Below are 56,395 nucleotides of genomic sequence, written 5' to 3' on the forward strand. Positions count from 1 at the left end.
TTGATCATGCAATACAGCAGCCGCCTGCTGCTGGCGCTGCTGACCCTGGCGGTTGGCTGGTGGGTTACCAACAAGCTCAGCGCCCGCCTGGGCAAGCTGGTTGGGCTGCGCAACGCCGATCCGGCCTTGCAGGGCTTCATCAGTACCTTGGCAAATATCATCCTCAAGATCTTGCTGCTGGTCAGCGTCGCTTCGACGATCGGCATCGAAACAACCTCGTTCGTCGCGGCGATCGGTGCTGCCAGCCTGGCCATTGGCATGGCGTTGCAGGGTAGCCTGGCCAACTTCGCAGGTGGTGTGCTGATCTTGCTGTTCCGCCCGTTCCGCACCGGCGACTGGATCGAGGCGCAAGGCGTCAGCGGTACTGTCGACAGCATCCAGATCTTCCACACGGTGCTGCGCACCGGTGACAACAAGACCGTAATCATGCCCAACGGCAGCTTGTCCAATGGCATCATCACCAACACCAACCGTCAGCCGACGCGCAAGGTGGTGTTCGATGTGGGCGTTGATTACGAAGCTGACCTGCAGAAGGCCCGCAACGTGCTGCTGGAGCTGGCCAACGACCCGCGCGTGCTGCCGGACCCGGCGCCGCAGGCGGTGATCTCCACCCTGGGCGACAGCTCGATCACGGTATCCCTGCGTCTGTGGACGAAAACGGCCGACTACTGGGACGTGATGTTCATGCTCAACGAGCGCACTCGCGACCGGCTCAAGGCAGAAGGGATCGATATCCCGTTCCCGCAACGGGTGATCCGCGTGGTGCAGGAGACTGCCGCGCAGTAAACCGCGTTCGCTGTAACTGCGCGGGCTTGTTCCGCGGATGTACCCGCCGCAACGATGTTGCTGGCGCTGGGCATTCGCGGGCAAGCCCGCGTTTTGTTTTGTCCCTAATTACACTTGTTCACAGCCAGGACGTGCCATTTCTGGCATATAACCTGACCCCTTTCGTATCCACTGATGTCTGCCATGAAACCACTGCTGTATATCACCCCGGCCCGTGCCTTGCTGTTTGGTCTGACCCTGGCCTTGTTCGAGCTGCTCACTTACCTGGCCAGCGATGCGGTCATGCCGGCCATGCCGGATGTGGTCACCGAGATGAACGCCAGTCCGGAATTTATCCCGCACGCGCTGAACCTGTACCTGCTGGGTGGGGTGGTCCTGCAATGGCTGATCGGCCCGCTGGCCGACCGCTATGGCCGGCGGCCCTTGCTGCTCGCTGGCTGCGTGATCTTTGGTGTGGCCTGCCTGGCGACCTTCTGGGTGCATGACATCGGCCTGTTCAACCTGCTGCGGCTGTTGCAGGGGATCGGCCTGGGCTTTGTCGTCACCGTCAGCTACCCGGCATTGAACGAGGCTTTCAGCGAGGCTGATGCCGTACGCATGATGGCCTTGCTGGCCAATATCGCCTTGCTTTCGCCCTTGCTCGGGCCGCTGGTGGGCACGTTGATGCTGCAGTGGCTGGACTGGCGCTGGTTGTTCGTGGCTTTTGCCGTGGGTGCGCTGCTGACCCTCGGGCTGCTGTATCGCTTCATGCCGGAAACCCTCGGCGTCGAGCGCCGCGACGGTAGCCGCCTGCCGTTCACGCCGATTCACTTGCTGCCGCTGTTGTCTGGTTATGCCCAGTTGCTGAGCAATCGTCGCTTCGTCGCCGGCAGCGCTGCGCTGGGCCTGGTCGGCTTGCCGCTGATCGGTTGGATCGGCCTGTCGCCGGTGCTGCTGATTCACGACGAGGGGCTGAGCAAGATGGCCTATGCCTTGTGGCAACTGCCGGTGTTCGGTGGCTTGATCGCGGGCAACCTGATCATCAACAGCATCGCTGAGCGCTACCCATTGCCTGCGCTGGTGCGCGGCGCACTGTGGCCGTATCTGGCGGGGTTGGGCCTGATGATGCTGGCTACCTGGCTGTGGCCGTCAGTTACCAGCGTGGTTGCGGGCATGACCCTGTATGCGCTGGGGCTGGGCGTGGCCAATGCTGTGCTGTACCGCATGACTTTGTTCGCCAGCGAGCAGAGCAAGGGCCTGGTTTCAGCCATGCTCGGCATGATCACCATTGCCGTATTGGGTCTGGGTGGCGCGCTGCTGGCGATGATTGGCGCTGGCGCCAGCTTGCTGCACTTCGCCGTCCTCGCCGGCATAGCCGGGGCGCTGGCGCTGGTGCCGCTGTGGTTTGTGGTGGGTGGCAAGGGCGCTGGCGCGACCGTCGCGCAGTGAAGCGAGCGCCGCTGTGCCTGTGCAGGCGACAGCGGCGCAACGCTCTGTCAGGGCTGGTCCGCGGTAGGGCCAGGCACCGGCTCCAGCTTGCCGCGCCGTGCCTCCTGGCGCCACTGCAGGAGGATCAGGATCAACGTAGGCACGCCCAGCAGCGCGGTAATCAGGAAGAAGTCGTGGTAGCCAAACTTCTCCACGATTACACCTGAGTAACCCCCGATCAGCCGCGGCAACAGCAGCATGATCGAGCTCAGCAGGGCGTATTGGGTGGCCGAGAACTTCAGGTTGGTCAGGCTCGACAGGTAGGCAACGAACGCCGAAGTGGCCATCCCGGAACTGAAGTTGTCCAGCGAGATGGTGACCACCAGCATCTCCACGTTCGGTCCCATGTCGGCCAGCATCAGGAACAGGATGTTGGTGCTGGCCGAGGCGACGCCGCCGATGAACAGGATCGGCATGATGCCGAAACGCACGATCAGCAAACCGCCGGCGCCGGCGCCAAGCAGGGTCATGATCAGGCCGAAGATCTTGCTGACGCTGGCGATCTGGTCCTTGGTGAAGCCCATGTCGATGTAGAACACGTTGGCCATCACGCCCATGACCGTATCGGACATGCGATAGGTAGCGATCAGCCCGAGCAGCAGCAACGCCTGCCAGCGATAGCGGGCGATGAAGTCGTTTACCGGCGTCAGCACCGGCGCCAGGCCACGGCGGCCGAGCGATGACAGGCAGGCCCAGGTCAACAGTGCGTAGAGGACCAGGCGCATGAAGGCGCGGTCCTCCAGCACCAGTTGCACCACGGTCGAGTCGCCAAACACCACGCTGGCCCAGTCGGTGTTGTACAGCTGGGTGAAGCTGGCCGGCACCGACACCAGCAGAATGATCAGCACGAACACTGACGCCAACTGATGGCTCAAGCCATAGCGAGCAGCCGACAGCTGCGTGCGCAGCGGCACTGGCGGTTCGCGCATGATCAGCGTGGTGAACACGGCCGGTAGCATGATCACGCCGAACAGCACATAGGTGCCGGTCCAGGCCTGGTGCAGATAACTGAAGCCAGTGGAGCCGAACCATTCAGCGAAGAACAGCGCGCCGGCCGTGGCCAGCAGGGCGGCAACCCGGTAGCCGGCCATGTAGCTGGCGGCAAGCGCAGCCTGGCGCTGGTCATCGGCGATTTCCAGGCGGTAGGCGTCGACGGCGATGTCCTGGGTTGCCGAGGCGAAGGCCACCAGCACCGCCAGGGCGATCAGCCAGGACAGGTGTTTTTGCGGATCGCACAGGCCCATGCCGACCAAGCCGATGACCACCAGTACTTGCGACAACAGCAGCCAGGAGCGACGTCGGCCAAGCCCGCCGAGCAGCGGCAGGCGCCATTGGTCGAGCAGTGGCGACCAGACCCACTTGAAGGCATAGGCCAGGCCGATCAGGCTGGCATAGCCAATTGTCTCGCGGGCCACACCGGCCTCGCGCAGCCACACTGAAAGGGTTGAGAACACCAGCATGTAGGGCAGGCCGGCAGCGAAGCCCAGCAGCAACAGCACCAGAGTTGACGGGCTGGCATAGGCAGCGAGCGCAGCGCGCCAGGTTTTACGGGGCATGGGCCAATATCTGCCTCAAGGTTACGAAAACAAAGCGCGCACTCTAACCGCTGTGCTCCATCGGGCGCCAGCCATGGCGCAACATATCCACACGATTATTGGCTACATTGACGCCTTCGGCGCGTAGCCGAGCGCGTTGTTCGTCGCCTGAAGGTGTGCCCGGCTGCAGGCTCAGTCGACCACTCGCGCCGATCACTCTGTGCCAGGGCAGGCGGCTGCCCTGCGGCAGTTGGCCCAGCGTGCGCCCGACCCAGCGCGCGGCCCGGCTAAGGCCAGCCAAATCCGCCAACTGGCCATAGCTGACGACCTTACCCTCGGGCACTTGCCCGAGGGCGGTATAGAGTGCCGTTCGTCGGGCTTCGGCATCCTCTGCCGAAAGGCGTGCAGCGCCAGACATCAGGCGCAGCCCGGCGATCGGCGAGATTGCCGGCGAAGTGGCTTATAGATGAGAGTTGAACTCATTGGCATCGGTTTGGTCTGTCCTTGCTCTGGTCGCGCGTATCTGGATAATGCCCGGCTTTTTTCCGCAAACCGAGCCCGTAGTCAGCTTATGTATTCTAGAACCTTGCTCTGCCTTCTCGCCGCTTCCCTGTGTACCCCAGCGTTCGCCGACACCGTCTGGATGAAGAACGGTGACAAGCTCAGTGGCAAGATCAAAGTCTTCGATGGCGGCAAGCTGCTGCTGGAAACGCCCTATGGTGGCTCCATCGCGCTGGACTGGAAACAGGTACAGACCCTCGAAAGCGATCAGGAACTGCTGGTCAAACAGGATGCCTACACCGGCGAAAAAGCCAAGTCGCTGCAGGCAGCCGAGCCGGGCAAGGTGACCCTGGCCAATGGCGAGGCGCCGAAAACCGTCGAGCTGGCCAGCATCGAGCAGATCATGAAGCCGCGGCCAGTAGTTGAGGATCTGGTCTGGAAAGGTAACGTCGACCTGGCCATGGACTTCAAGCGCGCCGAAAACGACACCGACGATTACGATGTCGGTTTCAAGACCTCGGCGCGTCATGGCCGCTGGCGGCACAATGCCCAGGGCGAATACAACCGCGAGAGCAAGGACGACGTCACCACCACCAACAACTGGAGTGGTGAATACGCGCTTGACCGCTTCATCACCGACAAGTGGTTTTGGCAGGGGCGTCTCGAATACAAGCGTGATCATATTGAAGACCTGGCCCGCCAGCGCACGGTCGGTACCGGCCCGGGCTACCAGTTCTGGGACGACGAGTTGGGGGCGTTCTCGCTCGGCTCGCTGCTCAACCGCACCGACTATCAGTACCGCGATGGCGGCAAGGACAATTTCTACTCGGCTGCCATGAAGTGGGATTACACCCGCTACCTGATCGGCAAGAACGTCCAGCTGTTCACCAATGGTGAACTGGGCAAACCGCTGGGTGGGGTTGCCGATTACTCGCTGGATGCCGAAGTCGGCCTGCGCTACAAGGTCACCGAGTGGGCCTCGCTCAATCTCAAGGCCGAGAAGGAAATGATCCAGGGCACCAGCAACAGTGACCTGGACAAGACCCGCTACACAGCGGGCTTTGGCGTCGCCTGGTAAAACCGCTCTGTTGCACTTCTGGCGTGGCGGTCACGGCTGATAAATGCTTATCTTGTCAGCTGACCCGCCTGCCGCCAGGAGCATCTGTTGTGAGTAACGTCGTTACCAACACCGCCCTTCGTCCCGCCCGCGAACTCCTGCTCAAGGAATACCGCGGCGTCCTCTCGACCCATTCCAAGTCGATGCCCGGCTTCCCGTTCGGCTCCGTTGTGCCGTACTGCCTGGATGCCGAGGGTCAGCCGCTGATCCTGATCAGCCGCATCGCCCAGCACACCCACAATCTGCAGAAAGACCCCAAGTGTTCGTTGCTGGTGGGCGAGCGCGAGGCGCTCGATGTGCAGGCAGTCGGCCGGCTGACGGTGATGGCTGAGGCGCACAAGCTGATCGACGGCGAAGCCATCGAAGCGGCGGCGGCTCGCTACTATCGCTACTTCCCGGACGCCGCCAATTACCACAAGGCCCATGACTTCGACTTCTGGTGCCTGCGGCCGGTACGCCATCGCTACATTGGCGGTTTTGGTGCGATTCACTGGCTCGATCAGGTGACGATGGCCAACCCGTTTGCCGGCGCCGCCGAGGCCAGCATGGTCGAACACATGAACAGCGACCACGCAGCGGCCATCGCTCACTATGTCGCCCTGAGCGATCTGCCAGATACGCCTGCCGCTGAATTGGCAGGTATCGACAGCGAAGGGCTGCATCTGCGCATTGGTCAGGCTATCTATTGGCTCCCATTCCCGAAGACTTGCAATACGCCGACACAAGTGCGCGAGGCCTTGGTATTACTGGCCCGCGCCGACAAATGGCCGGCTGTGGATGAAACTCAGGGTTGAAATAGCGACCTTGCGCATCCATCTGTTGTCCTAGTGGAAGGTTGTCTTCCGTCGAGGAACCCTTGATGCGTGTTTTTTTATTGTTGTTGCTGCTGTTTCCGGTGCTCGAGCTGTTCGTGTTCGTCAAAGTCAGCGCCGCGATCGGTTTCTTTCCGGCGTTGCTGCTGATTATCGGCGGCTCCGCGTTGGGCTTGCTGGTGATGCGGGTGGCCGGTATCGCCACCGCACTGCGTGCCCGTGAGAGTCTGCAGCGAGGCGAGTTGCCCGCTGAAGATATGTTCCAGGGCCTGATGCTGGCAGTGGCAGGCGTGCTGTTGCTGATTCCGGGCTTCATCAGTGACGTGCTCGGCCTGATCTGCCTGATGCCGTTCACCCGTCATTTTGCCGCGCGCAAGTTGCGTCAGCGGGCCGAGGCGCAGGCAATGCGGCAGCGTGCATTCCAGGATGATCCATTCGCAGCACGGCCGCCCGAAGGTGGCCACCGGCCAAACGTGATCGAAGGCGAGTACCAGCGTCGCGATCAGTAACCCTGTGCAGTTTGTGTGCAAAGCGGCCCCGTGAGGGGCCGTTTGCATTTGCGCGGGTAGCTGTTGAAAAAAATTTCACAGGTAAGCCCTTGTAATCGTTTCGCTCGGCCTCATCTATGTGGTCACCGCAAGGTTTCTGGTGGCAACGCCAGACAAGACAAAGGGGTTCGCCGAATGCGGGCCCCTACCGGCAACGCCGGAATGCATCAACCCGCCGGTCTCGACACCGGCCGATGAAAACCACTAATTGGGAGAGATCGACAATGAAGCTTCGTCCTCTGCATGACCGCGTCGTAATCCGCCGCAGCGAAGAAGAATCGAAAACCGCTGGCGGTATCGTTCTGCCAGGTTCGGCCGCTGAAAAACCAAACCGCGGTGAAATCGTTGCCGTCGGTACCGGTCGCATCCTGGACAACGGCGAAGTTCGCGCGCTGGCCGTGAAAGTGGGTGACAAAGTGGTCTTCGGCCCGTACTCGGGCAGCAACACCGTGAAAGTCGATGGCGAAGATCTGCTGGTGATGGCTGAGAACGAGATTCTCGCTGTCGTCGAAGGCTGATTTTCCCGACTTCCCGTTACTCCAAAGTATTTCAAGGATTAAACGATCATGGCTGCTAAAGACGTAAAATTCGGCGATTCCGCCCGCAAGAAAATGCTCGTTGGTGTCAACGTTCTGGCTGACGCTGTCAAAGCCACCCTCGGCCCGAAAGGCCGTAACGTTGTCCTGGCCAAGAGCTTCGGCGCGCCAACCATCACCAAAGACGGTGTATCGGTTGCCAAAGAAATCGAACTGAAAGACGCTTTCGAAAACATGGGCGCTCAGCTGGTCAAGGAAGTTGCTTCCAAGGCCAACGACGCTGCCGGTGACGGCACCACCACTGCGACCGTTCTGGCTCAAGCCATCGTCAACGAAGGCCTGAAAGCCGTCGCTGCCGGCATGAACCCGATGGACCTGAAGCGCGGCATCGACAAGGCCACCATCGCCGTCGTTGCCGAACTGAAGAACCTGTCCAAGCCTTGCTCCGATTCCAAGGCCATCGCTCAGGTCGGTACCATCTCTGCCAACTCCGACAGCTCCATCGGTGAAATCATCGCCGAAGCCATGGAAAAAGTCGGTAAAGAAGGCGTCATTACCGTTGAAGAAGGCTCGGGCCTGGAAAACGAACTGTCGGTTGTCGAAGGCATGCAGTTCGACCGTGGCTACCTGTCGCCGTACTTCGTCAACAAGCCGGACACCATGGTCGCCGAGCTCGACGGCCCACTGCTGCTGCTGGTCGACAAGAAGATCTCCAACATCCGTGAGCTGCTGCCAGTTCTGGAAGCTGTTGCCAAGGCCGGCCGTCCACTGCTGATCGTTGCTGAAGACGTTGAAGGCGAAGCCCTGGCTACCCTGGTAGTCAACAACATGCGCGGCATCGTCAAGGTTGCAGCGGTCAAGGCACCAGGCTTCGGCGACCGTCGCAAAGCCATGCTGCAGGACATCGCTGTCCTGACTGGCGGTACCGTCATCTCCGAAGAGATCGGCCTGTCGCTGGAATCCGCTACCCTGGAAAACCTGGGTAACGCCAAGCGCGTCATCCTGTCGAAAGAAAACACCACCATCATCGATGGCGCTGGTGTTGAAGACGACATCCAGGCTCGCGTTAAGCAAATCCGCGCTCAAATCGAAGAGACTTCGTCCGACTACGATCGTGAAAAACTGCAAGAGCGTCTGGCCAAGCTGGCTGGCGGTGTTGCCGTGATCAAGGTCGGTGCTGGCACCGAAGTTGAAATGAAAGAGAAGAAAGCCCGCGTTGAAGACGCCCTGCACGCTACCCGTGCAGCCGTTGAAGAAGGCGTAGTACCTGGCGGTGGTGTTGCTCTGGTCCGTGCCCTGAGCGCTATCATCGACCTCAAAGGCGACAACGAAGACCAGAACGTCGGTATCGCGCTGCTGCGCCGTGCGGTTGAATCGCCACTGCGTCAGATCGTTGCCAACGCCGGTGACGAGCCAAGCGTCGTGGCCGACAAGGTCAAGCAGGGTTCGGGCAACTACGGCTACAACGCCGCTTCCGGTGAATACGGCGACATGATCGAAATGGGTATCCTCGACCCAGCCAAAGTCACCCGTTCGGCACTGCAAGCTGCTGCTTCGATCGGTGGTCTGATGATCACTACCGAAGCGATGATTGCTGATGCTCCGGAAGACAAGCCAGCTGGCGGTGGTATGCCAGACATGGGCGGCATGGGTGGCATGGGCGGCATGATGTAAGCCTGCCTTAGCGCCTGCTGTACCAAAAAGCCCCGCCTAGTGCGGGGCTTTTTTGTGGGTACTTAGAACGGCACCGGACTGTAGGAGCGGCCTTGTGTCGCGAAAGGGTCGCGTAGCGGCCCCAGATTCCCAGCTTCGCCGCTGAAATTGCCGGGCCAGCTCTGCTGGCCTTTCGCGACACAAGGCCGCTCCTACACAGAGCGCGTTTGCCTGGAAAGGCTTGGACGGTAGAGCACCAAGTAGTAACACGCCAAGCCAATCAACCAGCAGAACACCGCTGTCCAGGCATTGTGTGAAAAGAAATGCGCGCCCTGCAGCATCCGCCCAAGCGACAGCACGCTGCCGAGGGTAAACGCCAGCAGCAAAGCGCCTCGGGCCAACCGCGGTCGGCGATCACGCAATGCAAAAAACAACGCAAACAGGCTAAAACCGGTCGCCGCATGGCCTCCGGGCCAGCAGCGTCCGGGTTTGTCGGTTTGCGGCCTGGCTTCGAGCAATTTGCTGTAGGTCTGCTCACCGCCAAACTGGCTAAGGCTCCACGGGCACTGCACCGCCGTGGCAACCTTGAGCGGGGTGACAAAACTGGTCGACAGGGCCAGCGACAGTACCAGGCAGCCCAGCTCTCTGCGCCAGGCAAACAGCCGCTGCCAGAACAGGCTGGCAAAAAACGCCAGCACCGCCACCAGCGCCAAGCCAATGACCACCTGCTTGACCCCATCATGGAGGATGTTTTCCAGGACATAGCTGTGGCGACCGATGAACTGCCCGGCGCCCGGATCGAAGGCGAGGGCGGCCAGGGACATATCCAGTGATGTCGATTCGAGCAGCAGCAGTGCGAGTGCGCAGCCCAAGGGGATCCCCAGGTATAACCACAGATTCAGCGGACGCGGGCGGACGGCGGGGGGCATGGTGACTCCAGGCGCAGAAAAAGGCGGCGATTGTCTGCCTGGGGCTATATTTGCGCTGTGAAGTTTTGGTGAAAAATATGTCAGCAGCAGTGATCAGCCGGCAAGGCTGGCGCCGCGCCAGCGATGTCCGTAAGCTGCGCCTGCCGCGCACTGCGAAAGCGCCGCACAGGAGAAACCGATGCGCATTCTTTTGGTTGAAGACAACCGCGATATCCTCGCCAACCTGGCTGACTATCTGGGTATGAAAGGCTACACGGTCGATTGCGCCCAGGACGGTCTGTCCGGTTTGCACCTGGCCGCAACTGAGCACTATGACCTGATTGTGCTCGACATCATGCTGCCCGGCATCGATGGCTACACCCTGTGCAAGCGCCTGCGCGAAGATGCCCGGCGCGATACCCCGGTGATAATGCTCACGGCTCGCGATCAGCTCGATGATCGTCTGCAGGGCTTTCGCTCGGGCGCCGACGACTACCTGCTCAAGCCGTTCGCGCTGTCGGAGCTGGCGGCGCGTATCGAAGCAGTGCTGCGCCGCGCGCAGGGCGGTGGCCGGCGTACGCTGCAGGTGGCAGATCTCAGTTACGACCTCGACACCCTTGAGGTCACCCGCGAGGGCAAGCTGCTCAAACTCAACCCGGTCGGCCTCAAGCTGCTCGCGGTACTGATGCAGAAGAGTCCCCACGTACTGCGCCGGGAAGTTCTCGAAGAAGCCCTGTGGGGCGATGACTGTCCCGACAGCGACAGCCTGCGCAGCCATGTGCACCAGTTGCGCCAAGTGATCGACAAACCGTTCGAAAAGCCCCTGCTGCACACCGTGCATGGCGTTGGCTACCGCCTCGCCGAGGGTCGCGATGGAGTTTAAGCAAAGCCTCGCCCAGCGCATCATCATCGCCTTTGCCTTGATGAGTGCATTAGTCGCAGGCGCCTTCGCCTTCGGCATCGTGGCGACGGTCCATCTGGTCGAGGAGCGGCTGATTTCAACCGTGCTCGGCGGTGACCTGCAGCGCCTGCTGCGCATGGACAGCGTCAGTGACTGGAGCCATCGACCACGGCCCGACCAGCTGTTCTATTTCAGCGGCGGGCGCGATGACTTCGAGCTGCCCAAGGACCTGCATCACCTCGAACCTGGCTTTCATGAAGTATTTCGCGATCAGCTTTCTTACCACGCGATGGTCGAGGTTGTAGACGGCCGCCGTTATGTACTGCTGCAGGACCAGAGCGATTTCGAAGAGCGCGAGCGACTGCTGTTTGCAGTGGTGGTGGTAGGTTTTGTGCTCAGCCTGGTACTGGCAGTATTCCTCGGCTGGCTGCTGGCGCGCCGAGTGATGGCGCCGGTCATCCGCCTGGCACGGCAGGTGCGCCATCGTGACCAGTTGCTGGGTCTGGCTCCGCCGCTGGCGCCGGACTATGCCGCCGACGAGGTAGGACAACTGGCAGTGGCGTTCGACGATACCCTTGGCCGTCTGCGCGATGCCCTCAACCGCGAGCGGCTGTTCACCAGTGACGTCAGTCATGAATTGCGCACGCCATTGATGGTCCTGGCGACCTCCTGTGAACTGCTGATCGAGAACCCGAGCCTGGACACCCGTTCGCGGGCCCAAGTGGAACGCATCGCCCGGGCCACCGAAGAGATGCAGGAGCTGGTCAAGACTTTCCTCATGCTCGCCCGGGCGCAGCATGACGAGGGCGCCGTGGCCTCGCGGGCCAGCCTGCGCGAAGTCGGCGATGACTTGATCGGTGTCTGGCGCGACACTATCGAGCAAAAGGGCCTGACCCTGCACTACGACGGGCGTGCCAACGCCAGCCCGGTCTTGTACAACGCGACCTTCCTGCAATCAGTGATGGGTAACCTGTTGCGCAACGCAGCGCACTACACCGATTCTGGTTACATCCGCTTGACGCTCGACGCCCAGGGTTTCAGCGTCGAGGATAGCGGTGTGGGCATCCCCGAAGAACAGCGCGAAGAAATGTTCAAGCCATTCGTGCGCGGCGGTGAACGTCGTGGCGAAGGCCTGGGCTTGGGCCTGTCGCTGGTGCAGCGCATTTGTGACGACCAGGGCTGGCAGGTGACGCTGACGGCGACGGCGCCACATGGCTGCCGCTTCCAGGTCGATCTTAGCCCCGGTGGTGTAGATGCGCCGCCCGACGACATCGCCTGATATCGGTAATCGCTTGTAATGATGTAGGAAAAGGCTTACAAGTTTTTCACATCTGCATCACCTGAGCCCGACGCGCGTCTTTCTAAATTGCGCGCATCAGCTCAGGAGATGCCCGATGCGCAGCCCGATAAAACTCGAGTTTTCCGAAAAGTACGACCAACAACACGCGCAGGATTACCTTTACAAGCACCAGAACGGTTTTGCCCGGCGGCTGTCCCATCTGCGCGACGAGCAGTTGGCTCGGCGTGCGCTGACACTGGCTGGCGACCCTGGTCTGGTGCTGGATCTGCCGAGTGGGGCAGGGCGCTTCTGGCCATTGCTGGCCGAAAAAGCCAATCGGGTGATCATCGGTGCAGACAACTCCAAGGCGATGATCGAGACAGCCTGTGCCGCGCAACCGCCAGCCGTAGTGGCGCGGGTACGGCCCTTGCAGACTTCTGCTTTCGCCATTGATCTGCCGGACAACGCAGTAGACAGCATTTTCTGCATGCGGCTGTTTCACCACATCGGTGAAGCCAGCCATCGGCGCACGATTCTCTCGGAATTTCATCGGGTTAGTCGCGACAGCGTGATCGTTTCGTTGTGGGTGGATGGCAACTTCAAGGCCTGGCGGCGCAAAAAGCTGGAAAAGCGCCGCAACAATAGAGCCGACAAGGACAGTTACCAGAATCGTTTCGTGTTACCTGCTGACACAGTTGAGCAGGAGTTTCTTGCGGCCGGCTTTCGTATCCAGGAGCGCCTGGATTTCCTGCCGCTCTACGCCATGTGGCGGGTCTACGTGTTACGCAAGGGGTAGAGAATATGGTGGTGACTCAGGGCCGTGAATCGCAATTCGATTTCTACTGGCAGCAGCAGGGCGAGTGGGTCGAGGAGCCCAATCAGCGCCGCGGTGGCGAAAGCGGAGTGCAGCGCCTGAACGACGCCAGCGGCCAACTGCTGTATGCCAAGCGCCAGATCGGCCATACCTACCGCAGCCTGCTGCACCCGTTTGGCCGGCCGACAGTGCTGCGTGAGCTGGATGCGCTGCACAGCTTCGAGCAGCTTGGCGTGCGCGTGCCACGTATCGTCTACTGCGGTGCACAGCGCGATGGCGAGCACCAATGGCGGGCATTGCTGGTCAGCGAAGCGCTGGATGGTTTTGTCGACATGGAGACCTGGTACGCCAACGGCGCTCGCCAAGCGTATCCAGCAGTCCTCCACGAACGCATGCTCAAGGACCTGGCCGAGAACCTCGCGCGCATGCACCACGGCCATTGGCAGCACGGTTGCCTGTATGGCAAGCATGTATTCATCAAGGTCAATGGCGAAGGCGAGCAGGCCACCGCTGAAGTCGCCTTGCTTGACCTGGAAAAGTGCCGCCGACGGATCAGTCGCCAGCGCGCAGCACTCAACGACCTCGGTCAGCTACGGCGCCATTCGTCACTCAACGATACTGAATGGCAAACATTGCTCTACTTTTATCAGACGGCGTTTGGCAGCGCAGTCAAAGGTTTAGGGTAATGAAACTAGAAATCGCTCGAACTTTGTTCCTGGTGTCGTCGCTGGTAGTGACCACGGTTGCGTTCGCCGCTTGGGAGCAGCCGCGGCCTACGGTTTTCAGCAAATCGGATCTGCTCAGCCAATGCCCGCCACCGCGCAATGTGAAAGCCCAGGTCACGGTACAGCCGGATCAGGACTTGTTGCTGCTGTTGTTTGGCCTGCGCCAGGGCGTGCGACCGTTCGGTTGAAACATACTGCGGTGTTGGTGATGTAACTGTCGTGCAGGGGAAAGGCGCACACGGGGGAGGGGTGATACGGTCTTGCTTCGAGCCCGGTCCGTCCGTGTGCCTATCCCTAACGTCAGGACGAAGCACTCACTATGGAAATCCGCCTGCTGCACGGCGCCGCTATCGCACCCTTCATCGCAGAGCTTGGGCAATTACGCCTGGAGGTGTTGCGAGAGTACCCCTTTCTGTATGACGGGACCGCAGAAGAAGACGCTGACTATCTGGCAGACCTTACCCGTTCCGAGCGCAGCTTGTTGGTACTCGCTCAAGCGCATGGGCAGGTAGTGGGTGCATCCATTGGTCTGCCTCTGGCCGATGCGGCGCAAGCGCTACAGGAGCCATTTGTGACGCGCGGCCAGGATCCGGCCAAAATCTTCTACTTCGCTCAATCGTTGGTGTTGCCGGCCTATCGCGGGCAAGGCCTGGGTGTGCGGTTTTTTATCGAGCGCGAGTCCTACGCCCATAAGCTGGCCGATTTCGATTTCTGCGCGTTCTGCAGCGTGGAGCGGCCGGGCGTTCATCCGTTGCGGCCCGCCGACTACCGACCGTTGCATGGCTTCTGGCGCAACCGCGGCTTTTTGCGAGATCCGTCATTGCGTTCAGGCTGCGTCTGGCGTGACTTGGATGAGCAGCAGACGAGTGAAAAGATCATGGCGTTTTGGCTCAAGACATTGTTGAAATGAAGTGTTTCTATGAGGCTCTGTGGAGCGTCAGCAATACCTTCGGCAACCCAGGCTGCGCCAAGGCCTGACATGTGAAAACAAAACGCCCGGCAAATGCCGGGCGTTTTATTGACGCAGTGAAGGTTACTTCACTTCAACCGCCAGGCTCTGGGCAATCTTGCTCTGCCACAACGCAGGCCCAGTGATATGCACTGACTCACCATTGCTGTCGACCGCAACGGTAACCGGCATGTCTTTGACCTCGAACTCGTAGATCGCTTCCATGCCCAGTTCGGCGAAGGCCAGCACCTGCGACTTGCGGATTGCCTGAGCAACCAGGTAGGCGGCGCCACCGACAGCCATCAGATACACCGCCTTGTTGTCCTTGATCGCTTCGATCGCAGTCGGGCCGCGCTCGGATTTGCCGATCATGCCCAACAGGCCGGTCTGCTCGAGAATCTGCCGGGTGAACTTGTCCATCCGCGTGGCGGTGGTCGGGCCGGCCGGGCCGACCACTTCGTCACCGACCGGGTCGACCGGGCCGACGTAGTAGATGAAGCGGCCTTTGAGATCGACCGGCAGCTCTTCACCGCGGTTGAGCATCTCGACCATGCGCTTGTGCGCGGCGTCGCGGCCGGTGAGCATCTTGCCGTTGAGCAGGATGGTTTCGCCTGGCTGCCAGCTGGCGACTTCTTCCGGGGTGATCTCGTCGAGGTTGACGCGGCGCGCGCTTGGGCCGGCTTCCCAGACGATTTCCGGGTAGGCGTCCAGCGACGGCGCTTCAAGCTCTGCAGGACCGGAGCCGTCAAGCACGAAGTGGGCGTGACGGGTAGCCGCGCAGTTGGGGATCATGCACACCGGCAGCGAAGCGGCGTGGGTCGGGTAGTCCATGATCTTGACGTCGAGCACGGTGGTCAGACCGCCCAGGCCCTGGGCGCCGATGCCCAGCTGGTTGACCTTGTCGAACAGCTCCAGGCGGATCTCTTCGATGCGGTTCTGCGGGCCACGGGCCTTGAGCTCATGGATGTCGATGGATTCCATCAACACTTCCTTGGCCATGACCGCAGCTTTTTCGGCAGTACCGCCGATGCCGATGCCGAGCATGCCAGGCGGGCACCAGCCAGCGCCCATGGTCGGCACGGTCTTGAGCACCCAGTCGACAATCGAATCGGACGGGTTGAGCATGGCCATCTTCGACTTGTTCTCGGAGCCGCCGCCCTTGGCTGCGACGTCGACTTCCAGCTTGTCGCCTGGCACTACCGAGTAGTGGATGACGGCTGGGGTGTTGTCCTTGGTGTTCTTGCGCGCCCCGGCCGGGTCGGCCAGGATCGAAGCCCGCAGGACGTTCTCCGGCAGGTTGTAGGCGCGGCGCACGCCCTCGTTGATCATGTCGTCGACGCTCATGGTGGCGCCATCCCAGCGCACGTCCATACCCACGCGCACGAACACGGTGACAATACCGGTGTCCTGGCAGATCGGGCGGTGGCCAGTGGCACACATGCGCGAGTTGATCAGGATCTGCGCGATCGAGTCACGGGCAGCCGGCGATTCTTCACGCAGGTAGGCTTCGTGCATCGCCTGGATGAAGTCAACGGGGTGGTAGTACGAAATGAATTGCAGGGCATCGGCGACGCTCTGAATCAGGTCGTCTTGCTTGATCACGGTCATGCAGCGCGCTCCTCTTGAAGACGGGAACATCGGTAAAAGGCTTTTCGACCACCAGCGTGGCGAAACGCCTGGCAACGCGGCGGCAGGTCAGGCCGACGCAAAAAAGGCGCGGCAGTATAGCGCGCATACCGGTGCGACACACCACCGCATGCGCGGGACCAAGGTCTGAAGCGGGTTGGCAGTGATGTTGCGTGTGTTCTGTACAATACCCGTATAACCCCGGAGGCCTCTGAACCATGCCCGATGTCTACGTAGGCGCGCAGCGAATCAGCGTGCCTGCCGCCAGCAATTTGCTCGATGCCCTCAATGGCGCAGGCTTCAATGTGCCCTACAGTTGCCGCGCCGGCAGCTGCCATGCGTGCATGGTGCGCTGTGTGGATGGCGCTGTAGCGGACGCTTTGCCCGATGCGCTGCCCGTGGCCAAGCGTGAGCAAGGTTGGCGCCTGGCCTGTCAGTGCAGCGTGCTTGGTGACCTGCAGGTGGCATTGTTCGACCCGCGTCTGGACGGTCTGCCTGCCAGCGTCTGCGCGATGGACTGGCTGGGCGAGGTGTTGCGCCTGCGTTTGTTGCCGGAGCGGGCGTTGCGCTATCGCGCCGGTCAGCATCTGTTGTTGTGGCTCGGCGGGGTCGCACGGCCTTATTCGCTGGCGAGCCTGCCGGGTGAAGACGATTTTCTGGAGTTTCACATCGACTGCCGGCGCCCTGGAGCTTTTTGCGATCAGCTACGGCGGTTACAGGTGGGAGACAGTCTGCGCCTGGGCGAGCTGCGTGATGGTGCCCTGCATTACGACCCGGACTGGCAGGCCCGGCCGCTCTGGTTGTTGGCCTCCGGCACCGGCCTTGCGCCGCTCTGGGCCGTTGCCCGTGAGGCCCTGCGTCAGGGGCACACGGGTGAAATCAAAGTATTGCATGTAGCTGCCAGTGACGCCGGCCATTATCTTGCCGACGCCCTGCAGGGTTTGCCCGGGCTTGCAGTTGAACAGGTGCTCGCCGAGCATCTGGACAGTGCGTTGGCTCAATTGCGGCCGACATCGCGGCAGACCATGGCATTGCTCTGCGGCTCGCCGAGCAGCGTCGAGCGTTTTGCCAAACGCTTGTTCATCGCCGGCGTACCGCGTAACCAGGTCCTGGCCGATGTGTTCGTCGAACACGCCTGAGTCACTGCGGTGTATACAGCTGCATGGTAGCGATCCGGTAACGCCGGGTATCAGTGAAATCAACCTGGCCAACCAGCGCTGCTACATCGAGGACCCACCAAGCAACGGCCGACCCAGCAAAAGCTGCCTGATAAATGAATTAAACGGTGCCAGGCGCAAGCTCCTTACCCGGCACGTTGCACTCGGTCTCTGACCCCCCCCCTGACGTTCTGGCAGCGCCATGGCCTGACGCAGGCAAAAAAAGACCGCTCCGGGGAGCGGTCTTTCCTGATGACCTGAAGTTGCTACAACTTAGGCATCAACCAACCAGCGGATCACCGACGTGCAGGATCTTCATGCCATTGGTGCCACCGATGGTGTGGTAGCTGTCGCCTTTGGTCAGGATCACCCAGTCGCCTTGCTCAACCAAACCGCGCTGCAGCAGCTCGTCGACGGCCGCCTGGCTGACCTTGTCGGCCGGCAGCGAGGCCGGGTCGAACGCGATCGGGTAGACGCCACGGAACATCGAGGCACGTGCCTGGGTCGCGCGGTGCGGAGACAGCGCGTAGATCGGCACATGCGAGCGCAGGCGCGACATGATCAGCGGGGTGTAGCCACTTTCGGTGAGGGCGATGATCGCCTTGACGCCGGGGAAGTGGTTGGCGGTGTACATCGCCGCCAGGGCGATGCTCTCGTCGCAACGCTCGAAGGTGGTGTGCAGACGGTGGCTGGAGCGCTGGTTGGTCGGGTGCTTTTCAGCGCCCTGACAAATCCGCGCCATGGCCTGTACGGCTTCGATCGGATAAGCACCGGCAGCACTTTCAGCCGACAGCATCACCGCATCGGTGTTATCCAGCACGGCGTTGGCCACGTCGGAAACTTCGGCGCGGGTCGGCATCGGGTTCTGGATCATCGACTCCATCATCTGGGTCGCGACGATCACCGCTTTGTTGTTGCGGCGGGCGTGCTGGATGATCTTCTTCTGGATACCGATCAGCTCGGCATCGCCGATTTCCACGCCGAGGTCGCCACGGGCAACCATCACGGCGTCGGAGGCAGCGATCAGGGCGTCGAGGGTTTCGTCGTCGGCAACCGCTTCGGCGCGTTCGATCTTGGCCACCAGCCAGGCGCTGCCGCCGGACTCGTCACGCAGTTTGCGTGCGTATTCCATGTCCTTGGCATCACGCGGGAAGGACACGGCCAGGTAGTCCAGGTCCATCTCGGCAGCCAGCTTGATGTCGGCCTTGTCTTTCTCGGTCAGGGCCGGTGCGGTCAGGCCGCCACCTTTGCGGTTGATACCTTTGTGGTCAGACAGCGGGCCGCCAACCAACACCACACAGTGCAGGGAGTCGGCGGTAGCGGTCTCGACGCGCATGACCACACGGCCATCGTCGAGCAGCAGCTCGTCGTTCACGCCGCAATCCTTGACCAGGTCGGGGTAGTCGATGCCGACGATATCCTGGTTGCCTTCGGTCAGCGGGTGCACGGTGGAGAAGGTGAACTTGTCACCGATCTTCAATTCAATGCGCTTGTTGCTGAACTTGGCGATGCGGATCTTCGGACCCTGCAGGTCGCCCAGCAGTGCGACGTGACGGCCGTTCTTGGCGGCGATCTCACGGATCAGGCGGGCGCGAGCCTTGTGCTCGTCCGGCGTGCCGTGGGAGAAGTTCAGGCGGGCAACGTCGAGGCCGGCAAGGATCAGTTGTTCGATCACTTCTGGCGAGTTGCTGGCAGGGCCAAGGGTGGCAACGATTTTGGTACGGCGGATGGTCATGCATAGACTCCTGTAGTGAAGCGCAGCGAGAGGCTACTCCTCAATTGCGCTGTAGTCATTGTTCCGTTGCACTACCTTGCGTGTTGCGGGGGTGGCATTTGTACGGTCGCGCTATGCTTGCAAAAGCGTGTGAAGATTTGCCGCGTCGGGCCGATACACTGCCTATCAAAGGAGAATCCCCATGCGAACCCTGATCGTTCTGGCGATTGCCGCCAGCGTCGTTGGCTGCACCCGTTGGTCGATGGACCATCACCTGAACAACGCCTACCGCGCCTATGATCGTGGCGATTGCCAGCGGGTGATGCTCGAGCTGTCCCAGGTCGATCGGACCAGCCGCGCGCGGCCGTTCATCCATCCTGAAGTGGCCCTGCTGCGTGGCCAATGCCTGGAGCGGCAGAAGCTCTACGTCGATGCTGCGCAGACCTACGAGTACCTGGTTCAACGCTACCCGCAAAATGAGTACGCCTACCGCGCCCGTGCGCGTCTGCTGACGCTGGAAAAGCTCGGCCACTATCGCCAGCCTGCCGTGGCCAGTCCGGTGCACACCACGCCTTGGCGCTAATACCAAGGTGTCATTGATTTCACGAGATTCGCCACAGCGGCTGGGCTAAGCTGTATCTTAGCTGTAACAGCAACCGCCAGTACCTCGTATTCCTGGCCGCGGAAACGGGACACTACCTGTCATCATGTTTATCCAGCGCCACATCCAGCGTCACCAGTTGCCTTGTGTACTCAAGGTCTACAACCGCTTTACCGATCAGCAGATCGGCTACCTTGGCAATGCCTCCGAAGACGGTTTGATGCTGATCAGCTCGCTGCCGGTGCTGGTCGGGCCCGACTACGAACTGCAGCTGCGCGTGCCCTTGCCCGGCGGCGCCTGGCAGTTTATCAACCTGTCGGCAAGCTGCCTGTGGTGCCGCGAAGACCAGACGCCCATGCATTACGACTCAGGCTTCATGCTGCTACAGGCACCGCGCGAGTACGATGAGTTCGTGCATTCATTGCGTGACTTCTTCAGCTTCCGCCCTGCTGCCAACGCCTCTGCCTGACCCTGGCGACACATTCTGCCTGCATTAGAGGTGCGAACTGCCCGCCCGGGCCGCTAGACTCACGGTCGACCTAGCTACAGGACGAACCCGTGAGCTCCAGCATCTTCTGGCACGACTACGAAACCACTGGTATCAACCCGCGTTGCGACCGGCCGTTGCAACTGGCGGGGCTGCGCACCGATTTCGACCTCAATGAGATCGAAGAACCGGTCAATCTGTTCTGCCAACCGTCGGCAGACATCCTGCCGCATCCAATGGCCTGTCTGGTCACCGGCATCACCCCCGAGCAACTGGCCAGCAATGGCCTGTGTGAAGCCGAGTTCATGACCCGTGTGCACGAGCAACTGGTGCGGCCTGGCACCTGTGGCGCCGGCTACAACACCCTGCGCTTTGACGACGAGGTGACCCGTTACAGCCTCTATCGCAACTTCTTTGACCCGTATGCTCGCGAGTGGCAGGGCGGCAACAGCCGCTGGGATCTGATCGATGTGGTGCGCACGGCCTATGCTCTGCGCCCTGAAGGCATCGTCTGGCCGCAGCAGGACGGGCGCACCAGCCTGCGTCTGGAATTGCTCAGCAAAGCCAATGGCATCGATCATGGGCATGCTCACGAAGCGCTTTCCGACGTGCGGGCGACCATCGCTCTGGCGCGATTGATTCGGGATAAACAGCCAAAGTTGTATGACTGGTTATTTCAGTTGCGCAGCAAGCATAAAGTCATGGAGCAGATTCGGCTATTGCAGCCATTGGTACATATTTCCGGGCGTTTCTCCGCTGAGCGAAATTACCTCGGCGTGGTACTGCCGCTGGCCTGGCATCCACGTAACCGCAACGCATTGATTGTGTGCGACCTGCAGTTGGAAACCTCTCCGCTACTCGATGAAAGCGCCGAAACATTACGCAAGCGTTTGTACACTCGGCGTGACGAATTGTCCGACATGCAATTACCGGTGCCGCTCAAGTTGGTGCAAGTCAACCGCTGCCCGGTACTGGCACCGCTGTCGGTATTGCGCCCGGTTGACCAACAACGATTGGGGATTGATCTGTCCCTGCTGCAAGCACGCGGCGAGCAACTGGCACAGCAACAAAACGTCTGGCAAGACAAACTCGCCGCTATCTATAGCGCCGAAGAATTTGGCGCAAGCGACGACCCCGAGCAGCAGTTATATGCAGGCTTTATTGGCGACCGTGACCGCCGTCTGTGCGAACAGGTGCGCGTGGTCGACCCGGCGCAACTTGGCCGATCACAATGGATGTTCGATGATCCACGGCTGCCTGAACTGTTATTCCGCTACCGGGCGCGAAACTTCCCCGAGACCCTGGATGAGCCAGAGCGACAGCGCTGGCTGCAGTTCTGCCAGCAACGTCTTGGCGACCCTGCGGCGGGCGCGCCGATTACCCTGGAGGGTTTCGAAAAGGCCCTGCAAAGCGCATGGGCAACAGCTGACGAAGGCGGGCGGCAGGTACTGCTTGCCTGGCAGCAGCATGCCGAGAAACTGCAGCAGTCGTTTGTACTGTAATGTGTCCAGACAATAAAAAAAGCCGGCAATAGCCGGCGTTTTATTCAAGGCAGCAAAGCGGACTTATCAGTCCAGCAGGGTTGCCCAGCCTTCAACCACATCGCCACCCCATTTGGCTTTCCATTCTTTCAGGGTCTTGTGGTTGCCGCCTTTGGTTTCGATAACTTCACCATTGTGCGGGTTCTTGTATTGCTTGACCTTGCGCGCACGCTTGGTAGTGGTGGTCTTGACGCCGCCACGTGGGGCCTTGCTCAGTTTCGATTCCGGGTCGAGCAGGGCGATCACATCACGCAGCGATTTGGAATATTCGCCCATCAGGGTGCGCAGCTTGCCTTCGAATTCCAGCTCTTTCTTCAGCTTGTCGTCTTGCGACAGGTTGGCCAGACGAGCTTGAAGTTCTTTGATAGCTTCTTCTGTGGCGCGGTATTCGTTGATCAGAGACATGAAGTGTTCCTTAATAGTGCATGTACAGGGAGTCAGTGGGCTAATAATAGACAGCCGCTAGTCTCAAGTAAACAATAATCAAGGCACGCTCGCTTAAATAGGCGAGCGTTAACAATGTATTCAGGTTAAGAAAAATTTACATATCACTGGCGGCGTCCGCCGCTGTCATGCTCGGCGCCGCAGCGATGGCTGAATAATTGCCGCGCGGCGCGGCCCGTGCGGCAGCTGCTGATGATTACTGTGTTTTTTCTGCCAGCTCGCTAGAATATGCGCCTTTGCGAAGTTCCTGGAGTCTCATTCATGCGCACCTATCGACTGGTGATTGCCTGCCCCGACCGTGTCGGCATCGTGGCGAAAGTCAGTAATTTCCTGGCTCTGTACAACGGCTGGATTAACGAAGCCAGCCACCACTCGGACGAGCAGAGCGGTTGGTTCTTCATGCGCCATGAGATCCGCGCCGAGTCATTGCCGTTTGGGATCGAGGCCTTCCGTGAAGCGTTCACGCCGATTGCCGAAGAGTTCTCGATGATCTGGCGGGTCACCGACTCGGCGCAAAAGAAGCGTGTGGTGCTGATGGCCAGCCGCGAATCGCACTGCCTGGCGGATCTGCTGCATCGCTGGCATACCGATGAGCTGGACTGTGATATCCCTTGCGTGATTTCCAACCATGATGACCTGCGCAGCATGGTCGAATGGCATGGCATCCCGTTCTACCATGTGCCGGTCGACCCGAAAGACAAGCAGCCGGCGTTTGCCGAAGTCTCGCGTCTGGTCGAAAGCCATGGTGCCGACGTCGTGGTGCTGGCGCGCTACATGCAGATCCTGCCGCCACAGCTGTGCCAGGCCTATGCCGAAAAAGTGATCAACATTCATCACAGCTTCCTGCCTTCGTTCGTCGGTGCCAAGCCTTACCACCAGGCCGCCCTGCGTGGCGTCAAGCTGATCGGTGCGACCTGTCACTACGTCACCGAAGAGCTGGATGCCGGCCCGATCATCGAACAGGACGTGGTCCGCGTCAGCCATGCCGACAGCATCGAAGACATGGTGCGTTTCGGTCGCGATGTGGAGAAGATGGTGCTTGCCCGTGGCCTGCGTCATCACCTCGAAGACCGTGTGTTGGTGCACGGCAACAAGACCGTGGTGTTCGACTGAGAGGAGGGTGCAATGGCGGATCCACTCGACAAGGCCGCGGCCAGTGCGCTGCCGACGCTGGGTGAGGGCTGCCTTGCTCGCTTCGATCCTGACGCCATGAGCGACGAGCACGGCACCGAGTTTGTCGGTGCCGCCGAACTCTGGCAGCTGCTCAATCCATTTGCTGACGGCGCCAGCGCTGGAGTAGCGGTCGCCCCAGCAGGCAGACAAACACCGGCCCCCCGGCCAGTAGGTAAAAGTAATAAGTAACAGCGCGCCAGAGCAAGATCGCCGCTGCCGCCGTCGAGCTGCCTACCAGTGGTGTCAATAAGCTCGCCGATGTCAGTTCGGCAGCGCCGGCCCCGCCCGGCAACAGGCTGAACTGACCAGCACTCAGCGCCAGCATCTGCACCAGAAAGCTGGGTATCCACGCCAGCTCCACGCCAAGCCCGCGAATCACCAGATACAGCACGCTGAAGCGCAGGCTCCAGTGCAGGCACGTCAGGCTGAATACCAGCGCTAACGTACGTTTTGGCAGCCGCCAGGTCTGCGCCAAAGCCTTGATGAAGCTCAGCAGCTTGCGCGCCCAGCGGCGCCGACGCTTTTCGCCCATGCCGACCCTGTGCAGCAGGCGGCCATTGAGCCGCATGATCTGCCGCCGATAGCGCAGCAACAGTACGATCAGCACCAAGGCTGCACACAGCATCATTGCGCTGCCCATGAGCATGCCTTGTTGGCTGCGGCCCAGGCTGTGGCTGAGCGCGTAGCCGGCAACGGCGAGCATGGCGCAGAAGAAAAACAGCAGATCGTTCAATTGATCGATAGCGAACACCGCGCCGCTACGGGCCGCACCGATGCGCTCGCGCGCCAACAGCGCCATCAGCGCCAATGGCCCCCCGCTACCGCCTGGGGTGGTGCAGATGGCAAACTCGGTGGCCATGATCACCCCAAGACTGCGCCAACGCCCCAATTGCGCACCTTGCTCACCCAGCAGCAGGCGCAGACGTGCCGCATTGATGATCCAGCACAGCAGGATCATCCCCAGCAGGCTCGCCATCAGGCTCGGGGAGAAGCTCTGCAGTCTGGGCAGTAGCTCGGCTCCGCCGAGCAATGCCGGCACCAGCAGGGCCAGCACCAGTGCCAGCCCAAGCCAGGCATAGCGCTTCATGCCGCGACCTGGCGGTCCAGCCAGGTTGACTTGGTCAGAGGCTCGCGGCCTTGTTCGATGAGCGTTTTCAACGTTTGCAGCCAGTAATCGCGAGAGCTGCGATGGCGCATGTCGACTGGGTGCAGGCCCAGGCGCAAGGTTGGCGCACTTTGCCAGCGTTGCAGCTGCGAATTGCACAGTGCCCGCGACAAGCCCCGACGCCAGGCACTGCGGGCGCTCCAGACCAAGCCAGGTGCGTCTATCGCGGTGAATTCTGGTAGCCGATAGAGGTGCTGAGGCGTGCTGGTGTAGCGCAATGGCAACTGGCGCAGGGCCTGGCGGGTGCCCTCGCTCATCAGCCAGGCCGGGGCGACGAAGCCCGCCACCGGCCAGCCCTGGCTATTGAACAGCTGCAGGCCCGCTTGCAGGCGCTGCAACGCTTGAGCTTGTTCCAGCGCATAAAATTCACCTTCATGCGTATAGATCCGGCGCATGAAGAAGTCCCGCGGCGTGCGTGGCGTCGGCCCGAGGTCGGCGTGGTAATAGCCATGTAGCGCCAGCTCGTCGCCCTGCTGCAGGCGCCAATCTAGCAGACGGCAGAAGGTCGGCGAGCGCTCGAGAGCATTGCGCTGATGAAAGTCGGGCACCACCAGCCAGGTCATCGGCACGTTGCCTAGCTGGTCGACCGCCTCGACAAACGGCTGGTAGTCGGGCCAGGTCTCCGGCGCCACGTCGTGCAGCACCAGCATCACGCTGCGCTGCTCGGTAGTCTCCTCAAGCATGTGCACGTACCAGTGGCTGATGGCCGAGCACGGCTTGGTAGTGCTGCAGCAGGCCGTTGACCACGTTGTCCCAAGAGTAATGCTGCTCGACATGCCGGCGTGCCTGCTGGCCAAGCCGGCGCACGCCGTCCTCGAATACCTCGCGTACGGTGGCGGCCATGGCCTGGCCGTCGTTTGGCGGGCACAGGCGGCCACATTGCTCGGTGACTATTTCGCTGAACGCGCCGGCGCGCACTGCGACAACCGGGGTGGCACAGGCCATGGCTTCGAGAATGACCAGGCCAAAGGTTTCCTGATCACCGGCATGCACCAGCAGGTCCGCACTGGCCATCAGCCGCGCGACTTCCGGCAAGGGGCAGAAGTGATTGATCACGCTGACGTTGGCAGGCACGTTGCTGGGCATGGCCGAACCCACCAGCAGCAGGTGATAGTGAGGGCCGAGGTGACGCATGCAGTCGAGCAATACCGGCAGGTTCTTCTCGCGCGAGCCGCGCCCGGCAAACACCAGCAGGCGGGTGGTGTCGGGGATCCCCAGTTCAGCCCGCAGGCGGTTGTCGCGCTGCTCCGGGTTGAACGTGCTCAAATCTACGCCCAGCCGCTGCACATGCACGTCGCGCACGCCCAGCCGACGCAGTTTGTCGGCCATCACCTGGCTTGGCGCCAGGACCCGGTCGAAGTTGCCATAGAGCTTGCTGACGTAGGCCTCGACGTTGGGCGTGAACCAGTTGCCCATGCGATTGCCCACCAGCAGCGGCAGGTCGGAGTGATAGAAGCCGATTACCGGCACATCCAGCTTGCGCCGCGCTTCCAGCGCTGCCCAGGCAGTCAGATACGGGTCGCCGACTTCGATCAGATCAGGCTGCAGCTCGCGCAACACCTTGCACCACGGCGCCAGACGGACCGGGAAGCGATAGCCCTTGCCGAACGGCAGTGGCGGGGATGGCACCCGGTAGACGCCATCGGCGTGGCTGGCGCTGGCGCCAGGGATCAGCAGGCTGTGGTGAACGCCAGTCATGGCGTCGAGACGGCGGTGTTTGGCATCAAGATAGGTACGCACGCCACCACTGGCGGGTGCGTAGAACATGGTGATGTCGGCAATGTGCACGATCGGCATCCCTCCGGGGATCGACTTCAGGTCTGTCATGCGCGGTAACAAAGTGGCGATGACATGCCTAGAGGTTGACCTCCTGGAAGAATAGTTTGTTCGATCGAGGTTGGCCCGGGCGCGCATCGGCATTATTGCCGGCAAGCCCGTGGCCAAGGCCCCCGCCGCCAGTATCGAAATGGCGGCGGGGAGGGTTGCACCCGGAAGTCAGATGCGGAAGCTGCCCACCAACTGTTTCAAGCGGCTGGCTTGCTGCTCCAGATCCGAGCAGGCGCGCAGAGTAGCCTGCAGGTTTTCCACACCTTCCTGGTTAAGCATGTTGATTTCGCTGATGTCCATGTTGATCGAATCGACCACCGCCGTCTGCTCCTCGGTTGCCGTGGCCACCGACTGGTTCATGCCGTCGATCTCGCCGATGCGCACAGTCACGCTTTCCAGGCGCTCCCCGGCCTGGTTGGCAATCTGCACACTGTCCTGGCTGTGACGCTGGCTCTGGCCCATGGTCTCGACCGACTCCCGGGCGCCGACCTGCAGCTCTTCGATCATGCCCTGAACTTGCTGCGCCGACTCCTGGGTGCGGTGGGCGAGGTTGCGCACCTCATCGGCGACGACGGCAAAGCCGCGGCCGGCTTCGCCCGCGCGGGCAGCCTCGATGGCGGCGTTGAGCGCGAGCAGGTTGGTCTGCTGCGAAATGCTGGTGATCACTTCGAGGATCTGGCCGATGTTGACGGTCTTGCTGTTCAACGTTTCGATCTGCGCGCTGGAGCCAACGATCAACTCCGACAGGCGGTTCATCGCGGCAATGTTGCGGTCGACCACCTGCTGACCTTCTTCGGCAAGATGCCGCGCCGAGGTCGCGTGCTGCGAGGCCTGGGCAGCATTGCCGGCGATTTCCTGGGCGGCAGCGCCCAGCTCGTTGATGGCGGCGGCAACGCTGTTGGTGCGGTTGGACTGCTCGTCGGAGTTGGTCATCGACGAGTTGGAGGCGCTGATCACTCGCAATGCCACTTCGTTGACCTGTTCCGTCGCCGAGGACACCTCGCGGATCGAGCTGTGAATACGTTCGACAAAGCGGTTAAAGGCGCTGCCGAGTACGCCGAATTCATCCTGGCTGTGAATGGTCAGGCGCTTGGTCAGGTCACCTTCGCCCTGGGCAATGTCTTCCATGGCGCGAGTCATGGTGTGCAGTGGCTGCAGCAGCACCCGAATCAGCAGGCCGAGCAGGGCAATGATGATCACAACCGCGACGACCGTGGCGATCACCGCCGAGGTGCGGAAGGTGCTGAGCATGGCGAAGGCTTTGTCTTTGTCGACCGACAAGCCGATGTACCAGTTGGCCGCAGGCAGGCCTTTGATTGGGGTGAAGGTGACCAGGCGGTCCTTGCCGTCAGCGCTGACTTCGGTCAGTTCAGCGGAAAGCCGTGGTGTGTTCTGCGGGAACAGATCCGACAGCGGCTTCATGACCAGGTCTTTGTCCGGATGAACCAGAATCTTGCCTTGGTCGTTGACCAGGAAGGCGTAACCCATGCCGCCGAAGTTCAGCGAGTTGATGATCTCGACCAGGCCGTCGAGCGCCAGGTCGCCGCCAACCACGCCGACGCTGGTCGAAACCTTGCTGATGATGCCGATGACCATCTTCTGGGTGGCCATGTCGATGTACGGCTCGGTCAGGATCGCTCCGTTAGCAGCCATGCCATCCTTGTACCAGGGCCGCACACGCGGATCGTACCCAGCCGGCATCGGCGAGTCGGGGCGCACGCTGAAACCGCCATCGACTTTGCCCACATAGACTGTGAGGAAGCTTGAGATCAGGGCATTCTGGCCGAGCAAGGTCTCTGCGTCGGCTGGCGCCTGGGCGATGTTCTGCGCCAGGTTTTCTACCAGCTTGATCCGGCCATCGAATAGATTGCGCACGTTGGTCGAGGTCGATGCGCCCATCTCTGTCAGATAGTTTTCCAGATCCTGGCGAATCGCATTACGCTGCAGGTAATCGTTGTAAAGGGTGAACAAGCTGAACGCGAGTATCACGATAAGCGATGCGGCAATAAGGATCTTGTGGCTGAAACGAAGGCTTTTGTTCATGGCGTGATCGGTTCCGCTAAGGTGATATCGGGTCGTTCGCACAAAGCGCTGAAAACAGTGCAACTAGTCCCGCAAGTCACTTTTGGGATGTTCCTGTCTTTAAGGCAATTATCACCAAGACATATCGGCCGTTATTCGGCAAAGCTTGAGGAGAGGATGAAACAACATGTCAGATTCTTCGCAAATCGTTGTAGGGGCGGGAGCTGACGGCCAGCCTGTCAGCCAGGCCATGCGCCTGGCCAACCGCCACGGTCTGGTGGCCGGTGCCACCGGCACAGGCAAGACCGTAACCCTGCAGCGCCTGGCAGAAGTCTTCAGTGACGCGGGCGTGGCGGTATTCGCTGCCGACGTGAAGGGTGACCTGTGCGGCCTCGGTGCCACCGCGACGCCGCAGGGCAAGGTTGCCGAACGCATTGCCGGGATGCCATGGCTGGGGCACAGCCCGAAGGCGTATCCGGTGACCCTGTGGGATATTGCCGGCAAGTCTGGCCATCCGTTGCGTACCACGCTCAGTGAAATGGGTCCCCTGCTGCTGGGCAACCTGCTGGAGCTGAGCGACAGCCAACAGGCTGCCTTGTACGCAGCGTTCAAGGTGGCAGATCGGGATGGTTTGCTGTTGCTCGATCTGAAAGACCTCAAAGCCCTGCTCAATCACCTCAAGGACAATCCGCAGGTGCTTGGTGACGACAGTGCGCTGATGACCAGCAGCTCCACCCAGGCGTTGTTACGGCGCCTGGCGACCCTTGAGCAGCAGGGCGCCGAGGCATTGTTCGGCGAGCCGGCCTTGCAGCTTGAAGACCTGCTGCAGCCGACGGCTGATGGCCGTGGGCGCATTCATCTACTTGACGCCAGCCGCTTGGTGCATGAAGCGCCCAAGGTCTACGCGACCTTCCTGCTGTGGCTGCTGGCTGAGCTGTTCGAGCAGTTGCCCGAGCGCGGGGATGCGGAAAAACCACTGCTGGCGCTGTTCTTCGACGAGGCGCACTTGCTGTTCAATGGCACACCCAAGGCGCTGCAGGATCGCTTGGAGCAGGTGGTGAGGCTGATTCGCTCGAAGGGCGTTGGGGTGTACTTTGTCACCCAGTCGCCCGCGGACCTGCCTGATGCAGTGCTGGCCCAGCTCGGCTTGCGTATTCAGCATGGCCTGCGAGCATTCACCGCCAAGGAGCAGAAGTCGTTGAAGGCGGTTGCCGATGGCTTTCGAGCGAATCCCGCTTTTTCCACCCTTGGCGTGCTCACCGAGTTGGGCATAGGCGAGGCGCTGGTCGGCACCTTGGAGGACAAGGGCACGCCGGCGATGGTCCAGCGCGTGCTGGTCGCCCCACCACAGTCGCGGATCGGGCCGTTGAGCAGTGCCGAGCGCGATGCATTGCTCGCAGCCTCCAGCCTGCGGGGCCGTTACGACCAGCCGATTGACCGTGAGTCTGCCTATGAAATGCTCACCCAGCGTAAAGGTGAGCCGGCCGAGCCGGTGCCGCAGGCCAAGCCTGAGCAGGACAGCTTCGCCGATAAGGCAGGGGAGTTTTTGCAAGGTGCGGCGGGACAGGCGATCAAGTCGGCAGTGCGTCAGGCGGCCAACCAACTAGGCCGGCAGCTGATGCGTGGGCTGATGGGCTCGTTGCTGGGCAACAAGCGGCGTTGATCCTCGCTTGCGGTCGGCAACAACGAAAAAGGCGCCCGCAGGCGCCTTTTTCAGATCATCACAATGTGCTTCAGCTGATCGCCTTGGTCGCCAGCCAGAACAGCCCGGCAGCCAGACCGACCGTTGCCGGCAGGGTCAGTACCCACGCCAGCAGGATGGTCTTGACGGTGCCGCCTTGCAGGCCGCTCTTGTTGGCGACCATGGTCCCGGCTACGCCCGAAGACAATACATGGGTGGTCGATACCGGCAGGCTGAACACGTTGGCCATGCCGATCGCACAGGCCGCGGTGATCTGCGCCGACATGCCTTGGGCATAGGTCATGCCCTGCTTGCCGATCTTCTCGCCGACAGTCAGTACCACGCGTTTCCAGCCGACCATGGTGCCCAGGCCCAAGGCCAGCGCAACCGCGACGATCACCCAGAACGGTGCATATTCAGTGGTGGCGGTGAGGTCTTTGCGCAGTTTTTCCAGGTCGGACTTCTCACGCGGCTCAAGGCCCGGCAGCTTGCCGACCTTTTTCGCGGTGTCGTCCAGGCACAGCAGGTAGCGGCGCACTTCGACGCGCTGCTCGGCGCCCAGCGCGCGGTAGTCGGTCACGCCTTGCAGCGACGATTGCAGCGCGGCAATGGTCGGTTCGGTTTGCTGCGGGTTGCAGCTGAACTTCTCCGGCAGATCGCCCGCCTGGGCTTTGCCCAGCGCCAGGAACTCGCCCAGCATCGCTTCATTGCGCTGGTAGAACTGGCTCAGGTGCAGGGTTGCATCCCGGGTGCGTTCGATCTGGTAGGTGGTGCTGTTCAGGTCGAGTACGAACTTGTCCGGGACGATGCCGATCAGCACCAGCATGATCAGGCCGATGCCTTTCTGGCCGTCGTTGGAGCCGTGCACAAAGCTCACGCCCATGGCCGAGATCACCAGTACCAGGCGGTTCCAGAACGGTGGATGCTTCTTGTCGTCGAGCTTGCGGCGCTGTTCCGGCGTCTTGTGCATCTTCGACAGTGGGCGCCACCACTTCAGCCCCAGCAGAACCAGCGCCGCCACGGCAAAGCCGGCCAGTGGCGAGAGCACCAGCGACATACCGATGTCGATTGCCTTCTGCCAGTTGACGCCATCACCCAGCGGGATGTCGCTGATCAGCGCGTTGGCCAGGCCGACACCGAGGATCGAGCCGATCAGGGTGTGCGAACTCGAGGCCGGGATACCGAAGTACCAGGTGCCTAGGTTCCAGGCGATGGCCGCGGCCAGCAACGAGAAGACCATGGCCAGGCCGTGACCGGTGTTCACATTGATCAGCAGTTCCACCGGCAACAGGTGGACGATGGCATAGGCCACGCCAACGCCGCCAAGCAGCACGCCGAGGAAGTTGAACACGCCGGAGAAGAACACGGCGAGGTGCGGGGGCATGGCTTTGGTATAGATGACAGTAGCTACCGCGTTGGCGGTGTCATGAAAGCCATTGATGAACTCGAATGCGAGTACAAAGGTGAGCGCGAGCACCAGGCTCACTACTACCCAGGCATCCAATCCGCTGAATAAATCGATCATGAAGGTTTTCTGGCGGTCGTAGGGGGGCCGGATTATGCCAGAAAACCATGGCAGCCGATGCACCCCCGGCAGACCGATGGCAGCAAAAAAAGCCCGGTACGGTTACCAGTGCGCTGCACAAGGAGCGATATTTTTTGGCGTAAATTCCGCCAAGTGCTCTAAACGCCGGCGAATTTACGCAAAGCGCGTACCGCCACACTCATTCAAACGTCTGTATGAAATTTGTGTAATTCCATTTCATGGGCAGTTAGGACGCTGGCTTGGCGCTACTCGACACAGTCAATACCTGGCCTGAATGCTCAGGCCTCGTCGCCGCGCAGGTCCTTTTCCATCTTTTCCAGTTCCTGAGCGAATACCTGGTCCTGGACAGTCGCGCGTTTGCGCCATGGTTTGCGCTCGGGTTCGGATTGAGCGGCGTAGGTGGTGACTTCACCACCGTACACATCCTTGAAGCGTTCGGCCTGGCGCTCGAGCTCGGCGCGCAGTTCATCTTTCGTCACAGTAAATACCTGACTAGTTAGAGTAAAGACTCCGGCTTCGACATGCAGTATCGGGCATGCGGCCACGCAACCAGAGCGAGTGTGCTGTCGCAGCGACAGGGTTCAAGCAAGCAAGGGCATCAGAGCATGCGATGTTAGGATCAAGGCTATATAGGGAGGCGGGGAGCCGGCTATCGCCGATCTGGCATGCTCGAGCAGTGATTCAAATGATTCAATTGTAGCAACCGGCTGAAGTTTGATCATCGGTCTTCACTGATAGTGAAGCAAGACTTTGACGATGAGCAAGTAGCAGGTGATTTCATCATTTGTACTGCAAGAACTTGGAGTGGAGAGAAACGATTAAGTTCGTATTGCAGCACAGAAGGAATAATAAACGGCCCCGCGTCAGCGAGGCCGTGCCTGGGGACTTCTACGGTGGGTACCTGACCAGTCTCTCCAAAGAAGCCACATGTGGCAGGGGAAAGGTATAAGCAAAAGTGTCAGCGGTCAATTGCGATTATCGGCCGTTCGTTCGATAATCGCACGAAGCGCCCATTATTTTTCGAGGTCAGCCATGAGCGACGAAAGCTTGCCCACCGTTTCCCCGATGCCCGAGCGCACTGGCTCTGCAGCGATGGCGCCGCCCATCGTTGCCTCACCGGCCAAACGCATTCAGGCCTTCACCGGTGATCCGGACTTCATGACCTCACTGGCGCGCGGCCTGGCGGTGATTCAGGCGTTCCAGGAGCGCAAGCGGCACCTGACCATCGCGCAGATCAGCCACCGTACCGAGATCCCCCGTGCAGCGGTGCGGCGCTGCCTGCACACGCTGATGAAGCTGGGTTACGCCACCACCAATGGGCGGACCTATTCCTTGCTGCCCAAGGTGCTCACGCTTGGCCATGCCTATTTGTCTTCGACGCCGCTGGCGATGTCGGCCCAGCCTTATCTGGACCGCATCAGCGACCAACTGCACGAAGCCGCCAACATGGCCACCCTCGAAGGCGATGACATCCTCTATATCGCCCGCTCGGCCACGGTCGAGCGGTTGATCTCGGTCGACCTCTCGGTGGGTGGCCGGCTGCCCGCCTATTGCACCTCGATGGGGCGGATTCTGCTGGCCGCGCTGGACGACGCCAGCCTGCACGAATACTTCGATCGCGCCGATCTCAAGGCCCGTACCAGCCGCACGTTGCATGACAAGGAGTCGCTGCTTGCCTGCATCCAGCAGGTTCGCGCGCAGGGCTGGTGTGTGGTTGATCAGGAGCTGGAGCAGGGCCTGCGTTCGATTGCCGTACCTATCTACGATGCCTCGGGGCAGGTACTCGCGGCGCTCAACGTCAGTACGCATGTCGGCCGGGTCACCCGCAGCGAGCTTGAGCAGCGGTTCTTGCCGATCCTGCTCGCCTCGAGTCGGGATCTGTGCACCCAACTGTTTGGCTGAACCGCCAGAGCTGCGCAATCTACTGTTCGATAAACGCCCATACTTGCGGCCAACGAATTGCGCAGCCATCGCGTGCTGATTAATGTTTCTCGCAACGGTCGGCTGTGCCGACCGAACAAGAACAACACGCGAGGCAACACCATGATCACTGTCTTTTCTGAGCTGCGGGCGTACCCGCATCGAGTGTCGTTGTATCCAGGCTGACGCCAGGCCGTAACCGTCTCTTCGCAACCCGCGGCAACAGTGCGCCAGGGTTTTGCTTGCGCCGATTTTCTGGATAACAACAATGAACAAACCGCAAACCAACGTCGGCAGCTGCCTCGACGTTCAGTCCTTTATCAATCAGCAGCCGCTGTCGCGCTATCAATGGCGGGTAGTGATCCTGTGCTTCCTGATTGTCTTCCTCGATGGCCTTGATACTGCCGCCATGGGCTTTATCGCTCCGGCGCTGTCACAAGAGTGGGGTATCGACCGGGCCCGCCTCGGGCCGGTCATGAGCGCCGCGCTGATCGGCATGGTATTCGGCGCGCTGGGCTCAGGCCCGTTGGCTGACCGCTTCGGCCGCAAGGGTGTGCTGGTCGCTGCCGTTTTGGTGTTCGGCGGCTTCAGCCTGGCTTCGGCCTACGCGACCAATGTCGACCAGTTGCTGATCCTGCGCTTTCTGACCGGCATTGGCCTCGGCGCTGGTATGCCCAACGCGACCACGCTGCTGTCTGAATACACCCCGGAACGGCTCAAGTCGCTGCTGGTGACCAGCATGTTCTGCGGTTTCAACCTGGGCATGGCCGGAGGCGGCTTCATGTCGGCGAAACTGATCCCGGCCTATGGCTGGCACAGCCTGCTGGTTGTTGGCGGCGTGCTGCCGCTGATTCTGGCAGTGGTGTTGCTGTTCTGGCTGCCGGAATCGGCGCGTTTTCTGGTTGTGCGCAACCGCAGTATCGACAAGATCCGCAAGACCCTGGCGCCGATTGCGCCGGCAATCGTGGCCAAGGCTGCCAGCTTCAGTGTGCCGGAACAGAAAGTGGTCGCCGCGCGCAGCGTGTTTGCGGTGATCTTCTCCGGCACCTATGGGGTGGGCACCATGCTGTTGTGGATGACCTACTTCATGGGTCTGGTCATCGTCTATCTGCTGACCAGCTGGCTGCCGACGTTGATGCGCGACAGTGGCGCGAGCTTGGAGCAGGCGGCGTTCATCGGCGCGCTGTTCCAGTTTGGCGGTGTGCTCAGTGCGGTCGGTGTCGGTTGGGCGATGGACCGGTACAACCCGCACAAGGTCATCGGCGTGTTCTACCTGCTGGCCGGGGTGTTTGCCTACGCGGTTGGCCAGAGCCTGGGCAACATCACCATTCTGGCAACCCTGGTGCTGGTCGCGGGTATGTGTGTCAACGGCGCGCAATCGGCCATGCCGTCCCTCGCCGCGCGCTTCTATCCGACCCAGGCGCGGGCTACCGGGGTATCGTGGATGCTCGGCATCGGCCGCTTCGGGGCGATTCTCGGGGCATGGAGCGGGGCGACCTTGCTCGGCTTGGGCTGGAACTTCGAGCAGGTGCTGACTGCGCTGCTGGTGCCTGCGGCGCTGGCCACGGTCGCTGTGATCATCAAAGGCTTGGTAAGCCACGCCGACGCAACCTGATGCAGTTTGGGCAACGACCGCAGGCCGCTCGTACAGCGGCTTTGCGGCATTGAACAGCAATGGATAGCACAACAACAAAATGTTCGATAATCGAACGAGTAATCGATTATCGGATTGTGCGACGTGTCCTGCTTGCTTAATCTGAGCTCAACGCAGCATCCTGACCAGGAGTCTCCAATGGCAGCAATCCTCTCGCTTCACGAGGCCGTGAAGCAGTTCATCCAGGACGGCGACACCGTCGCTCTCGAAGGCTTCACCCACCTGATCCCGACCGCCGCGGGCCACGAGATCATTCGCCAGGGCAAACGTGACCTGACCCTGGTGCGGATGACCCCGGACCTGATCTACGATCAGTTGATCGGCGCCGGTTGCGCCAGCAAGCTGATCTTCTCCTGGGGCGGTAACCCAGGTGTCGGTTCGCTGCACCGCCTGCGTGACGCCGTGGAAAAACAATGGCCGCACGCGATCGAGATCGAAGAGCACAGCCACGCCGACCTGGCCAACGCCTACGTCGCCGGCGCTTCGGGCCTGCCCTTTGCTGTACTGCGTGCTTATGCCGGTTCTGACCTGCCCAAGGTCAACCCGCTGATCCAGAGCGTTACCTGCCCGTTCACCGGCGAAGTCCTGGCAGCGGTGCCTTCGGTGCGCCCTGACGTGACCGTGATTCACGCGCAGAAGGCCGACCGCAAGGGCAACGTCCTGCTGTGGGGTATCCTCGGCGTACAGAAAGAAGCAGCCCTCGCCGCCAAGCGTTGCATCGTCACCGTCGAAGAAATCGTCGACGACCTGCAGGCTCCCATGAACGCCTGCGTGCTGCCGACCTGGGCGCTGTCTGCCGTGTGTCTGGTGCCAGGTGGCGCGCATCCGTCCTACGCCCACGGTTACTACGAGCGCGACAACCGCTTCTACCAGGCCTGGGACCCGATCGCCCGTGACCGCGCGACATTTACCGCCTGGATCGACCAATACATCCGCGGCACCGCCGACTTCAGCGAATTCAAGGCCAAGCTGGCCAGCACCACGGAGGCCGCACAATGAGCTACTCCACTTCCGAAATGATGACCGTCGCCGCCGCCCGCCGGCTGCGCAATGGCGCGGTATGCTTCGTCGGTATCGGCCTGCCGTCCAAGGCCGCCAACCTGGCGCGCCTGACCTCGTCGCCTGACGTGGTGCTGATCTACGAATCTGGCCCGATTGGCGCCAAGCCAACCGTACTGCCGCTGTCGATTGGTGATGGCGAGCTGGCCGAAACGGCCGACACCGTGGTGCCGACTGGCGAGATCTTCCGCTACTGGCTGCAGGGCGGGCGCATTGACGTGGGCTTCCTTGGCGCTGCTCAGGTCGACCGCTTCGGCAACATCAACACCACCGTCGTCGGTGACTACCACGCCCCACGCACGCGCTTGCCAGGTGCCGGCGGCGCACCGGAAATCGCCGGTTCCGCCAAACAGGTGCTGATCATCCTCAAGCAGTCGCCGCGTGCATTCGTCGACAAGCTCGACTTCATCACCTCGGTCGGCCACGGTGAAGGCGGCGACTCGCGCAAGCGTCTCGGTCTGCCCGGTGAAGGCCCGGTGGGGATCATCACCGACCTGTGCATCATGGAGCCGGAAGCTGGCAGTAACGAATTCGTGGTCACCTCGATTCACCCAGGTGTGACCCGCGAGCAGATCATCGCCGCCACCGGCTGGGCCATTCGTTTTGCCGACGACGCGCAGACTACCGCTGCGCCGACCGAGCTGGAACTGACCGCGCTGCGTGATCTGGAAGAGCGCACCGCTGCCGCCCACGGCCAGAAGCCAGGAGAAGCGTGATGCGTGAAGTATTCATCTGCGACGCCATCCGCACCCCCATCGGCCGCTTCGGCGGCGCCCTGGCCAGCGTGCGTGCCGACGACCTCGCGGCAGTGCCGCTCAAGGCGCTGATCGAGCGCAACCCGTCGGTGCAATGGGATCAGGTCGACGAGGTGTTCTTCGGCTGCGCCAACCAAGCCGGTGAAGACAACCGTAACGTTGCGCGCATGGCGCTGCTGCTGGCCGGTTTGCCGGCGAGCATTCCCGGGGTAACCCTGAACCGCCTGTGCGCGTCAGGCATGGACGCCATCGGCACTGCCTTCCGCGCCATCGCCAGCGGCGAAATGGAGCTGGCGATTGCCGGCGGCGTCGAGTCGATGTCGCGTGCGCCGTTCGTCATGGGCAAGGCCGAGAGCGGTTACTCGCGCAACATGAAGCTGGAAGACACCACCATCGGCTGGCGCTTCGTCAATCCACTGATGAAGAGCCAGTACGGCGTCGATTCGATGCCCGAGACAGCCGACAACGTTGCCGACGATTATCAGGTATCGCGTGCCGATCAGGACGCCTTCGCCGTGCGCAGCCAGCAGAAGGCCGGTGCCGCGCAGGCGGCGGGTTTCTTCGCTGAAGAGATCGTGCCGGTGCGCATCGCCCACAAGAAGGGCGAGACCGTGGTCGAGCAGGATGAACACCTGCGCCCCGACACCACCCTTGAAGCGCTGACCCGGCTGAAACCGGTCAACGGCCCGGACAAGACCGTCACCGCCGGCAACGCCTCGGGCGTCAACGACGGTGCTGCGGCGCTGATTCTGGCCTCGGCCGAAGCGGTCAAGAAGCACGGCCTGACCCCACGCGCGCGCGTGCTCGGCATGGCCAGCGCTGGCGTTGCCCCGCGGGTAATGGGCATCGGCCCGGTGCCTGCGGTACGCAAGCTGACCGAGCGCTTGGGCATCGCCGTGGCAGATTTTGATGTCATCGAGCTGAACGAAGCCTTTGCCAGCCAGGGCCTGGCGGTCCTGCGTGAGCTGGGTGTGGCGGATGACGCGCCGCAGGTCAACCCGAACGGTGGTGCTATCGCCCTTGGCCACCCACTGGGCATGAGCGGCGCACGCCTGGTGCTGACAGCGCTGCATCAGCTGGAAAAAACCGGCGGGCGCAAAGGCCTGGCGACCATGTGTGTAGGCGTCGGCCAAGGCCTGGCGTTGGCTATCGAGCGGGTCTGAGCAAGCGCAACATGCAGCCTGGCCATTTTGTGCCAGCGTGCCAGCAGTGCTCAGGTCCACGCAACCTGAGCACTGCTGGTCTGGGTTCGCAACGCGGCCAGACTGCCTTTCAACCCCGACCAAAGCCGGGCTGGCGGAACATGAGTGTTACTGAGTATGTCTAGATTCAACGGTAACCCTCAGGAGTAATCCCACCATGACCTCAATTCATTACACCGGTGAAGAGCGCAGCAAGCGCATTTTTGCCATTGTCGGTGCATCATCAGGCAACCTGGTGGAGTGGTTCGACTTCTACGTCTACGCCTTCTGCGCAATCTATTTTGCGCCAGCCTTCTTCCCCTCCGATGACCCCACGGTGCAGCTGCTGAACACGGCCGGGGTATTCGCTGCGGGCTTCTTGATGCGGCCAATCGGTGGTTGGATCTTCGGTCGGCTGGCCGACCGCAAAGGCCGCAAGCATTCATTGATGATCTCTGTGCTGATGATGTGCTTCGGCTCGTTGATCATTGCCTGCCTGCCTACCTACGCCAGTATCGGCGCCTGGGCGCCGGCGCTGCTGTTGCTGGCGCGCTTGATCCAGGGCCTGTCGGTAGGCGGTGAATACGGCACTACGGCTACCTACATGAGCGAAGTGGCATTGCGCGGCCAGCGCGGCTTCTTTGCCTCGTTCCAGTACGTGACCCTGATCGGCGGCCAGTTGCTGGCAGTGCTGGTGGTGGTAATCCTGCAGCAGTTGCTCAGCGAAGATGAGCTGCGTGCCTGGGGCTGGCGCATCCCGTTCGTGGTCGGTGCGGTTGCGGCTTTGATCTCGCTCATGCTGCGCCGCTCGCTGCACGAAACCAGCACTGCCGAGGCGCGTCAGGACAAGGATGCAGGTAGCGTCAAAGGCCTGTTCCGCAACCACGCTGCGGCGTTCATCACCGTGCTCGGTTACACCGCCGGTGGCTCGCTGATCTTCTACACCTTCACCACTTACATGCAAAAGTACCTGGTCAACACCGCCGGGATGAACGCCAAGAGCGCAAGCTTCGTCATGACCGGGGCGCTGTTCCTGTTCATGATCCTGCAGCCGGTGTTCGGCATGCTCTCCGACCGTATCGGCCGGCGCAACTCGATGCTGCTGTTCGGCGCCCTGGGCACCGTGTTCACCGTGCCGCTGTTGATGGCGCTGAAAACCGTCACCAGCCCGTTCATGGCCTTCGTGCTGATTACCCTGGCGTTGTGTATCGTCAGCTTCTACACCTCCATCAGTGGCCTGGTGAAGGCCGAGATGTTCCCGCCGCAGGTACGCGCCCTTGGCGTCGGCCTGGCGTATGCGGTGGCCAACGCGCTGTTTGGCGGCTCGGCCGAGTACGTTGCCCTGGGCTTGAAGACTCTGGGCATGGAAAACACCTTCTACTGGTACGTCACGGCAATGATGGCGATTGCCTTCCTGTTCAGCCTGCGCCTGCCCAAGCAAGCGGCGTACCTGCACCACGATGACTAAGGATCGATAATGACCCACCGAGCGGACAACCAGCTGTTCGACGCCTACTTCACTGCGCCGGCCATGCGCGAGATCTTCTCTGACCGTGGCCGTCTGCAGGGCATGCTCGACTTCGAAGCAGCCCTGGCGCGCGCCGAGGCCAGCGCCGGGCTGGTGCCGCACACGGCGGTGCCGGCGATCGAGGCGGCGTGCAAGGCGGAACGCTACGATGCGCACGCGCTGGCCGATGCCATCGCCACTGCGGGCAATTCGGCGATTCCGCTGGTCAAGGCATTGGGCAAGGTGGTCGCCAGCGGCGTACCCGAGGCCGAGCGTTATGTGCACCTTGGCGCCACCAGCCAGGACGCCATGGACACCGGTCTGGTCCTGCAACTGCGCGATGCATTGACGTTGATCGAGGCCGATCTGGCCCGCCTGGCCGACAGCCTCGCTCGCCAGGCGCTGCAGCATGCCGACACGCCGCTGGTTGGCCGAACCTGGCTGCAGCACGCCACGCCGGTCACTCTGGGCATGAAGCTGGCCGGGGTGCTCGGCGCACTGACCCGCCATCGGCAACGGCTCAAGGAGCTGCGTCCGCGCTTGCTGTGCCTGCAGTTCGGCGGCGCCTCAGGCAGCCTTGCGGCATTGGGCAGCAAAGCGCTGCCGGTGGCCGAAGCGCTGGCCGAGCAGCTCAAGCTGACCCTGCCTGAGCAGCCGTGGCATACCCAGCGTGATCGGCTGGTCGAGTTCGCCTCGGTGCTGGGCCTGGTGGCTGGCAGCCTGGGCAAGTTTGGCCGTGATATCAGCCTGCTGATGCAGACTGAGGCCGGCGAGGTGTTCGAACCCTCGGCGCCTGGCAAAGGCGGCTCGTCGACCATGCCGCACAAGCGCAATCCGGTCGGCGCCGCGGTGCTGATCGGCGCGGCCACACGCGTGCCGGGCCTGCTCAGCACGCTGTTTGCTGCCATGCCGCAAGAGCACGAGCGCAGCCTCGGCTTGTGGCACGCCGAATGGGAGACCTTGCCGGATATCTGCTGCCTGGTGTCTGGCGCCCTGCGCCAGGCCCAAGTGATTGCCGACGGCATGCAGGTCGATGCCGAGCGCATGCGCCGCAACCTCGACCTGACCCAAGGCCTGGTGCTGGCCGAGGCGGTGAGTATTGTGTTGGCGCAGCGCCTGGGCCGTGACCGCGCGCATCATCTGCTCGAACAGTGCTGCCAGCGTGCGGTTGCCGAACAGCGCCACTTGCGCGCCGTGCTCGGCGACGAAGCGCAGATCAGCGCCGAGTTGTCCGGCGAAGAGCTCGACCGCCTGCTCGACCCCGCTCATTACCTTGGTCAGGCCCGCGTCTGGGTGGCGCGTGCCGTGGCTGAACACCAACAATTCATTGCCTGAGGAGACCGCTGTGGCGCATTTGCAATTGGCTGATGGCGTACTGAACTACCAACTCGATGGCCCCGAAGGCGCTCCGGTGCTGGTGCTGTCCAATTCGCTGGGCACCGACCTGGGCATGTGGGACACGCAGATCCCGGCCTGGAGCGAGCATTTCCGGGTGCTGCGCTACGACACTCGCGGCCACGGTGGCTCGCTGGTGACAGACGGCCCGTACCGCATCGAGCAACTGGGCGCCGATGTACTGGCGCTGCTGGATGCACTGGACGTCCGCCAGGCGCACTTTGTCGGCCTGTCGATGGGCGGGCTGATCGGCCAGTGGCTGGGGATCAATGCCGGCGAGCGTCTGCTCAGCCTGACCCTGTGCAACACTGCGGCCAAGATCGGCAGCGATGAAGTGTGGAATCCCCGTATCGAAATGGTCCTCAAGCAGGGCCGTCAGGCCATGCTCGACCTGCGTGATGCGTCGATCGCCCGCTGGTTCACTGCAGATTTCGCCCAGACCCAGCCAGCGCAGGCGCAGCGCATCACCGAGATGCTCGCGCAGACCTCGCCGCAAGGCTACGCCGCCAACTGCGCCGCTGTGCGCGATGCCGATTACCGCGAGCAACTGACGGCGGTGAAGGTGCCGACCCTGATCGTTGCCGGCACTGCCGATGTGGTCACCACGCCTGAGCACGGCCGCTTCATGCAGAACGCCATCGCCGGCGCGGAGTACGTCGAATTCGCCGCGGCACACCTTTCCAACGTCGAAATTGGCGCGCCGTTCACGGCCCGTGTACTCGACTTTCTGCTGGCCCGCTGAGGAGCGCACCATGGACGAAAAACAACGTTACGACGCTGGCATGCAGGTGCGGCGCGCCGTGCTCGGCGATGCCCATGTGGACCGCAGCCTGGAGAAACTCAACGACTTCAACGGCGAGTTCCAGGAGATGATCACCCGCCACGCCTGGGGTGATATCTGGACCCGTCCTGGCTTGCCACGGCACACCCGCAGCCTGATCACCATCGCCATGCTGATCGGCATGAACCGCACCGACGAGCTCAAGCTGCACCTGCGTGCCGCTGCGAGCAACGGTGTGACCCGTGAAGAAATCAAGGAAGTGCTGATGCAGAGCGCGATCTATTGCGGGATTCCGGCGGCCAATGCCACTTTCCACCTGGCCGAGTCGGTGTGGGATGAGCTGGGCGTCGAGTCGCGTCAGTAAACGCCTGACCTGAGCTGGCTTGCCTCACCCTGAGGCAAGCTGCACCGGCTGTTACGCCGCCGCCTTTTTCTGGCGGATGGCGACTGGCCCGGCATTCGCCTCCACGGCCTGTTTCAATTGCGGGCACAGCCCGAGCATGAACGCCGCTTCCGCTACCACGAACAATGGCCCGATGATCAAGCCGCTGAGGTCATCGACAAACGCCGGCTTGCGCCCCTCGTAGTAATGCCCGACGAACTGGATGATCCAGCCCAGCACGAACGTGCCCAGCCCGGCGCTCAGCCACACGCCGGTGCTCTGCACCGCCAGCGCCTGACCGAGCCACAGGCACAAGCCCAGCAGCAGCCCCATCACCAGGCCGAAGCGCAGGTCCAGACGCAGGTAGAACCACACCGACGCCGCCGCTGCCAGCAAAGCCGGTGACAGCCACACGCCCGCCAGCTCCCAACCGGGCCGCGACAGCAGCACGGTCACCGCCAGCACGATCAGCGGGATACCGACGAAATGGGTAGCGATGTTGCGCGGGTCGCGATGGTAGTTGGCGTACTGGCTGAGGTGTTCGACGAGGCTTTTCATTGTTATCGCTCCGTGGCGGCGCCTTGCTGATGGTCAATCAGTGTCTGCCAGCATAGCCCCTGAAGCCGAACGCCGGAACCGAGTATGGGTGATGCGCTGCTATCAGTGCGGCGAATGAGTGGCGCGCAGACCGACGTCAGGTGCCCGCTGGGCAGGCAGCTCTGGTTGATCCAGACTGATCAGCATATCGATCATCGCCCTGGCTGCAGCTGACAGCCGGTAGCCACTGCGGCTGACGATACCGCAACGCACGCTGAGCACCTCCAGACCCGGTGGCAGGTTGCGCCAGTGCAGCCGCACCAGGCGCCCCGCACTGAGGTCTTCAGCCACTGCCTCTTCGCTGGCCGCGCCAATCGTGTCGCTGCCCAGCACTACGCTGCGCAGCACCGGTAGATGCTCGGTCTGCAAATGCGCGCTGAAGTCACTGCGCCCGCTGAGGTTGGCCAGACGCTTGCGCACACCGGGAGCGAGCAGGGCGCTGGCCAGCGGGTAGGCGAACAGGTCGTTGGTAGACAAGCTGTCCTTGCTCAGCAAGGGGTGGCCGGCACGGCAGAAGAACAGCCCCGGGCGTGGTTTGAGAGGTTCGGTATGAAAGTACGGATCGGCCTCGAATGGGCGTACATCATCGATAAAAAACTCGATCTGCTCGCGGCGCAAGGCTTGCCCCAGGCGTTCGCCATTGTCGACCTGCAGCGCAGTGCGAATACCGGGATGCAACTTGATGAACTGCTGCAAGGCGTCGGGCACCAGTTGCACAGCCAGTGCCGAGCCACAGCCAAACTGCAGCTCACCCGCGTCGAGCTTGGTCATCTGTGAGACATCAATGCTCAGTTGGGCAGCGCCCTGGACCAGCCGGCGGGCATGCTGCAGTACCACCAGGCCTTGCGGGGTTGGCTGCAGCGTCTTGCTGGCGCGGTCAACCAATGAGCAACCGAGGGTTTGCTCAAGGCCTTGAATGGCCCGGCTGAATGCAGGTTGGGTAATGCCCATGGCTTCGGCGGCACGGACGAAACTGCGGTATTCGTTGAGGGCAATGAAGTAGCGCAGTTGGCGAAGATCCATGTCGAGCTCTGCGGCGGGCGGGATGGATCTTTTTAGCTTTTGTTACATATTCCGTCAATGATGGTCGGCGCTGATATATAGATCTTTGCGTTCTATAGATAAGCGCTACGGTCTCTGCGCGATGCTGTTGATCACGCAGAGGCCGCGTGCGGCTTTACAGCAGGTTCAGCGGATAGCTGACGATCACCCGGTTCTCGTCAAAGGTATTGGTGCTGTAGTCGCGGCGCATGGTCGAGTTGCGCCACTTCATGGTCAGGTCCTTGAAGGTTCCCGATTGGACTACATAGGCCAGTTCGCTCTCACGGGCCCATTCCTTGCCGTCATCGACGGTTGCGGTGTGCACGTTGTCACCCTTGATATAGCGGTTCATCAAGGTCAGGCCAGGCACGCCGACGCTGGTGAAGTTGAAGTCATGACGCACCTGCCAGGAGCGCTCCTTGGCCTGGTCAAAGCTTGAGTTGTAGCTGTCGTTGGCGAGGGTGCCGCCGCTGGTGCCGTTGACCCGCATCCAGCCATCATCACCGCTGACCTTCTGCAGGCCGACGTAGAAGGTGTTGCCTTTGTAACGCGCCGAGAGCATGGCCGAGGCGGTGCGGTTGTCCAGTTCGCCGGCACGTTCGGCGCCATCTTCCTTGCCGATGAAGTAACCCAGGTTGGCACCGAGGGTCCATTCGCCGATGGGCTGGCTGTGGCTCAGGTTCAGGTATTGCTGGCGGTAGATGTCCTTTAGCTGGGCATCCCACAGGCCGATCATCGTGCGTTTGTCGTTGAAGGTGTACTCACCGCCAGCGAAGTTGAAGCGGTCGGAGACAAACGCCCCGCGGCCGTTCAGCGACATGTCTTCCATGCTGGCGTCGTTACGCGGGCTGTTGCCGCGGAACTGGCCGCCGTACAGGGTCAGGCCGTCGATTTCCTTGGAGGTGATCTGGCCACCGCGGAAGGTTTGCGGCAGTGAGCGGCCATCGTCCGAACGCAGGATCGGCAGTACCGGCATCCACTCGCCGACTTTCAGCTCGGTTTGCGACAGGCGCGCCTTGAAGGCAACCCCGAGGCGGCCGAAGTCATCTGCTGGGCGGCCATCGTCGTGGATCGGCAGCAGGGCAGTGTTGCCGGTGCCCTTGCCGCCGTCGAGTTTGACCGAATACAGACCGAGGACGTCGACGCCGAAGCCGATCGTGCCTTGGGTGAAGCCGGAGCGCGCATCGAGGATGAAGCTCTGCGTCCACTCCTCGGCCTTGCCTTGCGGGTTGGCAGGGTCGACGAAATTGCGGTTGATGTAGAAGTTGCGCAGGTTGAGGCTGGCCTTGGCGTCTTCCAGAAAACCGCTTTCGGCGGCGAAGGCGGGCAGGGCGCAGGTCATGGCCAACAGGCCGGGCAGCAGCTGGCGTGCGGAGTGCGAAGTGCTCATCTGTTGGAGATCTCTTGTTTTTATGGTTGAGCCGGTGCTTGGAAACATCGTGTCCGGGTACGGGGAAGATGTTGCGGCGCATGTCAGGGCCGGGGCAATTCGTCGCAGGCGGTATTGGGCGGTTATCGAACGGAATGTTCCAGCTAGTTAATTTTCCCATAGCGACGCGGTCCCCGTAGGAGCGGCCTTGTGTCGCGAAAGGGTCGCGCAGCGGCCCCAGAGATCGTGCAACCACCACAGATCGCCGGGCCCGCTACGCGCGCCTTTCGCGACACAAGGCCGCTCCTACGGGGGCCGCGTCGCAGTGGCGTGCGCGCACAAAAAAGCCCACCGCGAGGGTGGGCTTGTTGCAGTGCCTTGGCGATCAGCCTTTAGGCTATTGCAGCGACGCCTGCTGGTTGGCCTCGCCGGTGCGCTCGTACCAGCCGCCTCCCAGTGCCTTGTACAGGTTGACCTCACTGGTCAGCTGCGACAGCCGATCGCTGATCAACGCCTGCTGGGCGCTGAACAGGTTGCGTTGGGCATCGAGGAAGGTCAGGTTGCTGTCGATCCCGATGCGGTAGCGGCGTTCGGCCAGGCGGTAGTAGTCCTGGTTGGCTGCAACCAGATCGCGCTGCGCCTGCAACTGCTCTTCAAACGTCTTGCGTGCGGCCAGGCCATCGGAGACTTCCTGGAAGGCGGTCTGGATGGTCTTTTCGTAACGCGCGATGTTGATGTCCTTCTGGATTTTCGAGTAATCCAGGCTGGCGCGCAGGCTGCCGGCGTTGAAGATCGGCAGGTTGATCTGCGGCTGGAACAGCCAGGTACCCGAACCACCGCTGAACAGCCCGCTCATGTCCGGGCTGAGGGTGCCGGCATTGGCGGTCAGGCTGATGCTCGGGAAGAACGCTGCACGGGCGGCGCCGATATTGGCGTTGGCCGCCTTGAGCAGGTGCTCGGCTTCCTGGATGTCCGGCCGGCGCTGCAGCAAGTCGGACGGCAGGCCCGCTGGCACTTCGGCCAACTGGTCGGCGTCGAGCTTGAGCGGTGTCGGCAGGTTGGCCGGGATGCCGGTACCGAGCAGCACGGTCAGGCTGTTGAGGTCCTGGGCGACCAGGCGTTGGTACTGCGCAAGCTTGACCCGGGCGCCTTCTACAGCAGTGCGCGCCTGGCTCAGATCGAGCGCCGAAGCCACGCCAACCTCATTGCTGCGACGGGTCAGGTTGAAGCTCTGGTCGTAGGTCTTGAGGGTTTCTTCGGTCAGCTTCAGCAGCGCCTGATCGGCCTGCCAGGTGTAATAGGCATTGGCCACGCTGGCGACCAGCGCGATTTGCGTCGAGCGCCGCGCCTGCTCGCTGGAGAGGTAAGTCTCCAAGGCCTGCTCGCTGAGACTGCGCACGCGGCCAAACAAGTCCAGCTCGTAGGCGCTGACGCCGACGGTGGCCGAGTACTGGCTGGTAATGCCGGCCTGGCCGGTTTGCGACATGTCGGCAGGGACGCGCTGACGGCTGCCGCTGCCGGTTGCCGAAACTGCCGGGAACAGGTCAGCCCGCTGGATGCGGTACTGGGCGCGGTAGGCGTCGATATTCAACGCAGCAACGCGCAGGTCACGGTTGTTCACCAGCGAAGTCTGGATCAGCTGTTGCAGCGCCGGATCGGTGTAGAACTGGCGCCAGCCTTGCTCGGCTGCTGCCACTTCTGCCGACTCGGTCGGCGAGTAGGCAGGGCCTTGCGGCCACTGCGCTGCCACCGGAGCATCCGGGGTTTCATAATCAGGAATCAGCGAGCAGCCGCTGAGAATCAGCGCGGTTACCGCCAGGGACAGCAAAGACTTGGTCATTGCCCAGCCTCGATACGTGGAGTTTCAGGGGTGGCGTCGGCTTCCGGCTTTTTGCTGCCGAACAGCGACGACACGGCGACGAAGAACAACGGTACCCAGAAGATGGCCAGCACGGTCGCACTGATCATGCCGCCGATCACACCGGTACCAATGGCGTGCTGGCTACCCGAGCCTGCGCCGCTGGCGATGGTCAACGGTACCACGCCGAGGATGAACGCCAGCGAGGTCATGATGATCGGGCGCAGACGCATGCGGCACGCTTCGATGGTCGCGTCGTACAGGCTTTTGCCTTGTTCATGTAGCTCTTTGGCGAATTCGACGATGAGGATCGCGTTCTTCGCCGCCAGGCCAATGGTGGTCAACAGGCCAACCAGGAAGTACACATCGTTGGACAACCCGCGCAGGCTGGTGGCAACCAGTGCACCGATGATACCCAGCGGTACTACCAGCACGACCGCGATTGGGATCGACCAGCTTTCGTACAACGCTGCCAGGCAGAGGAACACGAACAGCAGCGACAGGGCGAACAAGGCTGGCATCTGCGAACCGGAGAGTTTCTCCTCGTAGGACATGCCCGTCCACGAGTAGCCAATGCCGGTCGGCAGTTCGCCGGCAATGCGCTCGACTTCAGCCATGGCTTCACCGGTACTGTAGCCCGGTGCCGGTGCACCCAGAACTTCGACCGCTTCCACACCGTTGTAGCGCGACAGTTTTGGCGAACCGAACGTCCATTCACCGCTGGCGAAGGAAGAGAACGGCACCATCTCACCCTGGCTGTTGCGCACGTACCACTTCTTCAGGTCTTCAGGATTCATCCGGGCACCTGCCTCGCCCTGAATGTAGACCTTCTTGACCCGACCACGGTCGATGAAGTCGTTGACGTAGCTGCCGCCAAGGGCGATCGACAGGGTGTTGTTGATATCAGCGATGGTCACGCCCAACGCGCTGGCGCGCTCGTCATCGATAATCAGCTGATACTGCGGCTCATCGTTCAGGCCGTTAGGGCGGACCTGGGTGAGGATCTTGCTCTGCGACGCCTTGGCCAGGAACTGGTTGCGCGCTTCCATGAGTTTTTCGTGGCCAAGGCCGGCACGGTCCTGCAGGAATACGTCAAAGCCGGTGGCGTTACCCAATTCCAGTACCGCAGGCGGGGCAAAGGCAAACACCATCGCATCGCGGAAGCTGAAGAAGTGCTGCTGCGCCCGCTCGGCGAGGCCGAACACGCTGTTTTCGGCCGTACGCTCACCCCATGGTTTGAGCATGATGAAGGCCATACCCGAGCTCTGCCCACGGCCGGCGAAGTTGAAGCCGGTAACGGTGAACACCGACGACACGGTGTCGGCCTCGTCCTTGAGCAGGTACTCACGCATCTGGTCGACAACGGCCTGGGTGCGCTCGGCACTGGAACCGGCCGGGGTTTGTACCTGGGCAAACAATACGCCCTGGTCTTCTTCAGGCAGGAACGCTGTCGGGATGCGCATGAACAGGTAGATCATGCCGACGATGATCAGGGCGTAAGCGAGCAGGAATGGCGCCTTGTTGCGCAGAATGGTGCCGACGCTACGCTCGTAGCCCTGCACACTGCGGTCGAAGTTGCGGTTGAACCAGCCGAAGAAGCCACGCTTGGCGACATGGTGTTCGCCCTTTTTCACCGGCTTGAGCATGGTGGCGCACAGGGCCGGGGTGAAGATCAACGCGACCAGTACCGACAGGCCCATGGCCGAGACGATGGTGATCGAGAACTGCCGGTAGATCACACCGGTCGAGCCGCCGAAGAAGGCCATTGGCAGCAGTACCGCCGACAGCACCAGGGCAATACCGACCAGCGCGCCCTGGATCTGCTCCATCGAGCGTTTGGTCGCCTCTTTAGGCGGTAGTCCCTCTTCGGACATCACCCGCTCGACGTTCTCCACCACAACGATGGCGTCGTCCACCAGCAAGCCGATGGCCAGAACCATGGCGAACATGGTCAGGGTGTTGATGCTGAAGCCGGCTGCGGCAAGGATGCCGAAGGTGCCGAGCAATACCACCGGCACCGTCATGGTGGTGATCACTGTGGCGCGGAAGTTCTGCAGGAACAGGTACATCACCAGGAACACCAGCACCACCGCTTCGATCAGGGTGTGGATAACCCCGCTGATCGACTCGGTCACCACCGGCGTGGTGTCATACGGGAACACCGCTTTCATCCCAGGCGGGAAGAACGGCTCGAGGTCGCTGATGGTCTTGCGCAGCGCCTTGGCGGTATCCAGGGCGTTGGCGCCGGTGGCCAGTTTGACCGCCAGGCCCGAAGCCGGCTTGCCGTTGAACTGGGCGCTTACCGAATAGTTCTCGCCGCCCAGACCGACCTTGGCGACATCGCCCAGGCGCACCTGGGAGCCGTCCTTGTTGACCTTGAGCAGGATCTTCTCGAACTGCTCGGCAGTCTGCAGGCGGGTCTTGCCGATGATGGTGGCGTTGAGCTGAGTGCCCGGCAGTGCTGGCAGGCCGCCCAGCTGACCGCTGGAAACCTGCACGTTCTGCGCGGTGACTGCGGTGCGCACGTCGACCGGGGTCAGCTGGAATTTGTTCAGCTTGGCCGGATCGAGCCAGATACGCATGGCGTACTGGGCGCCGAACACCTGGAAGTCACCCACACCCGCGGTGCGGGAAACCGGATCCTGCATGTTCGAGACGATGTAGTTGGCCAAGTCATCCTTGGTCATGCTGCCGTCCTCGGACACCAAGCCGATCACCATCAGGAAGTTCTTCACTGCCTTGGTCACGCGGATACCCTGTTGCTGCACTTCTTGCGGCAGCAGCGGGGTGGCCAGGTTGAGCTTGTTCTGCACCTGCACCTGCGCGGTATCAGCGTTGGTGCCCTGCTCGAAGGTGGCGGTAATGGTCATGCTGCCGTCGGAGTTGCTCTCCGACTGCACATAGCGCAGGTTGTCGATACCGTTGAGCTGCTGCTCGATCACCTGGACCACGGTGTCCTGCACGGTTTGCGCCGAGGCACCCGGGTAGCTCACGGCAATCGCGATGGCAGGCGGGGCAATGCTTGGGTACTGGTTGATCGGCAGCTTGAGGATCGACAAGGCGCCGACCAGCATGATCACCAAGGCAATCACCCATGCGAAGATCGGGCGATCGATAAAGAACTTCGACATGGTTTACTCCGCTTTGGCGTCAGCTTTCGCCGCGTTGGCCTGGTTGGGGTTAGCCGCAGACTTGACGTTGGTCGCTTCGCTGACCTTGACCTCGACGCCAGGGCGCACGTACTGCAGGCCCTCGGTGATCAGACGGTCGCCCGGGTTGAGGCCTTCCTCGATCAGCCAGTCGCTGCCCAGAGTCCGGCTGGCCTTGAGCTCGCGCAGTTCGACCTTGTTGTCCTTGTTCACGACCAGTGCCGTAGGCGTGCCTTTGAGGTCGCGGGTGACGCCTTGCTGCGGCGCCAGGATGGCATTGGCATTGACCCCAGACTGCAGGCGAGCGTGGACGAACATGCCCGGCAGCAGGGTGTGGTCGGGGTTGGGGAACACGGCACGCAGCACCACGGAACCGGTGGTTTCATCGACCGACACCTCGGAGAACTCCAGGCGGCCTTTTTGCGCGAAGGTGCTGCCATCTTCCAGAATCAGCTCGACCTGAGCGGAATTCTCACCGGATTTCTGCAGTTGCCCACTGGCCAGCTCGCGGCGCAGCTTGAGCAGCTCGGCGGTGGACTGGGTAACGTCGACGTAGACCGGATCAAGCTGTTGAATAGTGGCCATGGCGTCGGTCTGGCCGTTGCTCACCAATGCACCTTCGGTGAACGCCGAGCGACCGATACGGCCGCTGATCGGCGCCAGCACCTTGGTGTAGCGCAGGTCGATCTGGGCACTCTTGAGCGTTGCTTCAGCCTGCAATCGTTTGGCATTGGCATCGTCGTATTCCTGCTTGGATACGGCCTGCTCATCGATCAGCTGCTTGTAGCGATCGGCCAGCGAGCGGGTCGCTTGCACGTTGGCCTGGGCGTTGGCCAGGGTCGCTTCGTAAACAGAAGGGTCGATCTGATAGAGCTGCTGGCCTTCCTTGACGTCACTGCCTTCTTTGAACAGGCGCTTGAGGATGATGCCATTGACCTGCGGGCGCACTTCGGCAACGCGGAATGCAGTGGTGCGGCCCGGCAGTTCCGAGGTCAGGGTGAAGGCTTGCGGTTGCAGGGTTACAACGCCGACCTGAGGAGCCTGCGGTGCAGGCGCGGCTTCTTCTTTCTTGCAGCCACTGAGCAGGGTTGCCAGGGCGACGGCGGAAACCAGGGCTGTGACAGCTGGCTTGAATTGCATGAGGATCCTCGGGTCGCTAGAGCTGGGAGATGCTCAAGAGTAATGGAAGAGTCTTGTCAGAATAAATCATTCGGCTGGATAAGTAGCTTACTAACGAATATACTTACATTCATGGTTGTTTGTAAATAGTCATTTGTAGCGGTCTGTTGCCACAGCACAGACCAGAATCGTGTTGAGAAACGCCCATCCAGAGGTGTTCCACGCTGGCCACCCTGGCACAGGTCATGCGCTGGGGTTTTGATGAGGTTGAGCTGCCATGGTCCGTCGAACCAAAGAGGAAGCCCAGGAAACCCGCGCCCAGATTGTTGCGGCTGCGGAGCGGGCTTTCTACAAGCGCGGGGTTGCGCGCACTACTCTGGCTGATATTGCGCAGCAGGCGGGGGTCACCCGTGGCGCTATCTATTGGCACTTCAGCAACAAGGCCGAGCTGGTCCAGGCGCTGCTCGACAGTGTCCACGAGAGCCACGACCATCTGGCTCGCGCCAGCGAGAGCGAGGATGAGCTCGATCCGCTCGGCTGCATGCGCACACTGCTGTTGCAGGTGCTCAACGACCTGGTGCTGGACGCGCGGACCCGGCGTATCAATGAGATCCTGCATCACAAGTGCGAGTTCACCGATGAGATGTGTGAAATCCGCCAGCAGCGCCAAGGGGCCATTGCCGATTGCCACCAAAGTATCGTGCTGGCGCTGGGCAATGCAGTACGGCGCGAACAGTTGCCTGCCGACCTATTGGTCGACCATGCTGCGGTAGCGATTTTTGCCTACATCGACGGTCTGATCGGCCGCTGGTTGTTGCTGCCAGACAGCTTCGATCTGCTGGGCAATGCCGAACGCTGGGTCGACACGGGCCTGGACATGCTGCGCCTGAGCCCGGCCTTGCGCAAATGAGACTTTGTGAAGGATTGTGCGCGAGCTTGTGAGGCACGGATTAACCGGCGATTAACAGCCGGGCGCGGGTTCAATGCCCGCGCAGTTGTCGGTCGGGCAATGCCACTGCAGCAATCAAACCCAGCAGCGCAACGGCGGCACTGCCCGTCAGCAGATAGCTGAAGGTCTGCAGCAGCTGTGCCTGGTGCAGCGGGTCGGCCGTTCCCGTCTGCACATTCGCCAGCAATGGATTGCCGAGCAACTCAATCCCACCCATATGCAGCAATGCCAGCAGCACGCTGGACATGCACGCCACACCCACCGCGCCGCCCAACGAGCGGAACAGGTTGGTAGTGCTGGTCACCACGCCGATATCCTGCGCTTGCACTGCACTCTGGCTGGCCACCAGCGATGTCGGGAACTGCAGGCCGCCAGCAACCCCGACCAGGATCATCGCCAGCGCACTGAGCAGCGCTGAGTCAGGTGGAGTCAGCGCCATTACCAGGATTGCCATAGGCATCAACACGGCGCCGGCGAGGATCTGCGGCTTGTAGCGACCAGTACGGCTGGTCAGCCGACCGCCGCAAAATGCCCCCAGCGGCAGGCCGATAGCCAGCGGCAAGAGGTGTAGCGCAGCGCTGTCGGCGCTGGCGCCAGTAATGCTCTGAAAGCGCAGCGGCATCAGCATGGTCAGCGAGATCGACTGGAAGCTGGCAAAGAAGATCACCCCCCAACTGGCCAGCGCGACGCGGTTTCCGAACAGCTTGAGCGGCAGCAGCGGCTCGGCACAGCGGCGTTCCTGAACAATCAACAGCAGCAGACCCAGGCTGGCGCAGCCGAACAAAGCCACTACCGGCGTCGACAGCCAGGCGTGCCCTTGGCCGATCAGGGTGATGCCCAACAGCAGGCTGCCCAGGCCGACGATCAGCAGCAGTGCCCCCAGATAATCCACCTTCGCCGCGCGATGGCGGCTCGGCATGCCGTTCAGCGCTCGACCGATGACCCACAGCGCCAGCAGCCCCAGCGGCAGATTGATCCAGAACACCCAGTGCCACGACAAGTAAGCGGTCAAGCCGCCGCCCAGGACCGGCCCGGCCACGCTGGCCAGGGCGTACATGCTGCTGAAATAACCTTGATACTTGCCGCGATCGCGCGGTGCCACGTAATCACCAATGATCGCCTGGCTGACCGAGACCATGCCGCCGGCGCCGATGCCCTGCAGCACCCTGGCCAGGATCAACTGCTCGATATTCTGCGCGAGTGCACAGAACACCGAGGCCAGGGTGAACAGCGCGGTGCCGGTGAGGATCATTCTGCGGCGCCCGTACAGGTCACCCAGCTTGCCGTAGATCGGCACCGCAACGGTCATCGCTACCATATACCCGGCAATCACCCAGGCCAGCAGCTCGACGTCATTGAACTGCGCCGAGATCGCCGGCAGCGACACGGCAACGATGGTCTGGTCGAGGGCACCAAGAAAGATCGCCAGCATCAGGGCGGTCAGCACGCGGCGCAGGGCAGCAGGAGGGAGTGCGGCAGTCACGGTCATACCTTGTATGAAAATGTCCAGGTCAGGGCCATCAGGCGCAAGCCAAGTGTAACCTGACTTAGGTAGCTTCCTATCCAGTATGTGCATCACCTATGCACGATCGGCATACGCGCTTTCGACCGAACCGAAGTGGCTGCGTGATATCGTGGCGGAGCCGCAGTGGCTGATTACGGGGCTTTGCACCAGCATGGTGCAGCAAATAGTCGCAGTATTCCGCGCCGCTGTAGCCCACGCCTTTTATTCCTCTGCCTGCATGTCGAGCATGACCGCCCAGATGGCGACGGTTGGAACGGGTCAGGTAGACCCCACATTCAAGGGTCGGTTTTCAGCCAGTTCAATTACAACTTTATTGCGGAGTGATCATGCCCAGGGCTTCCCACCAGGATTTACGTTTTGCCTTCCGCGAGCTGCTCGCTTCCGGTTCGTGCTTCCACACAGCTTCCGTGTTTGACCCCATGTCGGCGCGCATCGCGGCAGACCTGGGCTTTGAGGTGGGTATTCTCGGTGGTTCGGTCGCCTCTCTGCAGGTACTGGCTGCGCCTGACTTTGCCTTGATCACCCTGAGCGAGTTCGTCGAGCAAGCCACCCGCATCGGCCGCGTTGCGCAACTGCCGGTCATGGCCGACGCCGACCATGGTTATGGCAATGCCCTCAACGTCATGCGCACCGTGATCGAACTCGAGCGCGCGGGCGTGGCGGCACTGACCATTGAAGACACGCTGCTGCCAGCTCAGTTCGGGCGCAAGTCCACCGACCTGATCTCGGTCGACGAAGGCGTCGGCAAGATCCGCGCGGCCCTCGAAGCCCGGGTCGATTCATCGCTGTCGATCATCGCGCGGACCAACGCCGGCGTACTCAGCACCGAAGAGATCATCGTCCGTACCCAGAGCTACCAGAAGGCCGGTGCCGACGCGATCTGCATGGTCGGGGTCAAGGACTTCGACCACCTCGAGCAGATCTCCGAGCACCTCAGCGTGCCGTTGATGCTGGTGACTTACGGCAACCCGAACCTGGGCGATGACGAGCGTCTGGCGCGCTTGGGCGTGCGCATCGTGGTCGATGGCCATGCCGCCTACTTTGCTGCGATCAAGGCCACCTACGATTGCCTGCGCCTGCAGCGTGGCCAGCAGAACAAGTCGGAAAACCTCAGCGCTACCGAGCTCTCGCACACCTATACCCAGCCTGAGGACTATATCCGCTGGGCTAAGGAATACATGAGCGTCGAGGAGTAACCGCGGCTATTGCCTGGCGCGTGTTTGCAGCCACTCCAGCAACTCGATCAGTCCCGCAGGCATTGGCCTGTCCGGGCTGGTCAGATAATAGCTGCTGCCGGTGCTCACCTTCAGGGCAAACGGCATGCACAAGCGCCCTTCGCGCAGATCATCGGCAATCAATGCCCAGTCGCCAATCGCCACCCCGGTACCTTGCGCAGCCATCGCCACGGCCATGTCCAGCGTCTCGAAATGCTGGCGTCGGCCATGCACCTCAGTCGAGCCTGCCGTCGCTAACCACAGGCGCCAGTCGTGCTCGTCGCGGGACGGGTGCAGCAGCATGTGTGCAGGCAGGTCGGCAAGTTGCTGCAGGGGCAAATTACCGTTCAACAGCGAAGGTGCGCAGACCGGCGTAAGTTGCTCATCAAACAGCTTTCGCGTGTGCGGTCCAGGCTCGGGTGCAGGCCCGTAGAGCACCGCAGCATCGAACTGTTCATGCTGAAAGTCGACCCCGTGCTGGACCGAACTGGTGACTTCGACCGGGATGTCCGGGCGCAGCGCCTGCCACTCGATCAAGCGCGGCAACAGCCAGCGCATTACACAGGTCGGCGCCTTGATCTGCAGCACTGCACTGCGCACGGCGACTTCGCGCACCCCCTGTTCGAGCAGCGCGAACATCTGCTGTACCCGCGGCAACCAGTCCTGGCCCTCGCGGGTCAGGCGCAGGCCGCGTGCCTGACGAACGAACAAGGCATAGCCCAGATGCGCCTCGAGCCCGGCGATCTGCCGACTCACCGCACCTTGACTGATATTCAACTGCTGGCCGGCGTGGGTGAAGTTGCAGTGCTGCGCGGTGATCAGAAAAGTCTGCAGGGCTGACAGGGGAGGGAGTCGATTCATCGTGTGCAGCCATGTTCTGAGGTCATGGCTAGTATGTGTTTTTTTGCATTGTGACGATAGCGGCCCCGTGGGTTCAATACGCTCATTATTTGAACAACAAGCGGGTATCGGACGATGGCAACCTGTGGCGAAGTACTGGTCAAACTCCTCGAAGGCTATGGCGTCGACCATGTCTTCGGCATCCCCGGCGTGCATACCGTCGAGCTTTACCGCGGCCTGGCGGGCTCCACGATTCGCCACATCACCCCGCGCCATGAGCAAGGCGCCGGGTTCATGGCCGACGGTTATGCACGCACGCGCGGCGTGCCTGGCGTGTGCTTTATCATCACTGGCCCAGGCATGACCAACATCACCACCGCCATGGGCCAGGCATATGCCGACTCAATTCCAATGCTGGTGATCTCCAGTGTGCAGTCGCGCAATGCCCTGGGTGGCGGGCGCGGCAAGCTGCACGAGTTGCCCGATCAGCGCGGGCTGGTCGCTGGAGTCAGCGCATTTTCGCAAACCCTGATGAGCGCCGATGACTTGCCGCAGGTGCTGGCGCGTGCGTTCGCCGTGTTCGAT

51 protein-coding genes and 1 pseudogene (2 of these 52 cut by a window edge) are annotated in these 56,395 nt (G+C 61.7%); 31 read left to right on the forward strand and 21 right to left on the reverse strand.

Annotated elements, in window-relative coordinates:
• Both AC58X1_RS19225 and AC58X1_RS19230 read left to right on the forward strand, forming a co-directional pair.
• On the forward strand, window positions 1-786 hold the 3' portion of the coding sequence (locus AC58X1_RS19225) for a mechanosensitive ion channel family protein (RefSeq protein ID WP_188036613.1). The gene continues 57 nt to the left of window position 1, outside the view; 786 of the gene's 843 nt are visible here — the last part of the coding sequence; its start codon lies beyond the left edge, outside the window; it ends in the stop codon at window positions 784-786.
• Between the two features lie 183 nt (window positions 787-969).
• Complete coding sequence (locus AC58X1_RS19230; protein ID WP_497429324.1) at window positions 970-2,214, forward strand: MFS transporter; 1,245 nt, start codon at window positions 970-972, stop codon at window positions 2,212-2,214.
• A 47-nt stretch (window positions 2,215-2,261) separates the two neighbouring features.
• Here the strand turns inward: AC58X1_RS19230 and AC58X1_RS19235 are convergent, their stop codons facing one another.
• Together AC58X1_RS19235 and AC58X1_RS19240 are read right to left on the reverse strand one after the other, a co-directional pair.
• A complete protein-coding gene (locus AC58X1_RS19235; protein WP_101321973.1) occupies window positions 2,262-3,809 on the reverse strand; it encodes an AmpG family muropeptide MFS transporter in 1,548 nt (515 codons plus the stop codon).
• A 43-nt stretch (window positions 3,810-3,852) separates the two neighbouring features.
• The gene (locus AC58X1_RS19240) at window positions 3,853-4,206 is read right to left on the reverse strand and encodes an MGMT family protein (protein ID WP_497429325.1); all 354 of its coding nucleotides are present in this window, start codon (window positions 4,204-4,206) and stop codon (window positions 3,853-3,855) included.
• A 153-nt stretch (window positions 4,207-4,359) separates the two neighbouring features.
• On the opposite strand from AC58X1_RS19240, the gene AC58X1_RS19245 reads away from it, so the two are divergent.
• From AC58X1_RS19245 to groL, 5 genes are all read left to right on the forward strand, one after another.
• On the forward strand, window positions 4,360-5,367 hold the full coding sequence (locus tag AC58X1_RS19245; protein WP_150570625.1) for a DUF481 domain-containing protein: 1,008 nt from the start codon (window positions 4,360-4,362) through the stop codon (window positions 5,365-5,367).
• Window positions 5,368-5,456: 89 nt separating this feature from the next.
• On the forward strand, window positions 5,457-6,200 hold the full coding sequence (locus AC58X1_RS19250; protein ID WP_259075966.1) for a HugZ family pyridoxamine 5'-phosphate oxidase: 744 nt from the start codon (window positions 5,457-5,459) through the stop codon (window positions 6,198-6,200).
• Window positions 6,201-6,265: 65 nt separating this feature from the next.
• A complete protein-coding gene (locus AC58X1_RS19255) occupies window positions 6,266-6,727 on the forward strand; it encodes an FxsA family protein (protein WP_101321969.1) in 462 nt (153 codons plus the stop codon).
• Between the two features lie 263 nt (window positions 6,728-6,990).
• Complete coding sequence (locus AC58X1_RS19260; protein ID WP_053280666.1) at window positions 6,991-7,284, forward strand: co-chaperone GroES; 294 nt, start codon at window positions 6,991-6,993, stop codon at window positions 7,282-7,284.
• A 48-nt stretch (window positions 7,285-7,332) separates the two neighbouring features.
• Window positions 7,333-8,976: a chaperonin GroEL gene (gene groL / locus AC58X1_RS19265; RefSeq protein ID WP_101321968.1), complete on the forward strand. Its 1,644-nt coding sequence runs from the start codon at window positions 7,333-7,335 to the stop codon at window positions 8,974-8,976.
• 191 nt (window positions 8,977-9,167) lie between these two features.
• On the opposite strand, the gene AC58X1_RS19270 is transcribed toward groL, so the two are convergent.
• A complete protein-coding gene (locus AC58X1_RS19270) occupies window positions 9,168-9,884 on the reverse strand; it encodes a phosphatase PAP2 family protein (protein ID WP_101321967.1) in 717 nt (238 codons plus the stop codon).
• A 178-nt stretch (window positions 9,885-10,062) separates the two neighbouring features.
• Between AC58X1_RS19270 and colR the strand changes: the two genes are divergently transcribed.
• From colR to AC58X1_RS19300, 6 genes are all read left to right on the forward strand, one after another.
• Window positions 10,063-10,746: a two-component system response regulator ColR gene (gene colR, locus AC58X1_RS19275; RefSeq protein ID WP_101321966.1), complete on the forward strand. Its 684-nt coding sequence runs from the start codon at window positions 10,063-10,065 to the stop codon at window positions 10,744-10,746.
• Window positions 10,736-12,043 (forward strand): sensor histidine kinase, encoded by a 1,308-nt coding sequence (locus AC58X1_RS19280; RefSeq protein WP_497429326.1) that lies wholly within the window; start codon window positions 10,736-10,738, stop codon window positions 12,041-12,043. The genes colR and AC58X1_RS19280 overlap by 11 nt, the downstream gene beginning before the upstream one ends.
• A 115-nt stretch (window positions 12,044-12,158) precedes the next feature.
• Entirely contained in the window at window positions 12,159-12,839 is a 681-nt protein-coding gene (locus AC58X1_RS19285; protein WP_150570622.1) for a class I SAM-dependent methyltransferase, read from the forward strand.
• 5 nt (window positions 12,840-12,844) lie between these two features.
• Window positions 12,845-13,543, forward strand: a complete 699-nt coding sequence (locus tag AC58X1_RS19290) for a lipopolysaccharide kinase InaA family protein (protein WP_259075975.1) — start codon at window positions 12,845-12,847, stop codon at window positions 13,541-13,543.
• Window positions 13,543-13,770, forward strand: coding sequence for a hypothetical protein (locus AC58X1_RS19295; protein WP_101321962.1), 228 nt, complete (start codon window positions 13,543-13,545; stop codon window positions 13,768-13,770). Before AC58X1_RS19290 ends, AC58X1_RS19295 begins: the two co-directional genes overlap by 1 nt.
• Window positions 13,771-13,901: 131 nt before the next feature.
• Window positions 13,902-14,492 (forward strand): GNAT family acetyltransferase, encoded by a 591-nt coding sequence (locus AC58X1_RS19300; protein ID WP_150572122.1) that lies wholly within the window; start codon window positions 13,902-13,904, stop codon window positions 14,490-14,492.
• Window positions 14,493-14,615: 123 nt separating this feature from the next.
• Here AC58X1_RS19300 and AC58X1_RS19305 read toward each other — a convergent pair whose 3' ends face one another.
• Entirely contained in the window at window positions 14,616-16,139 is a 1,524-nt protein-coding gene (locus AC58X1_RS19305) for a fumarate hydratase (protein ID WP_101321960.1), read from the reverse strand.
• Window positions 16,140-16,375: 236 nt separating this feature from the next.
• On the opposite strand from AC58X1_RS19305, the gene AC58X1_RS19310 reads away from it, so the two are divergent.
• A complete protein-coding gene (locus tag AC58X1_RS19310; protein ID WP_150570619.1) occupies window positions 16,376-17,296 on the forward strand; it encodes an iron-sulfur-binding ferredoxin reductase in 921 nt (306 codons plus the stop codon).
• A gap of 298 nt (window positions 17,297-17,594) precedes the next feature.
• Here the strand turns inward: AC58X1_RS19310 and pyk are convergent, their stop codons facing one another.
• A complete protein-coding gene (gene pyk / locus AC58X1_RS19315; RefSeq protein ID WP_101321958.1) occupies window positions 17,595-19,049 on the reverse strand; it encodes a pyruvate kinase in 1,455 nt (484 codons plus the stop codon).
• 181 nt (window positions 19,050-19,230) lie between these two features.
• Here pyk and AC58X1_RS19320 point away from each other — a divergent pair, with 181 nt between their 5' ends.
• The 3 genes from AC58X1_RS19320 to sbcB all read left to right on the forward strand — a co-directional run bounded on the left by AC58X1_RS19320 (window position 19,231) and on the right by sbcB (window position 21,618).
• Window positions 19,231-19,611, forward strand: coding sequence for a hypothetical protein (locus tag AC58X1_RS19320; protein WP_101321957.1), 381 nt, complete (start codon window positions 19,231-19,233; stop codon window positions 19,609-19,611).
• Window positions 19,612-19,735: 124 nt separating this feature from the next.
• The gene (locus AC58X1_RS19325; RefSeq protein ID WP_101321956.1) at window positions 19,736-20,098 is read left to right on the forward strand and encodes a PilZ domain-containing protein; all 363 of its coding nucleotides are present in this window, start codon (window positions 19,736-19,738) and stop codon (window positions 20,096-20,098) included.
• A gap of 89 nt (window positions 20,099-20,187) precedes the next feature.
• Entirely contained in the window at window positions 20,188-21,618 is a 1,431-nt protein-coding gene (sbcB, locus tag AC58X1_RS19330) for an exodeoxyribonuclease I (protein ID WP_401183599.1), read from the forward strand.
• Window positions 21,619-21,684: 66 nt separating this feature from the next.
• Here sbcB and mvaT read toward each other — a convergent pair whose 3' ends face one another.
• Window positions 21,685-22,062 carry a histone-like nucleoid-structuring protein MvaT gene (gene mvaT / locus AC58X1_RS19335; protein ID WP_101321954.1) on the reverse strand — a complete coding sequence of 126 codons (378 nt, stop codon included), beginning with the start codon at window positions 22,060-22,062 and terminating at the stop codon, window positions 21,685-21,687.
• 300 nt (window positions 22,063-22,362) lie between these two features.
• On the opposite strand from mvaT, the gene purU reads away from it, so the two are divergent.
• Window positions 22,363-23,214 carry a formyltetrahydrofolate deformylase gene (gene purU, locus AC58X1_RS19340; RefSeq protein ID WP_101321953.1) on the forward strand — a complete coding sequence of 284 codons (852 nt, stop codon included), beginning with the start codon at window positions 22,363-22,365 and terminating at the stop codon, window positions 23,212-23,214.
• 151 nt (window positions 23,215-23,365) lie between these two features.
• On the opposite strand, the gene gpgF is transcribed toward purU, so the two are convergent.
• The 5 genes and pseudogenes from gpgF to AC58X1_RS19365 form a co-directional block, all read right to left on the reverse strand.
• Window positions 23,366-24,361 (reverse strand): glucosaminyl phosphatidylglycerol flippase, encoded by a 996-nt coding sequence (gpgF, locus tag AC58X1_RS19345; RefSeq protein ID WP_497429327.1) that lies wholly within the window; start codon window positions 24,359-24,361, stop codon window positions 23,366-23,368.
• Window positions 24,358-25,122, reverse strand: a complete 765-nt coding sequence (gpgD, locus tag AC58X1_RS19350) for an N-acetylglucosaminyl phosphatidylglycerol deacetylase (RefSeq protein ID WP_497429328.1) — start codon at window positions 25,120-25,122, stop codon at window positions 24,358-24,360. The genes gpgF and gpgD overlap by 4 nt, the downstream gene beginning before the upstream one ends.
• Window positions 25,115-26,236, reverse strand: a complete 1,122-nt coding sequence (gene gpgS, locus AC58X1_RS19355; protein ID WP_497429362.1) for an N-acetylglucosaminyl phosphatidylglycerol synthase — start codon at window positions 26,234-26,236, stop codon at window positions 25,115-25,117. The genes gpgD and gpgS overlap by 8 nt, the downstream gene beginning before the upstream one ends.
• A gap of 198 nt (window positions 26,237-26,434) precedes the next feature.
• Window positions 26,435-27,199, reverse strand: coding sequence for a methyl-accepting chemotaxis protein (locus AC58X1_RS19360; protein WP_371411621.1), 765 nt, complete (start codon window positions 27,197-27,199; stop codon window positions 26,435-26,437).
• Window positions 27,200-27,292: 93 nt separating this feature from the next.
• A pseudogene (locus AC58X1_RS19365) lies at window positions 27,293-28,309 on the reverse strand (HAMP domain-containing protein); the annotation flags it as partial.
• Between the two features lie 166 nt (window positions 28,310-28,475).
• On the opposite strand from AC58X1_RS19365, the gene AC58X1_RS19370 reads away from it, so the two are divergent.
• Window positions 28,476-29,951, forward strand: a complete 1,476-nt coding sequence (locus AC58X1_RS19370) for a helicase HerA-like domain-containing protein (protein WP_497429329.1) — start codon at window positions 28,476-28,478, stop codon at window positions 29,949-29,951.
• Between the two features lie 70 nt (window positions 29,952-30,021).
• Here AC58X1_RS19370 and AC58X1_RS19375 read toward each other — a convergent pair whose 3' ends face one another.
• Together AC58X1_RS19375 and AC58X1_RS19380 are read right to left on the reverse strand one after the other, a co-directional pair.
• Entirely contained in the window at window positions 30,022-31,494 is a 1,473-nt protein-coding gene (locus AC58X1_RS19375; RefSeq protein WP_101321946.1) for an inorganic phosphate transporter, read from the reverse strand.
• Window positions 31,495-31,793: 299 nt separating this feature from the next.
• Window positions 31,794-31,994, reverse strand: coding sequence for a hypothetical protein (locus tag AC58X1_RS19380; RefSeq protein ID WP_101321945.1), 201 nt, complete (start codon window positions 31,992-31,994; stop codon window positions 31,794-31,796).
• Window positions 31,995-32,547: 553 nt separating this feature from the next.
• On the opposite strand from AC58X1_RS19380, the gene pcaR reads away from it, so the two are divergent.
• The 9 genes from pcaR to pcaC all read left to right on the forward strand — a co-directional run bounded on the left by pcaR (window position 32,548) and on the right by pcaC (window position 42,131).
• A complete protein-coding gene (pcaR, locus tag AC58X1_RS19385) occupies window positions 32,548-33,417 on the forward strand; it encodes a pca regulon transcriptional regulator PcaR (protein ID WP_101321944.1) in 870 nt (289 codons plus the stop codon).
• A 286-nt stretch (window positions 33,418-33,703) separates the two neighbouring features.
• Window positions 33,704-35,050 (forward strand): 4-hydroxybenzoate transporter PcaK, encoded by a 1,347-nt coding sequence (gene pcaK, locus AC58X1_RS19390; protein ID WP_497429330.1) that lies wholly within the window; start codon window positions 33,704-33,706, stop codon window positions 35,048-35,050.
• Between the two features lie 177 nt (window positions 35,051-35,227).
• Window positions 35,228-36,088 (forward strand): CoA transferase subunit A, encoded by an 861-nt coding sequence (locus AC58X1_RS19395; RefSeq protein ID WP_101321942.1) that lies wholly within the window; start codon window positions 35,228-35,230, stop codon window positions 36,086-36,088.
• Window positions 36,085-36,864 (forward strand): CoA-transferase subunit beta, encoded by a 780-nt coding sequence (locus tag AC58X1_RS19400; RefSeq protein WP_101321941.1) that lies wholly within the window; start codon window positions 36,085-36,087, stop codon window positions 36,862-36,864. Before AC58X1_RS19395 ends, AC58X1_RS19400 begins: the two co-directional genes overlap by 4 nt.
• Window positions 36,861-38,066: a 3-oxoadipyl-CoA thiolase gene (gene pcaF, locus AC58X1_RS19405; RefSeq protein WP_181107725.1), complete on the forward strand. Its 1,206-nt coding sequence runs from the start codon at window positions 36,861-36,863 to the stop codon at window positions 38,064-38,066. Before AC58X1_RS19400 ends, pcaF begins: the two co-directional genes overlap by 4 nt.
• Before the next feature lie 196 nt (window positions 38,067-38,262).
• On the forward strand, window positions 38,263-39,552 hold the full coding sequence (locus AC58X1_RS19410; protein ID WP_101321939.1) for an MFS family transporter: 1,290 nt from the start codon (window positions 38,263-38,265) through the stop codon (window positions 39,550-39,552).
• A 9-nt stretch (window positions 39,553-39,561) separates the two neighbouring features.
• Window positions 39,562-40,926 carry a 3-carboxy-cis,cis-muconate cycloisomerase gene (locus AC58X1_RS19415; protein WP_181107724.1) on the forward strand — a complete coding sequence of 455 codons (1,365 nt, stop codon included), beginning with the start codon at window positions 39,562-39,564 and terminating at the stop codon, window positions 40,924-40,926.
• A 10-nt stretch (window positions 40,927-40,936) separates the two neighbouring features.
• The gene (gene pcaD, locus AC58X1_RS19420; RefSeq protein WP_220632490.1) at window positions 40,937-41,728 is read left to right on the forward strand and encodes a 3-oxoadipate enol-lactonase; all 792 of its coding nucleotides are present in this window, start codon (window positions 40,937-40,939) and stop codon (window positions 41,726-41,728) included.
• Window positions 41,729-41,738: 10 nt separating this feature from the next.
• Window positions 41,739-42,131: a 4-carboxymuconolactone decarboxylase gene (gene pcaC / locus AC58X1_RS19425; protein WP_101321936.1), complete on the forward strand. Its 393-nt coding sequence runs from the start codon at window positions 41,739-41,741 to the stop codon at window positions 42,129-42,131.
• 51 nt (window positions 42,132-42,182) lie between these two features.
• Here the strand turns inward: pcaC and AC58X1_RS19430 are convergent, their stop codons facing one another.
• From AC58X1_RS19430 to AC58X1_RS19455, 6 genes are all read right to left on the reverse strand, one after another.
• A complete protein-coding gene (locus AC58X1_RS19430; RefSeq protein WP_150570611.1) occupies window positions 42,183-42,707 on the reverse strand; it encodes an Mpo1 family 2-hydroxy fatty acid dioxygenase in 525 nt (174 codons plus the stop codon).
• A 102-nt stretch (window positions 42,708-42,809) separates the two neighbouring features.
• Entirely contained in the window at window positions 42,810-43,769 is a 960-nt protein-coding gene (locus AC58X1_RS19435) for a LysR family transcriptional regulator (RefSeq protein ID WP_497429331.1), read from the reverse strand.
• Window positions 43,770-43,923: 154 nt separating this feature from the next.
• Window positions 43,924-45,177 (reverse strand): OprD family porin, encoded by a 1,254-nt coding sequence (locus tag AC58X1_RS19440; protein WP_101321933.1) that lies wholly within the window; start codon window positions 45,175-45,177, stop codon window positions 43,924-43,926.
• Between the two features lie 376 nt (window positions 45,178-45,553).
• Entirely contained in the window at window positions 45,554-46,996 is a 1,443-nt protein-coding gene (locus AC58X1_RS19445) for an AdeC/AdeK/OprM family multidrug efflux complex outer membrane factor (RefSeq protein ID WP_497429332.1), read from the reverse strand.
• Window positions 46,993-50,145, reverse strand: coding sequence for a multidrug efflux RND transporter permease subunit TtgB (gene ttgB, locus AC58X1_RS19450; protein ID WP_497429333.1), 3,153 nt, complete (start codon window positions 50,143-50,145; stop codon window positions 46,993-46,995). Before ttgB ends, AC58X1_RS19445 begins: the two co-directional genes overlap by 4 nt.
• Window positions 50,146-50,148: 3 nt before the next feature.
• Window positions 50,149-51,303 carry an efflux RND transporter periplasmic adaptor subunit gene (locus tag AC58X1_RS19455; protein WP_101321930.1) on the reverse strand — a complete coding sequence of 385 codons (1,155 nt, stop codon included), beginning with the start codon at window positions 51,301-51,303 and terminating at the stop codon, window positions 50,149-50,151.
• A 256-nt stretch (window positions 51,304-51,559) separates the two neighbouring features.
• Between AC58X1_RS19455 and AC58X1_RS19460 the strand changes: the two genes are divergently transcribed.
• Entirely contained in the window at window positions 51,560-52,192 is a 633-nt protein-coding gene (locus tag AC58X1_RS19460; protein WP_101321929.1) for a TetR family transcriptional regulator, read from the forward strand.
• Between the two features lie 70 nt (window positions 52,193-52,262).
• Here the strand turns inward: AC58X1_RS19460 and AC58X1_RS19465 are convergent, their stop codons facing one another.
• Entirely contained in the window at window positions 52,263-53,714 is a 1,452-nt protein-coding gene (locus tag AC58X1_RS19465) for an MDR family MFS transporter (RefSeq protein ID WP_497429334.1), read from the reverse strand.
• Between the two features lie 368 nt (window positions 53,715-54,082).
• Here AC58X1_RS19465 and AC58X1_RS19470 point away from each other — a divergent pair, with 368 nt between their 5' ends.
• The gene (locus AC58X1_RS19470) at window positions 54,083-54,952 is read left to right on the forward strand and encodes an isocitrate lyase/PEP mutase family protein (protein ID WP_101321928.1); all 870 of its coding nucleotides are present in this window, start codon (window positions 54,083-54,085) and stop codon (window positions 54,950-54,952) included.
• 6 nt (window positions 54,953-54,958) lie between these two features.
• Here the strand turns inward: AC58X1_RS19470 and AC58X1_RS19475 are convergent, their stop codons facing one another.
• Complete coding sequence (locus tag AC58X1_RS19475; RefSeq protein WP_497429335.1) at window positions 54,959-55,831, reverse strand: LysR substrate-binding domain-containing protein; 873 nt, start codon at window positions 55,829-55,831, stop codon at window positions 54,959-54,961.
• 114 nt (window positions 55,832-55,945) lie between these two features.
• On the opposite strand from AC58X1_RS19475, the gene AC58X1_RS19480 reads away from it, so the two are divergent.
• A protein-coding gene (locus AC58X1_RS19480) for a 5-guanidino-2-oxopentanoate decarboxylase (RefSeq protein ID WP_497429336.1) crosses the window boundary here: on the forward strand, window positions 55,946-56,395 show its beginning. It continues 1,188 nt past the right edge of the window; the window shows 450 of its 1,638 coding nt (coding positions 1-450); the start codon lies at window positions 55,946-55,948; the stop codon falls past the right edge of the window.

Source organism: Pseudomonas sp. PGPR N4, assembly GCF_059693665.1.

What these genes read in the sequence shown, in the direction of transcription:
- AC58X1_RS19430 (WP_150570611.1), bottom strand. Translation starts at nt 42,707, where the DNA reads ATGAAAAGCCTCGTCGAACACCTCAGCCAGTACGCCAACTACCATCGC.
- AC58X1_RS19370 (WP_497429329.1), top strand. Translation starts at nt 28,476, where the DNA reads ATGTCAGATTCTTCGCAAATCGTTGTAGGGGCGGGAGCTGACGGCCAG.
- AC58X1_RS19310 (WP_150570619.1), top strand. Translation starts at nt 16,376, where the DNA reads ATGCCCGATGTCTACGTAGGCGCGCAGCGAATCAGCGTGCCTGCCGCC.
- pcaR (WP_101321944.1), top strand. Translation starts at nt 32,548, where the DNA reads ATGAGCGACGAAAGCTTGCCCACCGTTTCCCCGATGCCCGAGCGCACT.
- AC58X1_RS19295 (WP_101321962.1), top strand. Translation starts at nt 13,543, where the DNA reads ATGAAACTAGAAATCGCTCGAACTTTGTTCCTGGTGTCGTCGCTGGTA.
- AC58X1_RS19320 (WP_101321957.1), top strand. Translation starts at nt 19,231, where the DNA reads ATGCGAACCCTGATCGTTCTGGCGATTGCCGCCAGCGTCGTTGGCTGC.
- AC58X1_RS19395 (WP_101321942.1), top strand. Translation starts at nt 35,228, where the DNA reads ATGGCAGCAATCCTCTCGCTTCACGAGGCCGTGAAGCAGTTCATCCAG.
- AC58X1_RS19445 (WP_497429332.1), bottom strand. Translation starts at nt 46,996, where the DNA reads ATGACCAAGTCTTTGCTGTCCCTGGCGGTAACCGCGCTGATTCTCAGC.
- AC58X1_RS19440 (WP_101321933.1), bottom strand. Translation starts at nt 45,177, where the DNA reads ATGAGCACTTCGCACTCCGCACGCCAGCTGCTGCCCGGCCTGTTGGCC.
- AC58X1_RS19435 (WP_497429331.1), bottom strand. Translation starts at nt 43,769, where the DNA reads ATGGATCTTCGCCAACTGCGCTACTTCATTGCCCTCAACGAATACCGC.
- pyk (WP_101321958.1), bottom strand. Translation starts at nt 19,049, where the DNA reads ATGACCATCCGCCGTACCAAAATCGTTGCCACCCTTGGCCCTGCCAGC.
- AC58X1_RS19255 (WP_101321969.1), top strand. Translation starts at nt 6,266, where the DNA reads ATGCGTGTTTTTTTATTGTTGTTGCTGCTGTTTCCGGTGCTCGAGCTG.
- colR (WP_101321966.1), top strand. Translation starts at nt 10,063, where the DNA reads ATGCGCATTCTTTTGGTTGAAGACAACCGCGATATCCTCGCCAACCTG.
- purU (WP_101321953.1), top strand. Translation starts at nt 22,363, where the DNA reads ATGCGCACCTATCGACTGGTGATTGCCTGCCCCGACCGTGTCGGCATC.
- AC58X1_RS19290 (WP_259075975.1), top strand. Translation starts at nt 12,845, where the DNA reads ATGGTGGTGACTCAGGGCCGTGAATCGCAATTCGATTTCTACTGGCAG.
- AC58X1_RS19285 (WP_150570622.1), top strand. Translation starts at nt 12,159, where the DNA reads ATGCGCAGCCCGATAAAACTCGAGTTTTCCGAAAAGTACGACCAACAA.
- groL (WP_101321968.1), top strand. Translation starts at nt 7,333, where the DNA reads ATGGCTGCTAAAGACGTAAAATTCGGCGATTCCGCCCGCAAGAAAATG.
- AC58X1_RS19280 (WP_497429326.1), top strand. Translation starts at nt 10,736, where the DNA reads ATGGAGTTTAAGCAAAGCCTCGCCCAGCGCATCATCATCGCCTTTGCC.
- AC58X1_RS19240 (WP_497429325.1), bottom strand. Translation starts at nt 4,206, where the DNA reads ATGTCTGGCGCTGCACGCCTTTCGGCAGAGGATGCCGAAGCCCGACGA.
- AC58X1_RS19300 (WP_150572122.1), top strand. Translation starts at nt 13,902, where the DNA reads ATGGAAATCCGCCTGCTGCACGGCGCCGCTATCGCACCCTTCATCGCA.
- AC58X1_RS19260 (WP_053280666.1), top strand. Translation starts at nt 6,991, where the DNA reads ATGAAGCTTCGTCCTCTGCATGACCGCGTCGTAATCCGCCGCAGCGAA.
- gpgD (WP_497429328.1), bottom strand. Translation starts at nt 25,122, where the DNA reads ATGCTTGAGGAGACTACCGAGCAGCGCAGCGTGATGCTGGTGCTGCAC.
- AC58X1_RS19230 (WP_497429324.1), top strand. Translation starts at nt 970, where the DNA reads ATGAAACCACTGCTGTATATCACCCCGGCCCGTGCCTTGCTGTTTGGT.
- AC58X1_RS19375 (WP_101321946.1), bottom strand. Translation starts at nt 31,494, where the DNA reads ATGATCGATTTATTCAGCGGATTGGATGCCTGGGTAGTAGTGAGCCTG.
- mvaT (WP_101321954.1), bottom strand. Translation starts at nt 22,062, where the DNA reads ATGTCTCTGATCAACGAATACCGCGCCACAGAAGAAGCTATCAAAGAA.
- pcaC (WP_101321936.1), top strand. Translation starts at nt 41,739, where the DNA reads ATGGACGAAAAACAACGTTACGACGCTGGCATGCAGGTGCGGCGCGCC.
- AC58X1_RS19415 (WP_181107724.1), top strand. Translation starts at nt 39,562, where the DNA reads ATGACCCACCGAGCGGACAACCAGCTGTTCGACGCCTACTTCACTGCG.
- AC58X1_RS19360 (WP_371411621.1), bottom strand. Translation starts at nt 27,199, where the DNA reads ATGACCAACTCCGACGAGCAGTCCAACCGCACCAACAGCGTTGCCGCC.
- AC58X1_RS19245 (WP_150570625.1), top strand. Translation starts at nt 4,360, where the DNA reads ATGTATTCTAGAACCTTGCTCTGCCTTCTCGCCGCTTCCCTGTGTACC.
- AC58X1_RS19270 (WP_101321967.1), bottom strand. Translation starts at nt 9,884, where the DNA reads ATGCCCCCCGCCGTCCGCCCGCGTCCGCTGAATCTGTGGTTATACCTG.
- gpgF (WP_497429327.1), bottom strand. Translation starts at nt 24,361, where the DNA reads ATGAAGCGCTATGCCTGGCTTGGGCTGGCACTGGTGCTGGCCCTGCTG.
- AC58X1_RS19235 (WP_101321973.1), bottom strand. Translation starts at nt 3,809, where the DNA reads ATGCCCCGTAAAACCTGGCGCGCTGCGCTCGCTGCCTATGCCAGCCCG.
- AC58X1_RS19410 (WP_101321939.1), top strand. Translation starts at nt 38,263, where the DNA reads ATGACCTCAATTCATTACACCGGTGAAGAGCGCAGCAAGCGCATTTTT.
- AC58X1_RS19460 (WP_101321929.1), top strand. Translation starts at nt 51,560, where the DNA reads ATGGTCCGTCGAACCAAAGAGGAAGCCCAGGAAACCCGCGCCCAGATT.
- gpgS (WP_497429362.1), bottom strand. Translation starts at nt 26,236, where the DNA reads ATGCCGATCGTGCACATTGCCGACATCACCATGTTCTACGCACCCGCC.
- pcaK (WP_497429330.1), top strand. Translation starts at nt 33,704, where the DNA reads ATGAACAAACCGCAAACCAACGTCGGCAGCTGCCTCGACGTTCAGTCC.
- AC58X1_RS19475 (WP_497429335.1), bottom strand. Translation starts at nt 55,831, where the DNA reads ATGAATCGACTCCCTCCCCTGTCAGCCCTGCAGACTTTTCTGATCACC.
- ttgB (WP_497429333.1), bottom strand. Translation starts at nt 50,145, where the DNA reads ATGTCGAAGTTCTTTATCGATCGCCCGATCTTCGCATGGGTGATTGCC.
- AC58X1_RS19305 (WP_101321960.1), bottom strand. Translation starts at nt 16,139, where the DNA reads ATGACCGTGATCAAGCAAGACGACCTGATTCAGAGCGTCGCCGATGCC.
- AC58X1_RS19400 (WP_101321941.1), top strand. Translation starts at nt 36,085, where the DNA reads ATGAGCTACTCCACTTCCGAAATGATGACCGTCGCCGCCGCCCGCCGG.
- AC58X1_RS19325 (WP_101321956.1), top strand. Translation starts at nt 19,736, where the DNA reads ATGTTTATCCAGCGCCACATCCAGCGTCACCAGTTGCCTTGTGTACTC.
- AC58X1_RS19455 (WP_101321930.1), bottom strand. Translation starts at nt 51,303, where the DNA reads ATGCAATTCAAGCCAGCTGTCACAGCCCTGGTTTCCGCCGTCGCCCTG.
- AC58X1_RS19470 (WP_101321928.1), top strand. Translation starts at nt 54,083, where the DNA reads ATGCCCAGGGCTTCCCACCAGGATTTACGTTTTGCCTTCCGCGAGCTG.